A 57671-nucleotide genomic window follows, 5' to 3' on the forward strand; every position below is an offset into this window, starting at 1 on the left:
GATTACGCCCCGGGGATACGGTAGGCATTACAGCTCCGGCGAGTCCCGGGGATAGAGAGCAGATTAAAGCGGCTGCTTATTTTCTGGAAAAACTAGGACTTAATGTTTGGCTGGGAGATACCATAACCAAGCAGCACGGTTATCTTTCGGGAACTGACGAGGAACGGGCCCAAGAATTGAATGCCATGTTCGCCGATCCGGACATCAAAGCGATCATCTGTGCAAGAGGCGGATACGGCACTGGAAGAATTGCGGATAGGCTCGACTATGATCTCATTCGGGCCAACCCGAAGATTTTCTGGGGCTATAGTGATATTACTTTTTTGCATGCGGCGATAGGAAGTTTCGCGGGATTGGTTACTTTTCACGGACCTATGTTGATCGATTTGGGCAAAGAAAATGTGCACCCGTTAACCGTTCAAAATTATGATACACTTATCCGTCCGGCGGTTCTGCGCTATACCGAAGAAATATCCCCTCTTCAAACTTTAGTGGAAGGTGAAGCCTTCGGACCTCTAGTCGGTGGGAACATCTCTTTAATTGTAAGTACACTAGGAACGCCTTATGAGCTGGATACGAGGGGGAAACTTCTATTTATTGAAGATATCGACGAAGAGCCCTACAGGTTGGATCGAATGTTAAATCAACTCAAGCTCGCTGGGAAATTTGCCGACGCGGCTGGAATCCTTATATGTGATTTTAATAATTGTGTGCCGAATACACGTATTTTGTCGCTTACTTTAGAGGAGATTTTTAACGATCACATCGTTTCCGCGAGGAAGCCGACGCTCTCGGGATTCAAAATAGGCCACTGCTCTCCGAATATTGCGGTTCCAATTGGCATAGGAGCAAGAATGAACACCTACGAGAAGTTGCTGGCATGTACGGAACCCGGTTTAGAAGCATAAGTTTAAAGAGCTATGGAGGCAACCAATATGAACATGATTCAAAGTGTTGAAGTAATGAGGCAGTCGACTCCGCTCAAAAAGCCGTTTAAAACAGCACTGCGAACCGTGTATAAAACGGAGTCTATTATTGTTCGGATCAAGACCAACGACGGCAGAGTCGGTTGGGGAGAGGCGCCGGCGACCATTGTCATAACTGGCGACAGCTTGGATAGTATCGAGTCGGCAATCGTAAATACCTTCACCCCTTTATTGATTGGAAAAAACTTGCTGGCTTACGAACGCATTCTGCAGGAAATCCATCAATCGATGATTGGGAGCAGCAGTGCTAAAGCGGCAGTAGATATGGCTATATACGATCTGGTTGCACAGTACTGTGGTTTACCCTTGTACCAGTTCCTTGGAGGATATAAGGATCAGATTGAAACGGACTTCACGGTCAGCGTCAATTCGCCAAAGGAAATGGGAGAAGACGCGATTCGTTATGTGCAAGAAGGCTTCAATGTTCTGAAAATTAAAGTTGGCAAGGATAATATCCAAGAGGATATCGCAAGAATGATGGAAATCCGCCGATGCGTGGGAAACAGCGTGAAAATTCGCATAGATGCGAATCAAGGGTGGCAGGTAAAGGATGCTATTCGGACGATCCGTCGTATGGAGGATTTAGGACTTGATATTGAACTGGTCGAGCAGCCAGTGAAAGCTTTCGATATCGAAGGGTTAAAAATGGTTACAGATCATGTGGAAACTCCCATAATGGCGGATGAGAGTGTGTTTACTCCCATTCAAGCCTTTGAGGTGTTGAGAAGTCGCGCAGCCGACCTGATTAATATCAAACTGATGAAATCCGGCGGTATATACAAAGCACAAATCATTAATCAAATCGCGGAAGAGTTCGGTGTTGAGTGCATGATGGGCAGCATGATCGAATCCCGTGTGGCCGTAACAGCTGCAGCTCATTTTGCTGCTAGTAAGAAAAATATTACCCGTTGTGATTTCGATGCTCCGTTAATGATGCTTCAAGATATTGTGGTTGGCGGTGTACAGTATGACGGAAGGGTCATGACTTTTCCAAAAGCTGCGGGACTTGGTATTTTTGACGTGATCCACAGCCAAAGTGTAGTGGGTTCATGAGCACGCCTAAACGAATGACGGTTGTTGTCTCTGTCGCAACGGTATGGACGAAGCCGGAATCTCCAAGGCCTATGGATGAGCCTGCATTGAGGTATCCAGCCGAAATAAGAGAATGGCTGGGCAACATGACGCTTAGAGAAAAACTGGATTTGTGTCTAGCGAACCGGGTTCAAACACAAATACTTTATGGTTCCTCTGTACTTGTCGTGGAAGAACGAGATGGTTGGAGCAAGGTGCATATCCCTCAGCAGGGAACACGTAAGGACGCTTTGGGATATCCTGGCTGGGTACCAAGCTGCCAGCTAGTTGTAGAGGAGGAATCCCCTCTTGGATTGAAGAGAGCGGAAGTGATCTCCGATAAAGCATGGTTGTATAAGAATCCGTCCGAACTGTTGATCGAGTTGAGCTATCTAACCTCTCTTCCTGTCCTGGAGGAAAATGTAGAATGGGTGAAAGTGAAGACTCCAGAGGGGATCGGGTATTTAAAAGCAGATGATATTCGCTTGATCGATGGTCCCTTAGCTACCAAAGTTGGAGAAGCTCACATCGGACGGGGGATCGTGGAGCAGGGGAGGAGGTTCCTCGATCTGCCCTATTTATGGGGAGGAATGTCCTCTTTCGGCTATGACTGCTCCGGTTTTGTTTATGCCATGCATAGATATTTTGGGATTTTAATTCCAAGAGATGCCTCTGACCAAGCAAAGAAAGGAACTCTTGTTGACAAGGAACAGCTGGAACCGGGAGATTTGCTCTTTTTTGCTCATGAAGAAGGAAAGGGAGCAATTCACCATGTAGGTATTTACGCTGGAAACCATCAGATGATACATTCCCCAGAAACCATAAAATGTATTGAGATTGTTGACTTGAGCACATTTAAGTTGATCAAAGAGCATTGCGTATCTAGAAGGTATTGGAAGTAAGGAAGAGTTAAATCTAAAGCCAGCTTAATTGGAGGTGAAATTGTAACCTTCAATTAAACTGGCTATTTGCATTCTTCTCGCTGTTTAGTGCACTTCAATCTCCGCGAACTGCATGCGGTATGGCTGTCCGGCCTCCGTCGTAATTTGCCGAAGCGAAGTGCCTTCTACCTTGACATAACGGGCCGTCTGCGGCGTGAACGAGAAGCTTTGCGCTAGGTGGTTCGGCATCGCGTAGCCTGTTTGTGTCACGACCGTGGTCCAAGGTCCGCCTGCTAAAGCCGCAACCTGAACGGTGAAGTTGAGGGGGAAGCCGGAACCGATATTCCCGAAATCACTGCGTGGATAGAGATCGACCCTTTCGACAGCGCGGTTTGTTCCCAAATCTAGCGTAACAGACTCCGTATGATTAGAGGTCAGGTTGTTGTTGCTGGTCCAGCCTATTCTCCCGGGGACTGACTTTCGCAAGCCATCCTTTATTTTGTCTGCTCCCCAATCCGCGTTTTCAACGGAGCTCGTTGCGGAAACCTACGCGCCCTTCCCAAAGTCAGGCGATGCATATATTTCTACTTCGGCGAGCTGCATGCGATAAGGCTGACCAGCTTCCGTCGTCATTCTGCGCAGGTTCGTGCCTTCTACTTTGACATAACGCGCTGACACGGGTGTAAAGGCGAACCATTGGCCGGTATTGCCAGGCATGGCATAACCGGTTTTGGTGACAACCGTTGTCCAAGGAGCTCCTGGGTTGGTGGCCGTTTGGATCGTGAAATCGTTCGGGAACCCTTGCCCGACATTTCCAGCATCGTTGCGAGGGAAAAGGTTGACTTCGCCCACGATCTGAGTGGCTCCAAGATCGAACGTAATCGACTCGTTGTGGTTGCTTCCCGTATTGCTGGAACTCGACCAACCTGCGGATTTGAAAATAACGGAATAGCGCTGATCGTCGTTTGTTTTCGACTTGCCCCAGCCGTCTTTTGTGCTCTCGTAGGAGCTGGTTGAGGAGACGACAGCTATTGGCATCGGCAACGGACAAGAGCTCGATCTCTCGGAGTTGTTGTCTGACGGCGATAACGAGTTGGACATCATCATCATCGGCTCGCTCAAAAACGTGCTAGGCCCACATCATGATACCGATATCCCCCGTAACTCCGCATGGCCCATCATGTGGAAGAAGGCACCTCGGTATGGGCCGCCGCCAGCGAAGCGATTCGACTTTATCGATTACGGCATGTTTGAGCCGCCAGATTTGCTGCGGCGTTAACCGTAAGCTTGGCTATATAAATATGGGGCTTGGTTCATAACTCGGACCAAGCCCCTTCTATGTCTTTAGAAAGTCTCACTAATATAATGACGGGAATTCAACGAATCGGCATATTTCTTCGGTGACAATCCTTCCGTTTTTTTGAACAGCTTGCTGAAGTAGAAAAGATCACCGATTCCGACCTGATCAGCGATCTCTTCAATCGTGAACTTGTTCAGTCTAAGCAATCGTTTGGCTTCCTCCATCCTCAACCGCAACAAGTATTGCGATACAGATTGTCCTGTCGCCTGTTTAAATAAAGTGCCGAAATATTTAGGTGACAAGTTAGCCCTTGCGGCTAATTCAGGCAAATCGATTTTCTTCTTATACTGCTGTTGCATGAATTGTATGGCATCCAACATCATATCAGCATGGGAGTGATCGATCCATATGCCTTCTTTCGTTGTGAGCTCCTGATGGACAAGTCCCAATAAGCGTAAAAAGGAAGACTTCAACCAGATTTGTGAGTCAGCTCTTGATTCTTGAAATTGAAAGGTTAATTCGCTAAAAGCTTCATGAAACGGATGGATGCGTTTAGGTATCAAGTGTTCCGGAATTTCTAACTCGACGAGTTCAGCATTCGGTCTAGCTTGCAACCATTTAGCATCAGGCATTCCCTCGTTCTGCTTTTGACCTAAATAAACGGAGTAGGGAGAGAAATCAGCTGCTTCGCCTAGAAACACATAGTCAAAGTGGACAGCGAAGCATTGCATGGATTCATTGTCGTTTACGAACATTTCGTTTAATTTGTGTGGACGAATATACAATAAGGCGCCAGGATCCATCGCATATTCGTTGCTTTCGATTCTGAGCCGGCCTGAGCCGCTAACGACATAGATAAACTCGTGGTCATAAATATATCTTTCCGAAAGGTGAGCTCCCTGTGGAATAACGACCTCGTGAACGTATCTAACGTAAGGGGATAACGTTTTGTAGTCGATCCGATAAGCGTTTGCCATTCCTATCAACCCCATGTTCTCGATTTTCTATAGTCTAATCATAGCAACAATAGAGCAGTTTTAATAATGTTTTCTTCATAATAATTCGGTATTTTCCCATTCGACTTTTTTACATAAAGTTCCGAAGTCTCTTCATTCTCCCTGGCTTCATCCCCTTGTAGAATTGAACTATACCACCACCAAGGAGGAAATAAACAATGAGCGTTAATACACCAATTACAGGTGAGCATATTTCATTCTATCGGGAGAATGGCTTCGTTAAAGTCGAGAACATGCTTACTGCCGAAGAGTTGGAACTGCTTCGCGAATATCTGGAGGAAGCCATGCAGACGGACAGCGATCGTTCGGTTAAAACTGATAAGCAGGACGGTTTATACTACCGGGTATTAAATCAGAAAGTAAATACGTGGAGAGATCATGCCGGCATGGGGAAATTCAGCTTTCATGAAAGATTTGCGGAGTCTGCGTTAGCCTTGACGGGCTCTAATGAAATTCGCTTTTTCCATGACCATGGACTGTGGAAAATGCCCAACGATTCCAAGCCGACGCCTTGGCACCAAGATACGCCTTACTGGCCAGTCAATGAGGCCGAAAAAGGGATGATGTCCATCTGGATAGCCTTAGACGACGTGAACGAGCACAACGGCTGCATGGCCTTTATACCTAAATCGCATACACTTGGGAAATTAACCAGTATTGATTTAGCGAATCCCCAAGACATTTTCGATTATGTGGAAGGCGGGCAATTGGACGATCGGAAGCCTGTTGTTGTACCGTTGAAGGCGGGCAGCTGCACCTTCCACAACGGCTTAACGTTTCACTACGCCCATAAGAACGAGACCGACAGACCAAGACGAGCTTTAGCTATTATCTATATGCCAGATGGTATCACATTTAGCGGCAAAGCCCATACCGTTACGAACGGGTTGAATCTGGAGAAAGACCAGCCTGTCAAAGGGCCCCTGTTCCCGTTGTTGGCCAAACGCGAAGCCTAGACACAAAGCAACAAACCCGGAAGTCCATATGTTCATGGACTTCCGGGTTTGTGTTTGTTCTATACCGCTATATCCATCCTGTTCTGTGTGTTTTTAATACATAATTTTATGTCTTATTATCAAAATGTGATCTGTTTTGCAGGTTAAGGTTTCCCCCTTTTTTACTTTCATCGCCCAGCATGATAATTTTATAAGTTAGAAGCAGAGCATTTTGAATTTAATGTTCGAGCCCCTTTGATAAGATAATGTCAAGAACAACAACAGATAACGAGAGGGGCAACAATCGTATGAAAAAGATTAGTCAAACAGTCGTAAGCGCTATCGTAGTTGGTGGTTTGTTGGCAGGATGTTCTTCACAGAGCGATAGTGGAAGCACAGCAAGTACTTCATCATCATCATCAGTACCTAGTCAAACAGATGCATCTGTGAAAAAAGAAGAGAAAGTAAAACTCACCTTCTGGAGAAACTCGGGGAACGATACGGAGAATGCGGCTTACGACAAGTTAGTGGCATCTTTTATGCAGAAGTATCCGAATATTTCCGTGGAAATGACACCGATTCCATACTCGGATTATGACACGAAATTACGTGTATCCATCGCTTCAGGAAGTCCACCGGACATCATGGCGCTAGACGCACCAACCGTCGGTTCGTATGCAAACGCTGGAGCACTTAAACCATTAACTGCCTACTTCAAAGCAGACGGCAATATGGATGATGTTCCGAAATCAACACTTGCGACCTACACGTATCAAAATGAAATCTACATGGCGCCGCTAACCGAATCTTCCATTGCAATGTTCTACAACAAAAAGCTTTTCCAATCAAAAGGCATTCCACTTCCTTCCAAAAACCCAGACGAGCCATGGACATGGGATCAAGTTCTGGATGCTGCAAAAAAAGTTAATGATCCAGCAAATGGCATCTTCGGAATCGACCCTGCGCAAGGTTTTGGCAACGCGGGTGGTACAGCGTACTTCAAGTATCCGATCATTTGGCAGCTGGGCGGCGAGATCATGAGCCCTGATGGTAAAACGTCCAAAGGCTACCTAGATTCGCCACAAACGAAAAAAGCCGTTCAGTTCTTCTCCGATCTATATAACAAAGATAAGGTATCTGCGCTCGAGTATCCACCAGATCCATTCCCGAACGGTAAACTGGCAATTACGATTGATGGCTCGTGGTCTCTGGCTAATTTGAAGGAGAAATTCCCAAATTTCAAGCTGGGAGAAGACTATGATATTGCTCCTTTGCCAAAAGGAACGACACAAGCCGTAGCCAATGGCAGCTGGGCCCTTGGTATTTCCGGGAAAAGTAAGCATCCTGATGAAGCTTGGAAGTTCATCAACTGGGTAACTGGAGAAGAAGGACAGAAAACATACGCTGGAATGACGAAGGATATTCCAGCCCGTTATTCATCAGCGAAGGCGTTCCCAGAACTGAATGAGTATCCGAAGAATATCTTCGTGGTTCAAAATCAGAAGTACGGCAGACCGCGTCCTATCACGCCGATCTTTCCTCAAATGTCGGATGCTGTGAACAAAATGTTTGAGGACGTCACGATTGGTAAACGCAATATCGATGCTTCGATCGCAGAAGCCATTACGACCATTGATAAGGCTTATGCAGATGTCCTAGCACAACAAAAAAAGTAAGCAGATCCAGATAAGTGAGACGAATCATTTCGATGATCGTCTCTTTGTCGTATGATAGATAGAATTAAACATAACGGGGGGATATCATGTTTTTCTCATTGAGGAGCCGTTTAATGGCGATTTTCTCGGTTCTGCTGCTCCTCCCTTTTGCCACATTGGCCTATATACTTAGTGAGGAAGCGACCAAAACGATCAAGTCGTCGATCGAAGCTTCAACGTCTCAAACCATTGAGCAGTTTGCCTCCCATGTGGGGACGCTGCTTACGCAGGTCGAGGATACAGGCAATCAAGTGATGAGCTCTCGAACCACGCAGGATTGGCTTACCGTACATTTAAATCCGGATAGTACGATTCAGGAACGGGTTCTCGTAAAGCAGCGACTGCGAGAATATTTCTCGTCCTATGCAGTAAACAACTCAAGCGGAATATCTCTGAGTGCGTTTGCTGAGGATGCAGGCGGCGTGTGGACACAGGACAAATCGTACAAGAACAGTGAGTGGTTTCAGGCTTTTATAACAGAAAACAAGCGTTGGACTACCGCACACAAGGATGTCGATCAGTCGGATGAATTTATGCGAGTGAGGTCGATTAATAGCTTTCTTTTTCCACTTGTGCAGCTGCAGTCACTGAGAAATATGGGCTTTATCAAGGTGAATTATCCGACAACGCTGCTTCGCAATGCCATTGAAAAGATCCATGTGGGGAAGACGGGGAAGGTAGTTTTGCTGACGCATGAGGGCAAAAGTGTGCTGGATCAAAACCTGTCCGAAGATGGGGACATGCTGGGAAAGGGGCTCCAGCAAATCGATGCCCGTTTTGATGGGGATGCTAGTGGCATCTTTCCAATGGATGTTAAGGGAGAGACGAATCTACTCTTTTTCCGTAAGCTGACTGCTCAGAATTGGACGATTGTCGGAAGTGTTCCTGAGGCTGAATTGTATGAAAAAATCACACACATTCGTCAAACTATGCTCGTCGTAACGGTATTGTTGCTGATTGTTGCGATTCTGACGGCATTTTGGTTATCTGCAGGCATTACCAAGCCGCTTAGTGTGATGGGGAGGGCAATGAAGCATGTAGAGCGTGGGGAGTTCCATCAAGCGCTACACGTAATGCCGAAGGTAGGCGAGGGCCACAGTGAAGTGAACTATGTGACAGCTGTTTTCAAGCAGATGACCCATAGGTTGCGCTATTTGATCGAGACGGAGTTCGAGACGAACTTACGTAGGAAAAATGCTGAATACAAGGCACTGCTGCTGCAAATTAATCCGCATTTCTATAATAATACGCTTGAAATCATAAGCGGGCTGGCGGCTATGAAACGGGAAGACCTTGTGATGGATGCGACAGAAGCTTTGGGCAAAATGATGAGATACTCGCTCAACCTAGGAAGTGATTTGGTTCGAGTGACGGAGGAAATGGCTTATATTAGGGATTATTTGTTCATTCTCCATTTGAGACATGAGGAGCGATTGCAGGTAGTGATCGAGGAAGATTCCGCGGCAGATCATTTTGTGATTGCCAAATTTATCATTCAACCCCTGGTGGAAAATGCCGTGAAGTACAGCTTGGAGAAGGATTGCGTAGCACGGGTTACATTGATGACGCAGCTGCAGGAGGATAAACTGCTGATAACCGTGAAGGATAATGGCATTGGCATGTCCCCTGATTTAGTACACAATCTACTCGACGAGCTCAATTCAGGTGATTCCGTGGCGATTCTAAGTACAGAGGGGCAGAGTATCGGGCTTCGAAATGTGTTATCACGATGTCGGTTAAATTATGGGGAACAATTTCATTTAGAGCTGCATTCTAAGCTGGGGGAAGGGACAGAATTGAGCTTAATTCTGCCACTGATAAGGAGCTGACAACCGAGATGTACAGAATCATGCTGATTGATGATGAGGTCGGCGTTCGTAACAGTATCAAAGCCAAAATTGATTGGACATCCGCAGGATTCGAAATCGCGCTTGAAGCGGCGAATGGTCTGGAAGCTCTGCAGCTTCTAGAGGATCACGCGTTGCCGGATGTTATCATTACCGATGTGCGCATGCCTCAAATGGACGGGATTGCTTTTGTTAGTGCATGCAAGGAAAAGTACCCTTCACTTCGCATCATTGTGCTTTCGGGTTACTCGGATTTTGAATATATGAAGGCCGCGATTCAACTGGGTGTGAAGGATTATCTGCTCAAACCCGTGGTTCGCAGTGAACTAGCCGCACTTCTTGGCAAGCTTGCCACAGAGTTGGAAGAGGATCGCAATCGCATGTGGGAACAGGATCAAGAGGAAATCAAAAATCACCAACAACTAAAAATAATGCAGGAGCAACTTCTCTGGCAACTGGTTAAGGATGAATGGTTCAGCGCGTCTTCTATGAAGGAACGAATGGAGCAGTTGCAGTTATCCGCTTTAGCAGTTGATAATGTGTATGTTCAGTTTGTCACGGTCGAGATGCGAATTCCACCAGGGAGATTGGATGATTGGAGTGAACGGAAAGACTTACTCTACCTAGCTTTTCAGATGCTTTGCCGGGAGTCTGCCCAGAAGTGGGAGCATATCTATTCCTTCTACGCTATGAGTCATCCGGCGATGATACATTTTGTTATTTTGGTTCAAAATGTCGAGCATGACCGCTTCTTGGCTAACTTCGTGCGTAAACTGAAGCGGGATATCCAAAGCTACCTCAAAGTAGACAGCGTACTCGGCATCGGAGAGCCCATTAACGGTTTGAGGCAGCTCAAAGATGGATACGCATCAAGCATGCTGGCCTGGAGCCAAAGCACGATCCATTCTGATAAGGCCGAGCTGCATCGGAACATGCTCGCCATGACGCATACCTTTTCCCCCGATGTGGAGAGAAAACTGATGCAAACCATCGAAAATCTCGATATGGCATCATTTATGAAGCAACTGCACAGCATTTTTTCTACGGATCGAGATACGCCGATGTTTGTATTCACCTTTTTGACGTTACGCATTATTCTCTTGTTTACTGCCATTGCGAAGAAATTTGAACTTGGAGATGCGTCTCTGCAGAGCTACCTGTGGAACTGCCAAATGACCGTGCGAGACTACTCCTCCAGGGAGCAGGTGTTGGGGCAGCTACATGATATGGCAGAACTGGTCATGGAGGAAGTGAGGAAAACCAGGTTCTCGAGCGGTCAGCAAATGATGGAAGCTATACGTAACTATGTGGATGAAAATTATTCCTATGAGCTCACGTTAGCATCGCTTGCAGCTATGTTTCATCTCAATGAAACGTACTTGTCAGGACTGTTTAAGCAGCATGTGGGGATGACTTTTAGTGATTATGTCACGAAGTTGCGATTGAACAGGGCTGCGGTTTTGCTCAAAGAAAGTGAGCTCAAGCTGACGGATATCGCTACGTTGGTTGGGTACTCCAGTTCGAGTTACTTTAGTACGGCTTTTAAGAAGTTTTATGGGAAGGGACCGAAGGAGTATCGTGAGGAGCTTTATCGAACGAACTGATCACATATAAATATAGGCTTTTTATACTAGCTGACACTCATATGAAATTTCTAGAAAAAGCGAATATTTGAAAAACAAAGGAGCTACGTAGTGTTTGCGCAGCTCCTTTGTTTTTGCATGTAAGAGTGTTTTCTTAAAAATTGTTGACGTGGTAAGACTCGTCACGACCTGCAAATCATTTTAAAAGCAAACTCCCAATAATATTGAAATCATTCTTCTCTCTGACTCGGTACAATAGCGATACATCAAAATAGACAACGAGTAGAAGGAGGAACCATGCTGAAGAAATTAGGGTTATGGGTGGCAGGTAGCGCCGCGATCATACTTATGGGTTGGGGAGTGACGTCTTTGGTAACAGGTGATGGTAAATCGAAGGACTCAGCGGAGGAAACAGCATTCTCTTATGCGAAGGATCCGACTTATTATACGGAAAAGTTTCGCCCGCAATATCACTTATCACCGGAGACTGGCAATATGAGCGACCCAAACGGGATGGTGTATTTTGAAGGGGAATATCATCAATTCTATCAAAATAGCGGCCAATGGGGCCACGCGGTAAGTCGGGACTTGATTCACTGGGAGCACCTTCCGGTTGCGTTAGCGCGGGATTCACTCGGTGAGATCTGGTCGGGCAGCGCAGTTGTCGATGCGAAGGATTCGAGCGGATTCTTTGGCGGTAAGGCGGGGCTGGTGGCGATATTCACGCATTTCAAAAGAGGGCTGCAGTCGCAGAGCATTGCTTACAGTACGGATAAAGGCCGGACATGGACGAAATATGAAGGAAATCCGGTGATTCTGAATGCTGGCTTGAAGGATTTTCGTGATCCCAAAGTGATCTGGCATGAAAAGACGAAATCATGGGTTATGGTGGTGTCAGCAGACAACCGTGTTCAATTCTATATTTCGCCGGATTTGAAAATGTGGAAGTTCGCGAGTGAGTTCGGAAGCGATCAAGGCTCGCACGCAGCGGTTTGGGAGTGTCCAGACTTGTTCGAACTGCCGGTTGAAGGTACGAAATCGAAGAAGTGGGTGCTAACCCTAAGTGTCGGCAGTAACAACACGACCAAAGGCTCCACTGCGCAATACTTCGTCGGCACGTTTGACGGGCAGACGTTCAAGAATGATAATCCACCGTCAGATGTACTTTGGACGGATTATGGGAAGGACTTCTATGCCGCAGTATCCTACTCGGACATTCCTTCCAAAGACGGGCGTCGCATCTGGCTAGGATGGATGTCCAACTGGCGTTATCCGTTCGCGATGCCGACGGGGGCTTGGAAAGGCAATATGTCTATCCCGCGAGAGCTTGGATTGAAGAATATTCCGAATAAAGGCTTACGCTTGATTCAGGAGCCGATCAAGGAATTGCAGATGCTGCGCGGTAAAGAAGTGATGGTGATCAAGCAGCAGATAACAGCAGGAGTTAATCCTTTTGATGCTCTAAAAGGAACTTCGTATGAATTAATATCGGAGCTCTCCGTTCAGCCGAATAGCAAGATGGAATTCCAGCTGCGCAAAGGAACCGATCAAGCAACGAAAGTTAGCTACGATGCTGAGACAGAAAAGCTAACGATAGACCGGATCCATTCGGGCTTCACCTCATTCGAGAAGGGATTCGCCGAGCAAATGTCGGCGCCGCTGAAACTGAGGGATGGCAAGCTGAAGCTCCGCTTTTTCGTAGATGAAAGCAGCCTTGAGGTATTTGCCAATGATGGTGAAGCTGTGGTATCCAGCCTTATCTTCCCGGATCCTACGAGCAATCGGCTGGAACTGACCGTGTCCGAAGGCAACGTCACGCTAGATAAAGCGCAGTTTTATCCCATGGGGACAGTATGGCGTAAGGAAGATGTGAATAGTACCACACAACAAAGAGTAGTCCTGAACAAAACTACGCTTGATGTACCTGTGAACGGTAGCCAGTCTATAGAAGTTTCTGTAGTTCCGCTCAGCGGGCCACAGGAGTTGAAGTGGATGTCTAGTGACGATGGAATCGCGACGGTATCTGCAACAAAGAATGGTGCACAGGTTAAGGGTATCAAGGCTGGTCAGGCCGAGATCAAGGCGACTAGCCAGGATGGGAATGTCGTGTCGAGCCTTCAAGTTTATGTTTTTGCTGGCAAGTAATAGAGTGGATTGGAGTGAGGGTAGGTGGCTACTGTAGATACTGTTGAAACAATGAAAACTATTAGATTAGTCAAACCAAAAACGCAAAGCTTTCGCAAGCATGAGCAGGCAACGGCCTTCTGGTTTATTTTCCCGGCGATAGCCTTGCTGCTAGTCTTCGTGTTCTATCCTATGCTGCAAGCTTTTCTGATCAGTTTCAAAAATTATTCCTTAGTCGGCGCAGGTGATGTGTTCGTCGGTATGGACAATTATGCGCACCTCATGAAGGATCGAGCCTTCTTTAATAGCTTGAAGCATTCTTTTTATTTTGCAGCTATCGTGATTCCGATTCAAACGAGCATAGCCCTTGGGCTTGCCTTGTTAATTCAGAAGAAAACCACGACAGCCGGGTTGTTCCGAACACTTTATTTTATCCCAGTTATTGTATCGACAGCGGTGGCGGCTACGGTGTTTAAGCTCATTTATAACAAAGAGTTCGGCCTCCTGAACAGTGTGCTCAAAGCGCTTCATTTGCCAGTCACAAGTTTTCTATCCGACCCGAAAAGCGCGATGAACGGTATTATTGTGCTCGGTATTTGGAAGGGCGCTGGGTTCTTTATGATTATTTTCCTAGCAGGGTTAAACAATATTTCACCGGATCTCTATGAAGCGGCCAGAGTGGATGGCGCATCGCGGATTCAGCAGTTTGTCAAAATCACACTTCCGCTGCTTAATCGGACGATGGCCTTCGTGGTCATCATGACGACGATCGATGCGATCAAGCTCTCCGGATTAGTCTTCGTACTGACTAATGGCGGACCCAATAGCTCAACGGAGACAGTAGTTTTCTATATTTATAAGCAGGCTTTCACGCAAATGAGGATGGGGTACGCGACAGCGGCGGCTTTTGTACTCTTCGCGATTGTACTGACGATTTCGCTGGTTCAAATGAAGCTATTTAGTAAAGATAATGATTAACATCTAGGAGGGACTCGCTGTGAAAAGGTTAACGAACATTGTCACCATAATCGTGATGGTTGTGATCGCTCTAATTTCTGTCGCTCCGATCCTATGGATGGTTACTGGCGCTTTTCGGCCATACCAGGAGCTTTTCAAATACACATCGCTGAATATTCACTTAATCGTGCCCGTAGAATGGACATGGAAGAACTTTCATAACGTTATCTTCAATACGCGAAATCCGTTCCTACGCTATATCTGGAATACATTGCTCGTGGCTTCGATCGTAACGATGCTGGTGCTGATCATCAATTCAATGGCGGCATTTGCGTTCGCGAAGCTTAGATTTCCTTTCAAAACAATCGTATTTGCCTTATTTATGTCGGCTATGGTTATTCCAGGTGAGGTCACGCTCGTACCTAACTATTTATTGATGCATGATTTGGGCTGGTTAAACTCGTACAAAGCACTGATTATACCTTCGATGTTATCCGTGTTCGGCATCTTTATGCTGCGCCAATTTTTCGCTGAGGTTCCGAACGAAATGATGGAGGCCGCCCGTATTGATGGAGCGAGTTTGCCGCGAACTTTTGTAGCCATTGTACTTCCGGCCGCCGTGCCTGCATTAATTACGCTAGGACTGATGACCTTCCTAGGGAACTGGGACTCTTATCTGTGGCCGCTCATTGTGATCAATGATCAGAAAATGCAGATGATCCAAGTCGGGATCTCCACGTTTTCCTCGAATGAGGGGACGGATTGGTCCAAGGTGTTGGCGGCGAATACGTTGTCTACCGTTCCGATTTTACTGCTATTTCTATTTTTGCAACGCTACTATATTCAAGGGATTACGATGTCAGGAATTAAGGGTTAACTTGTTAGTGTAAAAAGAAAGGAGTTTATGGCATGAATTACGATGTAGTTGCGCTTGGGGAGTACTTGATTGATTTCACTCCAAATGGTCGTTCTGAATCGGGACAGCCGTTGTTTGAACGTAATCCGGGAGGAGCACCGGTGAATGTGGTAGCTGCATTGGCGAAGCTAGGCAAGAAAACAGGGTTCATCGGTAAGGTGGGCAGCGACCCGTTTGGTTTGTATTTGCGAGAAGCTTTGCTCGACATGGGTGTGTCAATTCATGGGTTAGTTAAGACGGATGAATGTCATACGACGATGGCTTTCGTTCAGCTGAATGCAGAAGGCGAGAGGTCATTTCATTTCGCTAGGAATCCTGGTGCGGATCAGTTGTTAAGAGCGGATGAGATCAACACGGCGATGCTGGGGGAGACGCGAATTTTTCACTTTGGGTCGATTTCAATGACGGCAGAGCCTGCGAACACAGCGACTTTGAAGGCTGTTCAGATTGCAAAGGAGCATGGTGCGCTTATTTCTTATGATCCGAACTGGCGGCCTTCGTTGTGGCGAGATGAGGAGCATGCGCTTGAGACTATTCATGTTGGTTTAAGCCAAGCGGATATAGTCAAGGTTTCTGAGGAGGAGCTTGCCTTCTTAACGGATGAGCAGGAACTTGAGAAAGCAGCGAGACAGCTGGTTGATCATTATGGGATTAGCTTGCTTTTGGTTACAGCAGGAAGGGCTGGTTCTTTTTATCGGATGAAGGATTGGTGGGGCAAGGTAGAGAGCTACTATGTTCAGACCGTGGATACGACTGGTGCTGGGGATGCCTTTTTCGGCACATTGTTATATGAGGTTCTGGAGATGGGGAAGCCACTGCAGGATTGGCAGGAAGAGGATCTCCAAGTCGTATTGCGTTGTGCAAATGCGGCAGGGGCGCTGGCGACAACTAGGAAGGGTGCGATTCCATCGCTGGGTACGATAGAGCAAATTCAATCGTTAATGCGTGATGGACATAAATCAAATGTATAGAAGTTGTGGCGTAAAAACGAGGGGGATAAATTAGGATGAGTAACCAGAGAGAATCGGAACAAGCTCAGAAGCAGGGTAATCAGCTCCACATGGACTATGTGAAACAAGCAAATCAAGTATTAGAACAGGCCGCCGAGTTGGTCGTGGATGATAACTTTAGGCTTGGCTATCATTTTATGCCTCCGGCAGGCTGGATGAATGATCCTAACGGACTGATTTATTGGAACGATGAGTACCATGTCTTTTATCAACATTACCCCTACGAGTCCAAATGGGGACCGATGCACTGGGGGCATGCCAAAAGCAAGGATTTAGTTAACTGGGAGCATCTTCCTATTGCATTGGCGCCTTCAGAAGAGTACGACAGTGGCAAAACTGGCGGCTATGGCTGTTGGTCGGGGAGCGCAGTCGATGATAAAGGTGTTCTTACCGTAGTCTACACGGGGCATGTGGATGGGCGGACGCCGATGGAGGTTCAGTGCATTGCGTCGAGCAAGGATGGGATTACTTTTAGAAAATCAGAGGCTAATCCTGTAATTGCCAGTGCACCTGAGGATGGCAGTTTCGGCTTCCGGGATCCGAAAGTTTGGCAGCATGAGGGTCAGTGGTACATGGTGCTCGGTTACGGCAAGGATGGCCTAGGCAAAGCATTAATGTACACATCATCTGATCTTTTGTCATGGTACTATCTAGGTGTCACGGCGGAAAGCGATGGGACGATGGGGGATATGTGGGAGTGTCCTGACTTATTTCCACTAGGTGATGAGCATGTACTTATCATTTCACCGATGAATATGGGTGCAACAAAGACGATGTATCTTATGGGCAAGCTAAGCTATGAAACGGGGAAATTCGATTATAATTATGCAGAGCGGCTGGATTATGGGTTCGATTTCTATGCACCGCAAACCATGGTGGACGGGAAGGGACGGCGCATCCTGATCGGCTGGATGAACATTTGGGGAGCTCAAATGCCAGAGCAAGAACATGGTTGGATGGGGGCATTCACCCTTCCACGCGAGCTGACACTTGCGGATGATGGCAAGCTGCGGATGCAGCCTGTGGCGGAATTGCTTATGCTACGTAAGGCGCATATCCGGTTGAATAGGCGGAGAATTGAAGCAGGAGAAATTATATCAATAGTGGGTGTTCAAGGGGATCAACTTGAGATTATTGCGGTATTTAACACGGCAGAATCGGAGGGAGCGTTCGGACTTCAACTTCGATGCTCAGAGGATGGCGCCGAGTACACAGAGGTGTCCTACTCGGTGGCAGAGGGGACTCTTCGTGTTGATCGTACTCATTCGGGTGCAGGTGATTCGGGTGTGAGTGAAGTGCAAGTAGCTCCGTTGGAGGATGGCAGCATCAGGCTGCAGCTTTTTGTGGATCGCTCTTCGGTTGAACTGTTCGCGAATAACGGAATCAAAACAATTACGAACCGCATCTATCCGAAAAGAGATAGCCTTGGTATTAAGCTTTTTGCTAGAGAAGGTGGAGCTTGTATGGAAGGGTTAGATGTGTGGGATTTAGCAGTGGATAGGAAATTCGAATGATTAATAAATGTAATCTCTTAGAGCAGTTGTCGCAGAAATTCCCCTGTGATGACTGCTTTAACTTTTTTCTACTCAAAAGGATCATAAAACCGTCAGCATAGTCATTTTTCTATATGTTGGAATATGCAATTTAAACATATAATTGAGAGTGGATAGCGCGATAAGAGGATTAAGTAAATTAACACTTTCCTATGACATGTTTTTCCAATAGAATGAATTTAAAAAAGAGGTAGCGGAATGCTTCGTAAAAAAACATTGCAATTCAAATTCGTTCTTGGTTTTTTTATCGTTACAGCTCCATTAATCTTTTTTCTATTTTACAATAATTTTTATTCGATGAATGTCGTTCGAAATGAAGTTTCGCAGTCATACTATGATCTTCTAGAATCAAAAGTAACCTTGCTGGATCAGACGTTGGAAGATACGAGCAATTATATTTTACGACTAGGTACAAGTGATTTTTCTTATACGAATTTAATTCCTCTTACGCTGTATCCCATGGATAGCGGCGAATATTTCATGGCCAAACAATGGTTTTTAAGAAAATTCAAGGATGATCTTAGTATTTATAAAGGAATCGATACGTTCTTTGTTTATTCGAAGAAAAATAATGATATGATCACGCAACAGAATACCTATGAAGATGTTCAAAAATTCGAAGGCGTCTTGCATTCGTTTTTTCAAGACAATAAGAATATTGATTTTCTCAACTGGCAGATCATGTCTTGGGAACATAAAAACTATTTGGTACGAGTCATTGAAATCAGTCCAAAGGAAATTAATCGAGAGCTTTATGTTGGTGCAGTGATTGATATCGAAAGTTTTTTGCGTCCTCTGCAGTTGCCTAACCGTGGACGCAATTGGAAAGAACTCCTTCTTATGTCCAATGACGGGAAACCGCTGCTGCCAACTTCATTATCCATGGATAATGTAAATGAGATTGTCAATAAATGGAGCCATTCCGACTCGAAATATGTCTCGTTTTCAAATGCTGCGAGTGGGACCAAGTATTTGCTTGTTGGGTTCCCTTTTCAATACGCGACAATGAGTCTGTCGGTCATCATTCCTGAAAAAGTTTTGCTTCAGAAGCTGCTTTATTTTCAACGTTTGCTCTTCTTGATTCCCTTAGGATTGCTCATTGTACTCATTTTTTATCTTTTATTTGTAAAGCAAGTTGTTTTGCTGCCAATGAATATACTCATTAAAGGGATGCGTCGAATTACCCGTGGGGATCTGGATGTTAGACTAGAAGATAATTCGACCACAGAATTTTCCTTCTTAATCGAAACATTCAACAAGATGTCCTCCCAAATTCATACGTTGAAAATTAATGTATACGAAGAAATGCTTAAAGCGCAAAAAGCTGAATTCAATCATCTACAGACCCAAATTAACCCGCATTTTTATTTGAATTCCTTAAATATCATTTTCAGCTTATCCTTGCTAGAAAAAAATAACTTGGTTCAAGAAATGACCAAACATTTGGCTAATTATTTTCGCTTTATTACTCGGGCTCATCGGGATACGATATTACTTTCCGAAGAGCTTGGACATATCGAGCATTATTTAGAGATTCAAAAACTGCGTTTTCCCAATAAATTGTTGTTTGATATATCCATGCCTGAGGCGTATTCGCAGAATAGCGTTCTTCCCTTAATGATTCAACCCTTTGTGGAGAATGCGATTATTCACGGAATGGATAAAGGAAAGGCCATATTTCATATTGAAATAAAGGTACAGCCATCGGTAGGCTCGCCAGACTGTTATGAGGTACTCATTATCGATAACGGAAAGGGAATTCCAGCGGATAAGTTGCAAATGTTTCAAACGGGTCAATATACGGAGGGATATGGTTCTGGTGATAAGCATCTTGGCATTTGGAACGTTCACCATCGTCTACGAATAAAGTATGGCTCACAAGTGAAAATTTTGTTTGATAATGGTGTTGAGAAAGGAACTATCATCCGCTTAATCATTCCTATTCAACTTGTCACAGCAGATCAAGGAGGCAGTTTGGATGTATAATTTGTTAATCGTAGATGATGAAGTGTATGCCGTAGAGGCCCTTTTAAAAGGGGTTAATTGGTCTGATCTGGGGTATAGTGGCGTTTATTGCGCGTACGATGCCGAAGAAGCTATGGAAATAATGCGTACTGTCAACATTGATATTATGCTTAGCGATATTGAGATGCCCGGAAGTAACGGACTTGAATTGGTTGATTGGGTGAAAGAACATTACCCGTTAATCGTTACTGTCTTCCTGACAGGGCATGCGGATTTCTCTTATGCACAGCAGGCTGTTCGCTTAGGAAGTTTCGAATATTTACTTAAGCCTGTTGATATGGTTCAACTGCAGCAAGTGATGCATAAAGTTCTAGACAGGCTAATGGAAGTGAAGAAGGTAGATCAATTTGATGAAAGTTACCAAATGTATGTCAAGCTGTGGGAGAAGCAGAAACCACTGCTGACAGAGCGGTTTTGGCAAGACATTCTATCTCAGCGTGTAATTCCGAATTCTGAGAACTTGAAAGAGTTGCTTCCATCCTATAATCTTTCATTTGACCCCAATACGCTGATTTTGCCAATTCTACTTAGTGTAGAACTTTGGAATAAAGAGTTTAGCTTGCGTGATGAAGAAATTATGGAGTATGCGCTTCGCAATGCCGCGGCGGAAATGTTTCTCAAAACAATGCAAGGAGATGTTATTCAAGATCGGAATGGCATTCATCTCATCCTGATCCATTTGAAAGCGCATACAGACCTGCAAATGAACGAATTACACACGATTTGTTATGATTACATTGAAGCATGCGCACAATTATTTTATTGCAGCTTGTCTTGTTACGTGGGGAAGCCTGTTCATATCAAGGAGTTAAGTGAGAATTATCATGCTTTACTTGATTTGGAAGCGTGCAATATTACCAATATGAAGGTTGTTCAATTTCAACACGGGCAAGCAGCGAACTCATCGGATCAGAAAAGATCATCCGTTGTTATTGATTGGATGGACTGGGCGGTATTATTTGAACTTGGTAAAAAAGAAGAGCTCTTGAGCAGAATGGAAGCCGTCTTGACAGGGCTTCAAGATCAGACGATCACATCTGAAACCATAGATGTTTTGTATCATTCGGTGCTGCAAATGGTTTATCAGGTTTCGCATAAAAGAGGTTGGTCCGTAAAGGAATTCATCGGTTCCAAAAAGTGGGTTGGCGAGGCATCGGCTACACGTTCAATCGTTCAATTTAAATTGTGGGCAACACGTATTATTACAGCTGGAGTCGACTATATCCATTGCCAAGAGCTGGACAATTCATCTTTAATCGAGAAAATCAAACACTATGTTCATGCCAACTTAAAGGATGCGACCAGAGAAAGCATTGCTTCTTATGTTTACTTGAATTCTGCCTATTTATCACGGTTGTACAAAAAAGAAACAGGGCAAACTTTGATGGATTATATCATCTATGCCAAAATGACAAAGGCCAAAACCATGCTGACTGAAACGAATATCAAGATAAGCGACATTTGCGAAGCTATGGGTTATGATAATTTCTCTCATTTCGCAAAAATGTTCAAGAAACAAGTAGGTATTAGCCCACAGGAATTTCGCAAGCATTACCAACATATAGGTTGACTCCATAAATAAACCCTTGAATGAATTTATTAATTCATCCAGGGGTTTATTTATGTTTAGAAGATGATTTCTTATCGATGTTGATTGTCATAAAACCGTCAGGGTGGTCATTTTAGTTCGTAGGAACCGTGATTTAACTGCTTTACAATAAGGATATCGGAAATGTTCGACTTTGGAGGGGAGGTGATTACGATGATTAAAAAATCGAGAAAAGGATCATTCTTGAAAAATATATTCAAAGAGCGGTATCTGCTTCTGATGTTGTTACCGGGCACCATTTATTTAATTTTTAACAATTACATTCCAATGTTCGGGACGGTTGTTGCGTTCAAAAGTATTAATTACGCGTTGGGTTTTTGGAAAAGTCCGTGGGTGGGCTTTGATAATTTTAAGTTTTTGTTTAATTCAAGTGACGCTTGGGTGATCACCCGTAACACAATCTTATATAACCTAGTATTTATTGCATCAACCTTGTTCTTTTCCGTTACCTTCGCCATTTTATTGAATGAACTAAGAAATCGGTATTTATCTAATGTTTACCAAAGTGTTATGTTTCTCCCGTATTTTTTGTCGGCTGTCATTGTTGGTTACTTAGGTTTCTCATTTCTGAGTGAGGAGTTTGGATTCCTAAATAAAAACATTTTGGCCCCATTGGGTATTCAGCCGATTTCCTGGTACAGCGAACCCAAATATTGGCCCTATATTTTACCCATCGTTCATATTTGGAAAAACATTGGTTATTCAACGGTTATTTATTTAGCCGCAATCGCAGGTATTGATAAAGAATATTATGAGGCTGCAATTACCGATGGAGCTACGAAATGGCAGCTAACGATGAAGATCACACTTCCATCCATTAAGCCGATGATGATCATTCTAACACTGCTAGCGATCGGTCACATATTAAATGCGGATTTCGGATTATTTTATCAATTGCCGTTGGATGCAGGGGCATTATACTCGACGACAAATGTCATTGACACCTACGTTTATCGCGCATTGCTCCGATTAGGGGATACAGGGATGTCATCAGCTGCAGGATTATACCAAGCTGTAGTCGGTTTTATACTTGTTCTTAGTGTGAATTATCTAGTTCGTAAAATAGATAAACAAAACGCACTCTTTTAGTAAAAGGTAAAGGAGATTGTGAGCTTGGATACATCCATTGCTACGAAAAAGACTTTACATGAAGCGTCTAGCATGAAAAGAACATATAAAGATCCGCATGCAATTTCAAATAAAACAAACGTCATGCTCAACATCTTTTTCCTGTTCTACAGTTGCTTAAGTCTCATGCCAGTGTTACTCGTTGTATCGGTTTCGTTTTCGGATGAAAAGTGGGTAGCGCTTGAAGGTTACAAGTTAATTCCTCAGAAATTCAGTTTGGCTGCTTATCAATATCTCTGGTTTGATATACACAATATTATAACAGCTTACGGGATCTCAATATTCGTAACCCTTGTAGGTACAATTGCTGGCTTATTAATCACGGCGCTCTTTGCTTATCCGTTATCAAGGAGTGACTTCCGTTATCGCGGATTATTCTCCTTCATCATTTTCTTTACAATGATCTTCGACGGCGGTCTTGTCCCCTGGTATTTGGTTTATGCGAATGTTCTTCATATGAAAGATACGATATTTGCTTTAATTATCCCTGGATTATTGATGAATGCCTTCTTCGTCATCATTATGAGAACATTTTTCCAAACGACGATCCATCCTTCCATTATTGAGTCGGCTAGTATGGACGGGGCAAGTGAAGGTAGGATTTTTGCGCAAATTGTGTTGCCGTTATCTCTTCCTGTTCTTGCGACGATTGGATTGTTCTACTCCCTTGGTTATTGGAACGGTTGGTATAACAGCCTAATATTTATTAACAATGACAAAATAATAAATCTCCAGTACATGATGTATAAGGTTTTAATCAATCTTCAGTTTTTAATATCGAATGCGCAGGTCGCCTCTGGCATCAGTTCATCCGAAATCGCCAAGGTGCCGAATGAAACGGTTCGAATGGCCATGTGTATTATTGGAACGGGCCCGATGATATTTGCTTACCCCTTTTTTCAAAAGTATTTTGTAAAAGGTTTGACCGTTGGTGCTGTAAAAGGCTAATTCCAGTTATTGGCTGGTTAGTATATAGTAGAAATATACTTAGGAGGTCAAGTATGAAAAATACAAGGAAAACCGTTCAATTATCCGTGGCAACATTGCTTTCTGTATCCGTTGTAATAACGGGCTGTAGTACCAAAAAGGAAGAGGTAATTGCAAGTGCAACGCCTATTGCGAGTACGAAAGTAGAGACGGCCCAGCCGTCCAAGAAACCTGAGCTGGCTCCGTATACGATCAAGATGGTCGTACCTGGTTCAGGTTCACCGAAAGATATAGATTTGGTGAATCAGGAAGTCAGTAAATACTTGAAGGATAAAATCAATGCTTCCTTTGAATTAACAGTGATCGATTGGGGAAGCTGGCAGGATAAGGTCAATTTAAAATTTGCGTCTAGTGAAGCATTTGACTTGTTACAAACCATGAATTGGGATAACTTTGGCACGAAAATTCAGCAAGGCAATATTATTGATATGACTGCACTCATAGAAAAAAATGCACCGGATCTCAAAAAAGTGATTAATCCAGTCTTGCTGGATGGATCTAAGGTTAATGGCAAACAGTATGGTTTACCCATTAATAAAGAAATAGCTAGTCAAGCAGGGTTTATGCTGCGCAAAGATTTGGTTGATAAATACCAAATTGACCTTACTAAAATTAAAAAAGTGGAAGACCTAGAGCCGATTTATCAAATGATTAAAGATAAAGAGCCCGGTGTTGTTCCCTTATATTTGAATAAAGATACGAGCATCGATTGGGTACTGAACCCATTAAATTATGAGGATTTAGGCGATAGCAGTCCTGGTTCGGTGGTGAGAGGAGCCAAGGATTTCAAAGTTGTTAACGCATTTGAAACCCAAAAAGCAAAGGATCAAATGGATTTAGCCCGTAAGTGGTATTTGGCAGGTTACGTCAATAAAGATGCAGCAACAATAGGGGATACGACTGGGGCACTAAAGGCAGGGAAGGCATTCTCTTATGTACAACAACTTAAGCCTGGTAAAGATGCCGAGGATAGTTTGGCTTCCGGTGTCCAATGGATACAGGTGGAATTAACAAAGCCGATCGTTAGAACATCGGATACGACTGGATCCATGACATCGATCTCCAGAACCTCTAAAGATCCAGATCGCGCTATGATGTTCCTAAATTTACTTTATACAGACAAATATTTAGTCAATCTGCTCGCTTTCGGAATAGAAGGAAAGCACTTTGTTAAGAAAAGTGACAATATTATAGACTTCCCTGCAGGCGTAAATGCTACAACATCAGGTTATGTTTTGAATGGCGCATGGATGTTCGGTAACCAATTTAATGATTATCTTTGGGCAAATGAAAACCCGAAAAAGTGGGAGAATTTCAAAAAATTCAATGAATCTGCCGAAACAGCAAGTGTACTCGGATTTATTTTTAACCCAGAACCTGTGAAAAATGAGATTGCAGCCTTTAATAATGCGAAAAAAGAGTTCGAACCTGGTTTATTTTCAGGCACCGTTGATCCCAAAGAATATTTACCTAAATATATTAATAAATTGAAAGCGATCGGTGTGGATAAGATTATTGCCGAAAAACAAAAGCAACTGGACGAGTGGGTCAAAACAAAGAAGTGAGACATTAACAGATCTTTTAGTTCGAGGTGAGCTAGTATGTTTGAGAAAGTGTTAAGTTTGGATCAAATAGAACAATTTAAGGAACTCGGCTGGGTAAAGGTAAGTGGCGCTTTTCCACGAGAAACGGCGCTTGCTTGTCAACAGTTCCTATGGGGAAAGCTCTCCGAGAGAGGGGTTAATCAAGACGATCCTTCCACTTGGAAAAAACCTATTATTTATATGCAAGAAGCTTATCGAAGTCCTGAGTTTGACCAGTGTAATACAGCACGAATGGCTGATGCGATTGAGGATTTGATCGGGCCGGATCGCTGGAAAGATCGTGGTGTGTACGGGATCGATGAGGTTCAATCGACGTGGGGCTGGTGGCCGGTCAATTTTGCTCTAGGGGCTGACAAAGAGTGGGATATTCCTACAGATGGCTGGCATTGGGATGGAGCTCATTTCCGCCATTATGTCGATAGCCCGGAACAAGGACTTCTGTGTCTATGTATTTTTTCGGATATAGGTCCTCGTGGTGGTGGCACTTTAGTGCTAGAAGGCTCTCATAAGTTAGTAGCTCGGTTTCTATCTCAACACCCAGAGGGGATGGAGTCTCAAGCAGCAATTGATCTCTTAAATAGTCAACACCCGTACTTATCGGAATTGACAGGATTGACGAAGTCATCGGGTGAAAGCACGGGGAGCAGAATTGAAAAATTTATGAACACGTGGCATACAGATGCTAATGGTATAGAATTGCGGGTTGTTGAGACTACAGCATCCACAGGTGATATCATACTATGTCATCCCTTTCTTTATCACACAGCATCTCAGAACCACAGTGGAATTCCTCGCTTCATGTGCAATAAGACAACACCGTTGAAAGAGCGTATGAATCTGAATCGCAGTCATGAAGTGGATTATTCGCCTTTAGAAATGAGTATACGGAATTCGTTGGGTTTTTGAATTGAATAGGTAGGTGAATAACAGGCTGCTGTGGTCAAGCTGGAAGATGATGATCAATATAATTTAACCCTACGGTAAACCGTAGGGTTTTTGAGTTTTTTGTTTCTGCGTAATTGATTATTATTGTTATTCGAGCAGGCGAAAGGAATACATTTGCCTTTACTATGGCTTATAAAAATAACTCATATAAGCAGATGGTGATTCCCCAATTGTTTTCTTAAAGACCCTGCTGAAATAATAAGGATTTTTATAGCCTAATCTCTCGCTTATCTCAGATACATTGAGAGAAGTGTTTCGCATCCAATCGATCGCTTTGTTTATTCTTAACTTCGTATGCGCCTCAATAATACTAAGTCCAGTTTGATGTTTAAAGGTAGCCGATACATAACTATAATTTAAATTCAAATGGCTGCTTAATTTGGCAGAATTAAAGTCCTCGTCCGTATGTTGCTGAAGAAAAGTCATAACTCGCCCAGCAACAGTTTCCCCTTTGCCAGTGCCCCTTGTAGATTTGCTATGTTCTTTCATAGTTTTATGCAGCTCCAAAAACAGCTCGTAAACATGAATGCTCAGTTGAACCATTCCATGTTCAGAAGGTTTACCAAAGTCATCAACTAACATTTGTAATCTGTTTTCTAATGTTCGATGAAAAGGCGAAGTTCCATGCTTTGGCATAGCGAATCGGTAGGCATAGTGATCAGGATAAAAGAAATCAATTTCGGGTAAAGGGGATTGCTCTTTATAGGAAGAGTAGTTATATATAGGTGAATTAAAGTGTACCCAAAACCATGAAGTTCCTGGCAGTGTTTCAGGGCGTCCCCAATGATGAAGTCCTTTTTTCAGAAACAAATGTTCCTTCTCATTAATGATATATTCCGTGGTTCCTTCAACGACTTGCATACTGCCTTTGGTCACAAAAACAAAAACGTCGAAGTCCAATACGCGGTCGTGATGGGTATATAGATCGTCAACCTGGTTCCAGCCGATATCACGTACCATAGGAAATCGATCACCGAAAAGATATACTAACGAATCTATTTTTCATTCCTCCTTAAAAGAAACCACCTTTAGAATATACCCAAAGAAAGTATATGTAAACTATTGTTTTGTGTATTCTTATCAATCAGTATTGGGGTTTAGAATGTTCTTAAGATATAAAAAAATGGAGGTATACCTTTGAATTCAACTAAAATAAAAGAATTTCCTGCAGGACGAATTCGATTGTCCGTAGGACCACTTACGGCTCGCTTCGAGCTGAATAAAAAGTATGTCTTGAGCTTAACCAATGACAATTTACTTCGTAATTTCTATTTGGAAGCCGGGTTGTGGAGTTACAGTGGAAATGGGGGGACGACAAGCGCAACTACGACGAGTATGGACGGACCGGAACATTGGCATTGGGGATGGGAATCACCGACATGCGAGTTGAGGGGCCATATGATGGGGCATTGGCTATCTGCAGCTGCACGTATATATGCCCAAACCGATGATTTGCTGGTTAAAGCTAAAGCGGATTACATCGTCCAAGAATTGGCGCGTTGTCAGGAGGCGAATGGAGGGGAATGGCTTGCCGCTTTCCCAGAGTCTTACATGAATAGAATCGCAAAAGGAAAATATGTCTGGGCACCGCATTACACGATTCACAAGCTTTTGATGGGTTTATACGAAATGTTTACGCTGGGTAAAAATAAACAAGCACTCGATCTAATGCGCGGTTTAGCTTCTTGGTTTTACCGGTGGACGGGGCAGTTTAGCCGAGAACAAATGGATGATCTCCTTGATTTGGAAACAGGCGGGATGTTGGAGGTATGGGCAGATCTATATGGTGTAACTAGCGATCAAGCACATCTTGAATTAATTCATCGTTACGATCGCCGTCGTTTTTTTGACGCCTTGTTGACGGGACAAGATGTATTGACCAATAAGCATGCGAATACACAGATTCCTGAAATTTTGGGAGCAGCTAGAGCGTGGGAAGTAACGGGAGAGGTGCGTTTTCGAGAGGTCGTAGAAGCGTTCTGGACGTGCGCGGTTACAAATAGAGGTTACTACTGTACGGGTGCTGGGGATGATGGTGAATTATGGGTGCCTTCTGGCCAAATGGCTGAGAGGATGGGCGTTGGGCAGGAACATTGTGTTAATTACAACATGATGCGACTTGCTCATGTGCTGCTTAGATGGACGGGAGAACCCGAATATGCCGACTATTGGGAGAGAAGGTTCTATAACGGAGTTCTTGCTCATCAGCATGGAGAGACAGGCATGATCTCGTATTTTCTGGGCATCAGCGCAGGGAGTCATAAAAAGTGGGGATCAGCTACTCAGCACTTTTGGTGCTGCCATGGAACGCTGGTGCAAGCGAATGCTTCTTATGAGCAGCAGATTTTCATGGAGGATAAAGAGGGAGTGGCGGTGAGCCAGTGGCTTCCAGCTGAAGTTAATCTGAAGATAAAGGATAGTACAGTCACCATTAGTCTAAAGCAGGACGGGCAATATGGCGTCTATCCTTTGAATAATTGGAATGTTACAGGCATGACAGCAATAACGAAGATTGATATGCCACCTATACCTGTACATCGACCGGACCGTTTTATGTACAGTTTGACGATAACTTGTGACAAAGATACTGAATTTACTTTAAAACTTAGAGTACCGAAATGGGTGAAAGATGAGCCCATTATTTACGTGAGTGGCATCCAACTGACTGATCCAGTAAGACCACAATCATTTATTGGAATTCGTAAATTATGGAGCAATGGCGATATCGTACAAATTGAGTTTCCGAAGTCTTTGACAACCGAGCCACTTCCTGGCTCAGAAGACATGGTAGCTTTTATGGATGGGCCAATCGTATTGGCGGGGTTGATTGAGCGTGAACATAGATTGGTTGGGAATCCTACTTTGCCAGAAACAATGCTCGTTGCGGACCGTGAAAGAAACCATAGTTGGTGGAATGTGGGCTATTATCGAACGAAGGGGCAAGACATAGGAATACGATTTATTCCTCTCTATGAAATCAAAGATGAGACGTATACGGTTTATTATCCTGTGGATCAAAAAAAAGAATAAGTGTAAAAATCGATACCCTATCTAAAGGGTGTCGATTTTTTGCTTTTCACGCAACTCTCTAAAATAAGTTCAGTTTCCTCTTAAAAAAGCGCATACAGGACAAAGAATCACTCTGCTATTCTGGCCTACTTGTGTTGTATATCGCGATTTTAAATCATCTCTCTTAAAAAAATGCAGTTATGTCTATAAAAAACGCATTCAGCAAAAATCAGCGTTCTGCTAAGCTCAAATTACTTTGATGTATGCGGTTTCAACGCAAATGTCGTCATTTTATTTTTTATTTTCGGGAGGGTAAGCAATGAATCGAACAAGTAATCGATGGCTTAGCATCATTCTGGCTATTGTCATGGTCTTCGGCTCCGTTCAACTGCATGCTTCTTAATTATAGCTACACACGATCTGATTTTGCGATTTTAAGAGATGCTATACGGGAAAACGACTCAACACTATCAAGCATCGCGGGTTACAATTCCTTACCTGCGGATGTAACTGATATATTCCTTGATGAGAGCGGTTATGGAAGCGGCGGTAATTATGGTGGAGGACAAATTCCTGATTCACCAGACATACCCGCCAGTGGAGATTGGGGATTTCCAACGTAAAACGAGAGTATTTCACTGCTGCTCCAGTAGAATGAACTTTATATCAAGTGTACATATAAGCTCCAAAGCCACTTCTATTGATAGAGTGGTTTCTTTGGGTCTAAAAAATATATCATTAAAGGACAAGGGTAAAGTATTAATAGGATTTATTAGATTGAGGGAAAACATGTGGGTGAAAACGAAAATACTGAAATTCTTCTATTAACTATTACGATAATAAATGACAACCATCTTTCACTTAAAGCCAAGGGGCTTTATTTCAATATGATTTTCTTAGATGAAGAACAGGATCTAACCATGTGCATGTTTAAGAATATGAATCAAATCGATAGTGATCGTTCAATTAAGATGGGCCTAACCGAGCTTGAAAAAGGCGGTTATATCATTCGAAAAACGATTAAAAATGGAGAAGTAAGTTGGGATTTAAATAGTAGAAAGAATATTATCAAAAAAGAAGCAATAGTAAAAACCGTAGAAGAAAAGAAGAAAAATCAAACGAATAAGCCGACGAGAAAAAAGATGCAACCAAAGCAGACTACGCGAAGAGGGAAAACAACAACTAAAAAAACCGGTTTGAGACGTGCTTTAAGAAATTTCTTTAAAGATTTTTTTTGATATTACACAAAGTCATACAACAACAAGCTGACTAGTGAGTTTAAGAACGCGAGAAAAGTACATTTGCATATTTTGCGAGCAGTTAGACAGAGTCTATTTATTAGGAAATGTGATATAATGGTAATAAGAATTAGGGAGGGAGGGGCAATATGAACTTTGAAAAAGTAGATCTTTTAAAAAGTGAATTAGATAAATTACGTCCCTTGCCAGCGGCTGCTGTAAGAAATTTGGAACAAGTATATCGGGTAGAATGGACCTACAACTCTAATGCAATTGAGGGTAACACATTAACACTTTTAGAAACAAAATTGGTTTTAGAAGAAGGTTTAACAATAGGTGGTAAAAAGCTACGAGAGCATTTTGAAGTTGTTAACCATTCAGAAGCGATTTATTACGTACAAGATGTAGTAAATAGAAACATAGAATTGACAGAGTATGTTATAAAATCAATTCATCATCTAGTACTAAAAAACATTGAAGATGAGAACGCAGGGCGATATCGGATGATTAACGTGATGATTTCAGGTTCGCAACATACCCCTCCACATTTTACTGTGCTCTCTGAAAAAATGGAACAGTTGATACAATGGTATGATGAACACAAAGATAAATTACATCCAGTTGAACTTGCCGCGGAATTTCATTTTCGATTCGTTTACATACATCCGTTTTCTGATGGTAATGGCCGTACAGCACGACTTTTAATGAATTTGATTTTAATGAATTCTGGATTTCCGCCTGCTATTGTTAAAGCTGCAAATGAGGCCCGATTGAAATATTATGAGTCTTTAGAGTTAGCAAGTATGGGAAATGATTTAACGCCATTCGTGCAATTAATTTCGGAGTGTGTTGAGGATAGTTTGCAAAAGTACATAGGTGCGGTAAAGTGAATTTAATTTGTGTTATTAAAATATATATTAGCAGGATTAACAGCCGGAGAAGGAACTATAAATTCCTTCCCTGACTGTTTTTTTATTGCATTTTTTATTTGTGATTTCGATTGTTAATAAAATACAATAGAATATGAATTTCATTACAATGCATGCTGAATTAATATTCTCCTACACCAAGAAACCAATTCGCGAAGGAGAGCCCAGCCGTCTGTACTCATACACACGAGTGAAGGCCTTGCTTATTTACGACTGTCCCAGGTAACCCATTTAGATGTGACAAAGCATTAATTTTTCTTGTTATTACATCACTCAAGGTGATAAAATAGAGAATATAGTGAATGAGTATTCATTCATTGGTTAAAGATTTGTAAGCGCTTTATGTTTGCCCAGAATTACTTATCTTTAGATGAGAGGATGGGGTAAATTGTTAACCGATACACTATCGCGTATAACAGAACACATGACATTACCAGTGATCGCGGCTCCGATGTTTCTTATTTCTAGTCCGGAGATGGTTATTGAATGTTGTAAATCGGGGATTATCGGCTCGTTCCCTTTATTGAATGCACTAACAGCTGATATTTTGGACGATTGGATGAAACAAATTACGGAAGAGCTCGAAGCAGCTAAATCTGAGGAGCCTGACCGCCTTATCGCTCCCTGGGCAGTTAATCTTATCGTTCATAAAACCAATACGCGGTATGATTCGGACGTTGAGCTTATTAAGAAATACCAGCCGCCGATTGTCATTACTTCACTTGGAGCTCCGGGGCCTGTAGTTGAGTTTGTGCATCAATATGGAGGGCTTGTGTTCTCGGATGTCAGTAATTTAACCCATGCAAGAAAAGCCTCTCAGACAGGAGTTGATGGACTTATCCTTGTCTGCCATGGAGCAGGAGGACACGCTGGTGCGATCAATCCTTTTGCTTTTTTGGGAGCGGTTCGCGAATTCTGGGATGGAGCCATCATTTTGGCAGGCTGTATTACCAGCGGGCAAGATGTTTTCGCCACTGCAGCGCTTGGTGCCGATTTCGCCTATATGGGCACACGTTTCATTGCAGCTGCCGAAGGATTTGCAAGCAAAGAATACCAAAATATGCTAATAGAGTCGACGTCAGACGATATCATTTATACCGATGCTTTTAGCGGAGTGAAGGCAAATTTTCTAATTCAAAGCATACGAAATGCCAATCTTGACCCGGATAAGCTCGAGAAGAAAGAATCGGTTGACGTCTCACACTTGAACAAGCATGAAAATAAAGCGTGGAAGGACGTCTGGTCTGCAGGCCAGGGAGTCAATGCAATTAAGCGGGTCATGCCTATAGCCAGTTTGGTTGAAGAACTGCGTCAAGAGTATAAGCAAGCGGAAAACTCATTATTGGCACGCGCATCGAAAAACATGTAGGGGGCTGACACTGTGTTTGAAACCGTGAAATATGCCATAGAAAACCATGTGGCCACAATCTCGATGAATAATCCCAAAACGATTAATGCTTTTAATTCGGAGATGCACAGAGACTTGTATGCTGCTTTCACAGCCGCTAATGAAAATCCGGATGTCCGTTGTATTGTCTTGACTGGTGAAGGAAAAGGTTTCTCCTCCGGCGCTGACTTAACGAGTATAAATTTTGAGGACAGATTTGATTACGGTGACGCTTTAAGTCAAACCTATAATAAGCTTCTACGGTACATGATGGGCATACAAAAGCCAATTATTGCTGCCATTCATGGGGGAGCTGCAGGTGCGGGACTAAGTATTGCGCTAGCCTGTGATTTCCGTTTAGCAACGGAAGAAGCGAAATTAACAGTAGCTTTTATTAAAATTGGACTAATTCCGGATGCGGGGGCACATTTCTTTTTGCCTAGAATCGTGGGGTTGGCAAAAGCGTTAGAGCTTTCCTCGCTTGGTTCCATTCTGAATGGAAAGGAAGCGGAAAACATCGCATTAATCAATAAAGCGATTCCAGCAGACCGATTTAACGAAGAGGTTCGTTTGTTTGCACAGCAACTTGCGCATAAGCCACTGCTAGCATTCGGGAAGATGAAAGAAATTATGTATAAGAGCTTTGATAGTGATTTAAATACTGTATTAGGCTGGGAAGAAGAAGGTCAGCGGCTGATGGGGGCATCCAAAGATCACGAGGAGGGTGTAACTGCTTTTCTGGAAAAGAGAGCGCCAGTTTTCCGAGGTCATTAATTTAACATTTGTAATTAAGGGGGGCAAAGAAATGGAAGGGTATTCATTGACACTGCATTCCATGCTGGTGAGAGCCGAGACGTTGTTTCCGAAAAAAGAAGTGGTTTCCCGAGCCGCTGGGCAATTATTCCGTTATACATACAAGGACTTTGCTGAACGGACGAGACGATTATCATCCGCTTTGCAGGCGCTTGGCGCTAAACGCGGCGACCGTATCGCTACCTTTGCCTGGAACGACCATCGGCATCTTGAAGCTTATTTTGCTATCCCCTGTATGGGTGCTGTACTTCACACTGTAAACATTCATCTGTCCGACGAGCACATTGTCTACATTTTGAATCATGCGGAAGATACCTTTCTTTTGGTCGATGAAACTTTGCTTCCCATTATCGAAAGGATCGGCAGCAAGCTGCGCACCGTTAGAGGATTTATCGTGATGACAAATCAAGAGAGTCTTCCTGCCACTTCTCTTCAGCCCGTTTATTCTTATGAACGGCTCCTTGCAGATGTAAACGCGGGGTACGAATTTCCGACAGATATTCATGAAAGCGCTCCCGCCGGCATGTGTTATACTTCCGCAACAACAGGCAACCCGAAAGGCGTTATTTATACGCATCGCGCTATCTATCTTCATAGCATATCCCTCGGACTTGCGGATACGTTCGGATTGTCTGAGCGTGATACAGTAATGCCTATTGTTCCGATGTTCCACGTCAACGCTTGGGGGCTGCCTTTTGCTTCGGTTTGGTTCGGTAGCAGGCAAGTTCTTCCAGGAGCCGCTCCTACGCCTGAAATCTTACTGAACTTGATCGCCGATGAAAAAGTGACGTTTTCAGGAGGTGTTCCCACTGTTTGGATTGCCGCACTCAAGGTGCTGGAGCAGAAATCGTTTGACCTTTCGCACGTGAGAGCATTTGTGTGCGGTGGTTCGGCCGCGCCCCGGAGCATTATCGAAAAGTTCGAATATCATTACGGGATTCCTTTTTATCACGCCTACGGCATGACAGAAGCCAGCCCAATGGTCACTTGCGTTCGGATTAAAAGCAATTTGGCAGACGTCTCAAAAGATAAATTACTGGACATCCGTTCTACACAAGGGCTGCCCGTCCCAGCTCGTTGACCGTACCAAAGATCTGATCAAAAGCGGCGGTGAGTGGATCTCCTCTGTCGATTTGGAGAACGAGCTAATGGCGCATCCCGCCGTATTTGAGGCGTGTGTCATAGGGATTCCTCATGACAAATGGGGTGAACGCCCGCTTGCCTGCGTCGTGCTTAAAGATGGCGCTCATCCGGCAGGAAAAGACGAGCTTCTCCAATTTTTAAACGAGCGTGTGGTAAAATGGTGGCTTCCGGACGATATCCTATTTCTTCCGGCGATTCCGAAAACCTCAGTCGGGAAGTTTTTGAAGCGCAGCTTACGGGAGGAGTTCGAGCTTCACTATAAGAAAAATAAAGGAGAGGTTGGTTAAAATGATTGTCGCAGATGACATATTGATAAAATTTGGAATGGACAAAGAAACTTTTATCCTTCACATGGAAGAAGGAAGAAGAAATTCGGCGATGGAGACACTGGATATAGAGTATATAGAACTCTACCCGGATCACGTCGTATTGACTATGCCTATATCTCCGAAAACCCATCAGCCAGCGGGCATACTGCACGGCGGCGCTTCGGTATTGCTGGCCGAATCGGCTGCTTCCATCGCGTCCTACATCAATATCGACATACAAAAATATGCGGCAGTAGGGTTGGAGATCAACGCTAACCACCTTCGGAGCAAAAGCAACGGTATCGTGACCGCGATAGCTACCCCTTTTCACAAAGGACGCAAAACAATGGTTTGGGATATTAGGATTACCGACGAGCAGGATAAACTGATCTGTATCTCCCGCTGCACCGTGGCCATTATTGATAAGTGATGAATACCTACGAATAAGGCAGGGATCCTACATGGTCCGTGCCTATGTATTTATGACGGAATTCTGTTTGACAAAAGATTTGATAAATGGAGTATAAGTCATTGGACCCAGTTACACTTTGTATTGGAAGGCTAACTTGATTCAATTGGCCGTAACTCGCAACATTATTAAGTGGGAGATGAATTCAGAGCGCCCAAGTTTTTTACGCAATAAGAACGAACGATCTTAATAAATTTATTAAATTTATTAATTAGGGATAAGATTCAGGCCCAGGCTCTGACGAAAGATCGTCTGGGCTTTTGTAAATCGCGACCGAGCAAGCACCTGATATTCGGGTGTTTTTTTATTTATAGAGTTGGCGTAGCCGGTTATTTCTTTTGAATAACGAGCTGTGATACGATTACGTAGCAATACAATATAAATCCTTTCAGAAAAGAGAATCTACGCGATGATCAAAATAATCAAGTCGAAAGTAGAAGCCGAGCTTCAGGCCTTCATCGGGACTGATGCCTATATTCACAGCGAAGCAACTTCATTTGCCTTTGTTCGCAATTTTAAGGTCAAGGTTACCCATGCCTTTTTAGCGGGGGAAGGTCCATTTCGTGCCGCTCTTCGATTTGATGGGCATGGCTGGCTACGAATGGAGGCGCTCACGCATTATGAGATAGATGAGAGAAGTCGTCTTTTGTTGGCCGGCTATGATGACAGAGGTCGGATGAATGTTGCTCTGCATATAGGAAAGGAGCCGTTTCCAGAATGAGCAATATAAATAAATCGCCATTAAAAAAGCTTCTCGCTGTGTTTGCACATCCTGACGATGAGTCATTTATTTGTGGAGGTAGCCTTGCCAAATATGCAAGCGAAGGGGTCGACATAACGCTAGTGAGCGCAACGCGAGGAGAAATGGGACGACGCATGGGCAATCCGCCCTATCTCAACCGTGAATCGATGGCAGCTGCCCGTGAAATGGAACTACGGAATGCCTGCGACAGCCTTGGAATCCAACGTCTCCTATTTTTGGATATCCGCGATAAGACGGTTGAGTTTGTCGATGAGAATAGCCTGACAGCACGCATTGCGGATCTTATCTACGAAGTAAATCCCGATGTCGTGCTTACGTTTCACGAAATGCTTGGTGGACACCCAGATCATTGTGCAATTGGGAAGGCAACGACGGCAGCTTTTCAAAGAACAGGACATCGGGGCGCATTATATTTCATTACGTTTGGCGACGCGATGGAGCGTCCGGAACGCTATGGGTATTCCCGTAAGGACGTTATCAAAATTGATGTGCGTGCTCACTTGGAAGCAAAGCTCGCAGCGTTTCGGGCCCACAGATGTCAAACGGAAATCGACGAATGGGTATGGCTACCCGACCAAGAGGCAATAGCGAATTTCGGTAAATATGAATACTTTTTGAAAGCGGATAGGGGGTCCTCAGCAAAGATTCTCGATGATTTGTTTATCATTCCCCTTAAATCACAAGGGTTTCTCAGCTAAAGCTGTACCAGCCAAGTTATGAAGCACTGTACTATCCATAGGTGGATTATGCAGGCCAGCACGAACATCCCGGTAGTACCGTTCTAAAGGCTGCTTACGGGACAAGCTAGCTGCCCCGACAATTCTCATCGCCAAGTCCACGACTTTGATGGCATTGTTGGTAGCCACATACTTGGCCAAACCGAGCTCTGCTTTTAGTGCGGCGCGGCTATCTTTCTCGCGATCCCAGCGATCCGCCGTCGAATAAAGTAGTGCGCGTGCAGTGCGTAATTCGATTTCCATTTCTCCGATCGCATGCTTGACGGAAGGGAGTACTGCGATCGGTTCAACCATGTGGTTGGGGCGATAGGTATTGGCGAATTCAAGCGCATAATCTCTTGCTGCCAAGGCAATCCCAAGGTAACAAGCCGGAATATGTAAAAGCCAGCCTCCACCGTCATCCATGCCTTTTCCGGAGAGCCTCATGGTTTCACTCACAAAAACACCATTTAAAACCACATCGTGGCTTCCGGTCGCTCGCATCCCGAGTGTATCCCAGGTTTCCACTACGGTTACCTGATTAGTCTTATGAATGAGGAATTCGGCAATACAGTCTTCATCCGGGATATACGCCGACACGACAAAACGATCGAGGATCGGTGAGAGCGTGCTAAACGTTTTACGCCCCGTTATCAGCCATCCGTCGTTTGTATGGAGAGCCGTCGTTTCAGGCTTTCCGCCTCGACTGGGACTTCCGGATGCTGCTTCGCTTGCAAAAGTGTTAATCATTGTTCCGTCATTCACAACAGAGCGGCATAAATCTGTAAAAATAGCCTCAGGCCATTTGCGAGTTGTTCGGAGATGGAGGATCTGACCTATGTGCCAACCAACGCCCAAAGCAGTTGATCCATCCCCATAAGCAAGCCGCTCCTGCAGCATGACTAGGTTATAGAGGGAGAGATCATCTCCGCCGAATTCTTGAGGAACGGTTAGTTTTAAGTATCCTGATTCGTGCAAATCCGTGAAATTCTCAAATGGAAATGAACCCTCTTGGTCATGCAGTGCGGCCCTCGCAGCAAAACGAGTAGCCAGTTCCTCTACTTTTCTGGCCCAAACCCGTTCTTCCTCATTGCGGATATATTGATCAATGATCCGATTCATCATTTCACACTCCCTTACTTACATATTATATCAGCTAGCTGATTGTGGAGATAAATTGGAAATACAGTTTTCCCCCTCCAGTTTACCCATCTATCAAGTTTATATTAGTCTATGAACGGACATGCTAATCATAAGGAGTGATTAGCATGTTTGGAAAAAAGAGAAAGAGCAAGTCATATCTTAGTGTTAATGATAGAAAGGTAATTCGCAGCTCCAATGGCCGCGAAATCGTTGAATTGGACTTGAAAATAAATAAATCCATCCCCCCTGCCTCGAGCTATTCGCCCTTAACAATCTTCTCACTAAACCTTTTAATCTTTTGGTTGATTGGAAGGCAGAAGGTACACTTGCTGGAAGAGCCAAATTCGTAGTGCTTCTCATACTGTATGGTTCACCACTAGCTGTCATTTCTGCGTTCTTTTATAAAAAGGGCCTGGAGTTAGAAACACCAGATACGGAGCCCTATCGCTCTCGCAATAACTACGCTAAGATGATTGCTGAGGTCAAGGAAACAGTAAACAATCGACTGGCACCAAAGGAACTAAAAGCCGATAAAATTGATGGATTGATTCAAGCGCTTATTGATGATGTCTGTATCCTATTTCAAGTCCAGCCATCTGATGTTCGAGCAGTACTTGTCGTAAACAATAATCGTGGCAACCATAAACTCACCGGTTGGCGATGGGGACGTCCTTGTTCGACAGATCAAGAAAGAATGGACCATAAAGCAATTGATAAGTTCCTCGAGACAGAAAAAACGTATCCGATCTGGGAAGAGGTTAAGCAGCACTTTGACCATACGGACTCCGATACACTATTATTTTTTAGAAACGATGGCACTCTGCAACTCGGCTGCCTAATAGCTATAGCAAATTCGATCGATGTAGAGTCCCATATCGAAGAATGGGAGCAAATAGTCAGACCGTTCACAATGCTCGGCCATATGGACAAGCTGGTACATTTTGTCGTAAACTATAGATAAAGGAGGCGATTCGAAATGGCAAGCTTGTTTAATAGAATCTTTGGTAGCAAACAAAAAAGAAGCAGCGTCTTAGTGATTCACAAGGTCAAACATTCGAATAAGCCGGCCCTTACGAAAGCAACACACGGAACGGTAATACTTCGAGGAAAAATTGAAGAAGATATCTCAATGGTTAGATAGATTTTTATATAAGGGCCCCTTTGTTCAGAAGAACTTAGGGGCTTTTTTTCAATTCCCCTCCAACAAAAGTGAAGGCGTTAATTTCAATAGAATCGTTATGTAGAGGATGGCATACATAATTTCAAATTTGGTGCGAGAAGAATAGCTATATTCTGCGGGAGATTTTTTTAATTCAAAATATGTAACAGAGATCAAATAATGTTAGTTGATGGATTTGGTGAACTTCATTTACAGTGAATATATTGCAACCGCTTACATTTAAGCATTGTAACCTTATCGTGGGAGGGATTCATTGTGCACAAAGTAAGGTTCAGTTCCAAACAAATTCATGCAGTTCTAGCGTTGCTGCTGTTCTTAAGCGGATTACTGCTTAAGGCGGGGGACGTTCAAGCAGCTGCGACCACACCCGAGACGTACACACATAGTTCCAAAACCTCATTCAACAGCACGCAAGGAACCGGAAGTTGGTATGCTATGAAAAAGACGGGCAGCACGTATTCTTACTTAAGCCAGTATGTTGCCACTGCTCCAGCCAAGTGGAAGGAAGCTTCTGGCTATCCGTATGTCAGGGACGAGTATTTTCATCCGGACACTACGGTCGATGCGGTGAAGAAATGGATTGCGCCGATAGCTGGCAATATCGACATCACAGGCACGATTTTCAAGGTCAATGCTGCAAGTAACGGCGTCATCGCCAAAATATTCAAGAATACAACCGAGCTGTTTAGTACGACCGTATCTTCAGCGGCCGATGTGGTGCCAAGCGGTGTGTCGAACATTCATGTAGAGGCTGGGGATGCCATTTACTTTGTCGTTGGCAGCAATGGGAATCGAACGTCAGATGAGACGAGATGGGCGCCAGTCCTTACCCTGACATCTGCCCTTAAATTCGAAGCGGAAAGCGCAGATACGCTTTCGGGTGTGACGGCAAGCACCTTGACGGTTGACGGAGGCGGCCAGCAAGTTGGCAGCTTTGATGCCGGTGATTATTTGGTTTTTAATAATATCAATTTAAGCGGCGGGTACAAAACATTGGAGGCAAGATTAGCTGCAACCGCGACCGGCGCTAAATTCGAAGTTAGGCTGGACAGCCTGACGGGAACTCTGATTAATACGTTTATGGTGGCAAGCACAGATAGTGTGACGAATTTTGAAACCCAGACCTGGGCCTTAACCGCCAATGCGGTCGGAGCCCATTCAATCTATGTCATTGGTAAAACAGGATCAGGAATAGCCAATCTGAACTGGTTCAGGCTCACGAACAATGAACCTCGAGGTGCGACTATGCCATTCATGACGTATGAAGCAGAGAGTGGTACTGTTGGTGGAGGGGCGACATTAAACAACGATGCCGATGTGAAGGTAGTGTCCTCTGGCAAGAGCTATGCCCATTTGGACGCTACAGGTGAATATGTGCAATGGAGCAATGTGCGAGATGCCAATCGCCTGGTGCTGCGGTATAGCATTCCGCAGGCAACGAGCGGGACGATAGGTCTTTATATTAACGGAACCAAGAGTCAGGATATCAATCTGATCTCTACGTATAATTATGATCCCACACATCTTTCGAGAAAGTATGACGAAACTGATATTATCGTGGATATCAATGCCGGGGATACCATCAAGCTGCAGAAGGATGCGGGAAATAGCCTAGCCTGGTATGCTGTCGATCTCATTGATCTGGAAACGGCACCAGTTCCTCTGGCCATTCCGGCTAACTACCTTTCGGTGAAGGATGCCCCTTATAATGCTGTCGGCGATGGAGTAGCTAATGATACTACAGCAATTCAAGCGGCCTTGAACGATGCGGCCTCGTTAGGCAAAGGCGTGTGGTTCCCGCAGGGAACGTATAATCATAATACTAAGTTTACAGTTCCTTCCGGAATTGCGATTAAAGGCGCGGGGATCTGGTATTCGCACTTGCATAGTACGACATCAGGCACCTCGTATATTGGCTTCAAGTTAAACAATAATAACACCCTCAGTGATTTAAGAATCAGCGGGGTAGATACGCAGCGCAGTACCGCTGCGAAGACGATTCAGACCGTTGTCGGCACCGGGCAGAATCTTTTGCTGCAAAATATGTGGATCGAACACGTGGGAGGCTTTATCGGTTGGGTCGATTTGAAAAGCTCAACGATGCAAAATCTTCGTATCCGAAATACGTATTATGATGGAATCCATTTCGGTGATGGGGGGAATACCGATAATCTGGCTGTAAACAACCATTTGCGTGGTCTTGGCGATGATGGTATTGCCCAGGTTAATCGAGCGGATTTTGTACTAGCAGAACGCAATGTTGCCCAATTCAACACGATAAGCGCGCTGTATTGGGGCAGAGGCATCTCGGATATCGGCGGCTCGACGTTTACAGTGCGGGATAATTTGATCCAAAGCACCTATCTTGCCGGCATGATTGTATCTACCGAGGTGCTAACACCTTCGACTTCCCGCGTCATTGACGTCTTGAAATTCCAACGGAACACAATTGATCGTGCCGGTCATACCGGGCATAATCATGCTGGGCTTCATTTTTGGACAGAAAAGAATCCAATGCAATTTGTTAAAATTGAGCTGAACCAGATTCAGAATGGGGAAACGGAAGGCATCCACATCGCTACTTCGACAAACGGGGACAGCGGCGGGCGTACGCAATTTAATTATAATACGGTATCAGGCAATGCGCTGACTAACTACAATAATGAGAACAGCAGCCTCACCATGCCAGTGCTGACCGGGAATACAGGATTTTAAATCGTAAAAGACAAACGCTTAAGCGGTCTTGGTCCTGAATGGGACGGAGGCCGTTTTTTCGGTCAATCGCAAATAATGTATGTCTTTCAAAAAATGTTACATTCCGCTAGGATACTGACTGTTATCGCCGGTTCAAAAAAAGGATGCTGCAAAAAACTTGTAAGTTGAAACGCTTACATTTGTTTTGTAATGTTAGTGGCATCTTGAAAGTGAGGTGGTCTAGGTAATGAAGGCTTGGCACAAAAATAGGAAACCAGTATCCGTGTTTATGATCGTTGTCATGATTTTATCGGTAGTATGGAATGCTGCCATTTCGACTACGGCCATAGCGGATACAAGCGGAATGCCGATTCAATATTTGGTTCGTGAGGATACTTATGTTCAGGGGGGCGCGACAAGCGGAACAACTTACGGGAGCTCAACGGAATTATTGGTCAAAGGCGTTTCAGGGAACGATGGTGCAACTAGGCATAGCTATATGAAATTTTCGGGTTTACCAGAAGGGCATGTGGATTCAGCCATTTTGAATTTTTATGTAACTTCGGCTGACCAGGATGTGACCAATCTTTCGTTCTATGGTTTACCGAATGACGGCTGGAGCGAGTCTAGCTTGACCTGGACGAATAGCCAGACGAATCCGGGCATGTCGGGTTCAGTTAAAATTGGCGTATTTCCGATCAACCGTGCGGTGGGAAGCGCAACTACGCTGAACAGTGTGGACGTAACGGATTTTATCAACAGTCAATCTGACCCTACCGCAACGTTTAAAATTTACGACGAGGCTGATTTAAATAAAATTGTCCGAATTGCCTCGAAAAATCATGGTAATCAGACTTTAGTTCCTTATCTGAGTATTATACCTTCACCCTTGCCTACTTTAGGAAAAGTGACAGCCAGCATTCCATCGGGCAATGTAGCGGATGGGACCCAGGTGGAGTTGTTAGCTCCGACGGTAACTGCTGCAGTCTACTACACACTGGATGGATCCGATCCTAAGTCAGGTGGAGCCAGGTATACGGGATCTTTAACGATAACCGCGAACACGGTTTTAAAAGCGTACGCCAAGCAGGAAGGTATGAATGACAGCGAAGTCTCTACCTTCGAATATATGATTGCAACGCCGGAAGCCATCCGTCTGCCGGTCGTTGAGGATACCCACGATAAAGGCGGAGCGGATGCAGGCAACAACTTCGGTGGGGCTGCGACTGTCGACGTAAAGAATGATCCAGTTAATGCTACCAATACAAGGCATGCCTTTTTCAAATTTACCGGATTGCCAACGGTTCACGCCGCATCTGCGGTGTTGTACTTCTATAGCACAACAGCAGTGACACCGCAAACGCCAATTACGGTTTATGGTTTGCAGGACGACTCATGGAGTGAGACGGCGCTAACGTGGAACAACAATCCGAGTACAGCAGGTGCGGTCATCGTTGGCGAGGCTAACGTGTCAGCGCTAGGCTGGTATAGTGTGGATGTAACGGCCTTCATTAATAGTCAGCAAGCAGATAAGATTGCCACCTTTAAACTGTTTGACGAGTCGGGTAAAAGCTCCATCCTTCGGCTAGCACCACGAACATCAGCGAATGCCGCCTATGTGAAGATTGAGCCAGACCCGAATTACTTGCTTCCTGTTCAAGCCAGTGTACCTTCAGGAAGTGTGCTTCTCGGCAGCGCGGTGGAATTAAATGGGCCGACGGTATCTTCGACGGTTTACTATACGACAGACGGTTCAGATCCTAGAACGAACGGCATCCGGTATACTACTCCATTAACCATTACAGGCAATATGGTTGTTAAGGCCTATGCGTCACAGCTAGGCAAGATCGACAGTGATGTGTCTACGTTCACATATACGGTGGCGGTGACGGCAGCCGCAGTAGCGAGCGTACCGTCAGGATCACTATTTTCCGGATCAACAATTACCTTAACTTCGGATACGGTAGGTTCATCCGTCTATTACTCTTTGGATGGAACAGATCCAAGATTAAGCGGTCAATGGTATACGGCACCGATAGCCATTTCAGGTCCAGTTACTTTAAAGGCGTATGCCAAAGCTCCGGGTGCGCTCAGCTCAGAGGTTGCTGCTTACACGTACACGATCGTGGAACCTTCGGATGACACGATAAGCAATTTACCGGACAGCTTTTATAACCGAGAAGGTCTGGAGAATATGCCTCGGATAAATTATGCGTCGATGATTGTGGCGAATGTGAAGGATTTCGGTGCTGTAGGCGACGGCATTGCCGATGAAAAGAACGCATTCGACCGAGCTGTGAATGCTCTTAACGCCATTGGCGGAGGGGTACTGTATATGCCAGCTGGCATGTATTACTTTAGCCCGAGCGAGGCTCCAAATGTGCGCCATTTCTGGCGGAAGGCGGGCTTGAACAACATCCATTTCGTTGGCGACGGCGAGTCAACGGTCATTAGATTCAACATGCCTGGCATTGCGGCGCTGGCTCCCGGGCAAACGCCTACGCGCTGGCTTGCTTATGCTAATGCGCCTTACGGCTGGAGCTTCGGCGGCGATAATATATCTCTTCGCGACTTTAGTACCACATGGCGTCCGCGGATGGATGTCAGAGGACAAGGGGCACCGTACAATGTTGCAGTGACTGGCAGCAATATTCAGGTGATCAATCTGACCACAGATCAGGGTGCTGTTGGCCTTGTTTTTTGGCAAAGTACGAATGGTGTATGGGCCGTAGATAACAAGGTCAGGAACACTTCGGCGGACAGCATCCATTTTGCCAACAATTTAAATGTTACTGCAGTTAACAATTTGATTGAGAATGGAAATGACGACGGACTTGCAATCGTTTCAGATACCAGTCCGCAATGGCCGGTGTCTCAGAATAATATTTTTTTTAATAACACGTTGTTAAATGTTAATTGGGGAAGAGGCATTAGTGTTGGAGGAATCCAGCACCAGATTCAAGGGAATTGGATTGAAAGTGCCGTGCATCCTGGAATATTCCTGAATTCACTCGGTCAATCATCTGGGGATACAGGGTTCCGTTATCAGGACATTGCTGTCAGGAATAATACAATTATTCGTACGAATTTAAATTATCGTGCGGATAACAATGTGCCAGGCAATCAATATGGTGGTGCAATCACATTGAACAACCAAGGTGACAATTTGCTGTTTGAAGGAAATAAAATCTACGGCTCCGAAGGAAACGGCATGATTACTGGCGGTTGGGGGCCGGTGTTCAGCGGGAAAAACATGACGATCCGAGACAACGAGATTGTGGGTTCTGCTCACTACGCCATTTCTTTTAATGATAGCCGGTCGAAGCTTGAGAATCTTACAATTGCAGACAATACATTGCTAAATAATGACAATGGCAGTGTATACTTCGCCAGTACGCCTGTAACTGGAGTTACCAGCTACAGCGGGAATACGGTTGCGCAGCCGACCACGCCTAATATGGAGGGTTTCCAAGTTACCGATGAGGCCCCCCAATACCAGAATGTATTCGAGCCCATAATGAGGGAGCCAGGACAGACGGGCTGGGCAGAGCCTCCGAAGGTTACACTGCCGGATCAAGAGATTAATGTAAAAGATTACGGCGCAGTCGGAGACGGAAATGTGAATGATCTTCCTGCGTTTATGAATGCGGTAGAGGCTCTTCCGGAATTCGGCGGGCGATTGATGGTGCCAGCGGGGACCTATCTTCTAGAGCCTGTCGCAGGTCAGGATTCACTGCCGTACAGCGCGCTCAAGCATCATTTGCTTCTGACAGGCAAGAGCCAAGTACATTTGATCGGTGAAGGAGCCAGCACCGTTCTGCGGTTTACAAGCCCTGACCATCATGGCATCCGACTGTTAGGCGTTACAGACGCATCCATACAGAATATGACTCTGGAGTTGGTCAATCAACCGCTTCTCCGTCATAACAGAGCTTTAATTGATATTGCTGGCTCCCGTAATGTCGTGATTAGCGGAGTAACGGTGCGGAATTCCGGAGGTACGGGCATCCAGATTGATTCCTCTACAGGAGTATCCATCAAGAACAATACGATCGAGAAGGTTAATATGAACGGAATCTCCGCTTTGGCTAGCCGCCAAGTCTATATTGAAGACAATCGGATTACGGACAGCAGGGACAATGCCATCCATGTCAATAAGCTGGGCGCTACGGCGCGTGAGCCGCAATACATTCGAATTTCCCGTAATGAGATCAATCGGGTAACGGAGCAGAGCGGGATTGGGATCGCTAGCGGTGATCAAATCAAGGTTGAAGAGAATACGGTAGCGAATACTCATCTGGCAGGCGTATTGCTGTATTATACGAGCGAGGCCTTCCATACGAATCAGATCGAAGTGTTGAATAATACGCTGAGTCACACCAACACCGGGGAGTTGACTTACCATTACGGAGCCATTTCGGTGTATCAGTCTTTCCGGGGCAATTTCCTGATTGCTGGAAACCGCATTGAAGATACGTCTTTTGCTGGCATATGGGTGGACGGAAAAGCAACCTTGCAGAAACTGCAACTGTCCCAAAATGCGTTTAGCGGAATTGGAACAACGAATATTCAGATCGACAATGCTCAGAAAATTGGTACACTAATCAGAAATGACGATCTTCTTCAGATTCAAGCTTCTCCAAAGCTGATGCAATCAGGAACTTGGGCGGTGCATGTTGATTTGACTAATTTAACTCCGGCAACGGAGCTGTCCGGGAAAATCTCCTTAAGTGCGCCAGTAGAGTGGGCTTCTGCAGATCAAGTTGCATTTACCAATCTTCAAGGTGGAGATGTGAAAGGCTTTGACATTCCCATCCCCACTCCTTCCAATCACGGAGCTGTACCTGTGAAGGTGAAGGTGGAGATAGGTTCCGGCACGACGCTCGAGCTGGACCGCAGCTTGAATTTTCTTGCAGCTCTTCAGCCAGAGCAGCCCATAACCATCGATGGGGACTTGCAGGAGTGGAACCATGGCGTTCCGTTTGAGATAGGTGCGTCACAATATAAGAAGCTGGATGCCGAAATAAATGGCTCCGATGATATCAGCGGCACGGGGTATCTGAAATGGGATGATCAGAATTTGTATCTGGCCGTACGAGTAACAGACGCTCTTCACGCCCAGCCGAATACTGGAGAAGGTGTCTGGGGAGGCGATAGTATTCAATTTACTGTCGATCCGGGTCGTGCAGCTGGTGCGGGCAGCCAAGGTTATTCGGAGTTATCATTTGCAATGAGTAACACAGGTGAAATTACGAAGTGGAGGCATACTGCACTAGCTGGCAAGCAGACTGGTGCGCTGACTTCTAGTTTGGCTGCCATCGTACGGAATGATAATTTGAACGAAACCATGTACGAAATTGCGATACCTTGGAATGAATTGCTTCCAGCTGGTGAAACGGCTCCGAATCCGCGGATCGGTTTTTCCTTCCTGATTAATGACGCAGATGACATACCGGGTAAGCGCGATGGATTCGTCGAATATATGAGTGGAATTGGTCAAGGGAAAAATGTGAATCTATTCGGCGATCTGATCCTCTATTCCGTAACGCAAGACCCACCTGTTCAAGAACCAACCAACCCCGGTTCGCCAGAAGGCAATAGCTACCTTCCTGATGCGAATGAAACCAAAATAAGCGTTCAAGCGAACGGGTCGGTAACAGTGGAAGCACCTGTAACTCAAATAACGGAAAATGGCAGATCCACAGCTGTTGTCAAATTAGACAAAGCTGATTTGAAAGAAGCTATTGAATCCGTTCTGAGCAGGGACAATGGCTCAAAGGTGATCATCGTTTCTCTGTTGAGCAGCGAATCGGTGTCGAAGCTGGAAATGCCACTAGATGTCTTAGCATCGGCAGCCAATACGACTGTATCGTTCCAGACGGGGCGCGCTGCCTACGATTTACCGATCAAGGTGCTGGACCTAGCTGGCTTGGAAAAGGAATTAGGCGCAGCTGCCAAAGATATCAAACTAAGCATAACGCTTATAGACGTAGAGGGTACTGAGGCAATGCAAATTGCCAAGAAAACGGCTGAGAACGGCCTGCGCCAGCTGATCGTGCCTATTGATTTTGCGGTAGTGGCGGAGGCTGGCGGCAAGAAGAAAGCTATTACCGATTTCGGAGATAATTATGTAACGCGCAGCGTAACTGTTCCGGGTGTTATCGATGCATCCCGAGCAACGGTCGCTCTCTATGATCCGGAAAGTGGTGCTTTCAGTTTTGTTCCCGCTGTCTTCAAGACGTTGGACGGCAAGACGTTTATCACCATCGAACGAAATGGTAACAGCATCTATACAGTTGTAGAATCCGCCAAGAAGTTTGAAGATTTGAATGGTCATTGGGCCAAGTCTGATGTGGAGTTGCTAGCGTCTAAGTTGATCGTGAACGGTTTAGATGCTAATCACTTCGGCCCGGAGCAAAGCATTACTAGAGCACAATTTGCCACAATAATAACCAGGTCTCTGGGATTGGTCGAAAATAAGGCTGTCGCCACCTTCACGGATATTCAGGCTCAAGACTGGTATAAGGGGGCCGTCGGCGCAGCAGTCAAAGCCGGCTTAGTGCAGGGCTATGAGGATGGATCCTTTAGGCCGAATGATCGGATCAGTCGGGAGGAGATCGTGGTTATGATCTCCAGAGCACTGCATACGGCGGGCAAACAGATTCATGTTTCCGGTAAAGAGGATGATCTGCTAAGGTCGTTTTCAGACCGGAGTGCAATCAGCCCTTGGGCGAAGCGTGCAGCAGCTGAAGCTGTGTACACGAAAATCGTGGGAGGCATGACCGACAATACTTATGTTCCTGAAGCTTATGCAACACGCGCTCAAGCTGTTGTTATGCTGAGAAGATTTCTCCAATATGTGGAGTTTATGAACTAATTCAATATCATCCCAAAGGTGCCGTCCCAAAAGCAGATTACTACTTGAGGGATGGCCCTTTCCAGTCTTCACATCGCTACGAATTGATGATAGGTATTGCAGTTCCATGAGGGATATGATTTTATAGTAGAGATGTATGATGCCGAATTAGGAAAGATCAGGGGAGAACACATGACAAGTAATAAAAACTGGTTCCATCGGATGCTGCTGTCATATTTACCAATTTTCTTTACAGTTACGTTCGCCATCGTTTTCATATTTTTCTTCGCCGCTGCGGAAATGTCCAAGAAGGATGCCATGAAGGCAAATCGGGTGTTTGCAGAACAGGTGATGAAATCGGTGGATTATTCCCTGAGGTCGTTAAACCAATATATGATTCACGAAATTATGTCCAATGAGCTGTTGAATGATTTCATCTCAGCATCTTCCGGAAAAAATCCATATATCGTGGCCAATGAGATGTCGCAGGTTTTAAATGATGCGCTGGTCTCCAATCCTCTAATCAGCTCTATTTATATTTATAGGCATTCAGACCGCAGAGTCATAAGTCCTCAATCTATGGTTGCGTTGGAGCAATTTTATGATCAGGCGTTTATTGAGCGTCAGCTTCAGGGAACGACGGAAACAGGATGGTCAAGTCCTCGCCAAGTCAAGCTAATCAATGAGCAGCCGCATAATGTCGTATCCTTGGTTCGTCAAATGCCTATTCTTTCAGGTGATCAGGGAATTATGGTCGTCAATGTGAAATTGGCATCTCTGCTTGATCTGGTAACGGATATGATCGGCTCAGATTTGAGTTATTTGCAATTTATAGATAAAGAGGGAGTGCCACTCTTTGGCACAACAAATTTCGAAGACTGGGAGAAGTACGGAAAAAGCGCCATTACAAGCATGATTTCGCCCTATACAGGGTGGGAAATTCGAAGTGGAATCCAAGATTACGGATGGCTGGGGATTACCGGGATTCTATCTTACGCTTGGATCGTGATCGGGCTTCTGGTGCTCCTTTTGGGATTAGGGTGGATGGTTTGGGTAACGCGCCAAAATTATAAGCCCATCCAAGCTATCGTTAGGCATATCGATGACACGAAAGGGCTGGTGGCGGATCCGGGTAGTAAGAAAGATGAAATGTCGCGGATCGAGTCGGCACTCAATCAGCTGATCAGCCAAAGCCATGAGTTTCAGAAGCAGAATCAGGAGAATATGGTCTACAAAAAAAGACATTTCTTCATGGAGCTTATGGAAGGCAGCCGTCCAGTTTCACAGGAGGAATGGCAGGAGGAAGTCGGCGCATACGGCTTTCCCCATCATTTTGCCCAGCTTCTGACTGTGGTAATGGAATTAGATAAATACCCTGTTTTTATCGGCAGCTATTCTCACCGCGATCAGGACTTGCTTCGGTACGTTATTCGCAACGTTGTTCATGAAACCGCTCAGCTTCATGATTATATTGTGTGGACGGAATGGCTGGATGGTCAGCAATTGGGCATTTTGTTTCATCTGAAATCAGATTCCGAGCACCACGTGGCAGACGTATTGGCGCTCTGCAGCAAGCTGCTGGCATGGATTGAACTAAATCTGGATTTTACGGTGACAGCAGCAGTTGGAACGCCGGTCGATCTGGTTAATGAGGTGTATACCTCGTACGAACACACCTTGGAAGCTTTAAAATACAAGTCTGTACTCGGCATGAACCGTGTAATCAGTTATGGTGATATCAAGATTCGATCAGCCGGCAAAGTGAACAAGCAGCTTCAATTAATGCGTTCTATGGCACAGAATTACCGGATTGGTGAACATGAATGGAAGAATCAATTAGATGCTATCTTTGCTGATATCAAGCTGGAGCTGTTGCCGAGGGAGGACATCAGCGGCCTGTTGAACTATATCACTTATCATATGTTTCGAGAATTGATGGAAATGCCAGAGGATATTCAGAACATTTGGAAAAACCAGATGATGCCTAATCTTCAGGTAGCGATCGATCGGTTTGAAACGTTAGATGAACTTCAAGTAACGATGTTCCGATTACTCGAGCAGTTTGCCAAGCACGTTCAGACGTACAGAGAAAGTCGGTTTACGCATACCGTCATTCAGGAAGTTCGGAAATATATCGAGCTCAATTATACGAATCCTGACATGTCTCTCTCTCTGATCTGTGATCAATTCCAGATGAAGTCCAGCAACCTGAGCCGGTTGTTCAAAGAGGAATTCGGACAAAATTTCGTCGACTTTTTAGCTCAGATTCGAATCGAGCAAGCCAAGCTGATGCTGAAGGAAAGCCAAGAGCCGATTCAAGATATTGCGGCCAAAATCGGATACTCGCACTATATTTCATTCAACCGCGCCTTCAAAAAACTGACGGGATTAACACCCGGCGATTATAGAAAATAGTTGTCCAAAGCCGTTGTCGGAAGAAATGATCCCGATAACGGCTTTATTTTTGCTCGTAAAAATATGAATCTTGCTCAAGAAACGATACCTGATCACCCATATAACCGTGCAGTAAGCCCCACTGAAATAATGCAACTTGATTCAAAAACTGTCTATTGTTCGTGGGACTGTGTGCCGTTACAGTGGGGATACGGAAGCACACCTAGAAAATAGCGAAAGGAGGATACAGCATTTGAATACATCGCAAACCGAGGCGGGGGCGGGCAGAACATCCTCAGCTAGACTGCAGAAGTCTGAGGGGAACGCAGCATTAGGGATCTCTTCCAGACGCCGCTTTAACATGAACAAACCACTAATCATTATGTTTTTCCCGATTGTTGTCTTCTTCTTACTCTTTAAGTATATCCCCATGCTGGGATTAATTATTGCCTTTAAGGATTACAACTTTACGGATGGCATATGGGGAAGTCCATGGGTGGGGTTTGATAACTACACGTATCTGTTTCAAAATCCCAAGATGTTGGACATAATTAAGAACACATTTATATTAAGTTGTTTAAATGTATTCGTAGGCTTTCCATTCCCGATCATCTTGGCTATTATGCTGAATGAGGTAAGGAGAAGCTGGTTTAAGAAAGGGGTACAGACGCTCGTCTATTTGCCGCATTTCTTCAACTGGGTCATCGTCAGCGGCTTCGTTATTATGATCTTCTCTCAGGAAACGGGCATCGTTAACAAGATTCTCTATTTCTTTACTGGGGACACCTTTCCGTTCCTCCTAAAGGAAAACTCCTGGATCAGCATATTCGTAGGATCCACGATTTGGAAAAGTACAGGCTGGACAGCCATCATCTATTTGGCTGCATTAACCTCTATCGATCCGTCACTGTACGAAGCAGCATGTATGGATGGCGCCAATAAGTGGAAGCAAATATGGCACATTACGCTACCCGGTATTCGTTCTGTTATCGTGCTAATGTTCATTCTATCGATCGGGAACGTCATGGAAGTCGGCTTCGACCAAGTCTACACCTTGCAAAATTCGGCTGTCATCAACATAGCGGAAACCATCAGCACATGGAATTACAAAATGGGTATTGGTTCTGGCCAATTCAGCTACGGGACCGCCTTCGGCTTATTTGAATCTTTGATCGGGCTTGTGCTTGTGCTGATTGCGAATACGGTGGCCCGTAAATATAATCAGGGATTGTGGTAAGGAGGCTGCCATGAAAGCAACGTTTGGAGAAAAAATGTTTTATGCTTTTAACTATGTCATTCTAGCTCTTATTAGTTGCAGCTGTTTGCTTCCTATTATTCATATTTTTGCTCTGTCAGGAAGCGGAGGCGATGCCATTACCTCAGGGAAAGTTGGACTCTGGCCTGTTGACGGAACCTGGGATGCCTACAGTAACTTATTTAAAGGAACTCATGTCGGCACGGCCATTCGAAATAGCTTTATTATTACGATCGTTGGCACTGCCTTAAATTTAATCTTCACTGTATTTGCAGCATATCCGTTGTCGAAGAAATACTTTTATGCTCGGCGTTTTTTTACACTGGCTATTGTATTTACGATGCTGTTTACTGCAGGATTAATTCCCACGTATTTGCTCGTCAAATCCCTTGGTCTGGTAGGCAATTATTGGTCGCTCTGGCTTCCCGGATTAGTAAGTGTCTACAACCTGCTGCTCATGCGGACGTTCTTCGAGAATCTGCCTGAAGAACTGGAGGATTCGGCAAGAATTGACGGCTGCGGGGAGTACCGGCTTATACTCAGCATTGTGATTCCGCTGTCATTGCCGGTCATTGCGACAGTAGGCCTATTTTACGGAGTTGCGCATTGGAATGCATTTTTCAACGTGCTGATCTATATTAACGACAGCACGAAACATAACCTATCCGTTCTGGTTCAAAATATGATTCGCAGCCAATCCTTAATGGCTGAGATGAGCCAGTTGAATCCCGAGGAATTCACGAAGCTGACCCCGGAATCGATCAAATCCGCTGGTATCGTGATCATGACGCTGCCGATGCTGATTGTGTATCCGTTCCTTCAGAGATACTTTGTTAAGGGGGCGTTAATTGGATCGGTCAAAGGGTAAGGACTTGCGCTTTTGTTTGATGGTAAGACGATCAAATTTGACTTTGTTCTGGAGGGGTATACATGACAAACAAAAAGAAGTTTAACAAGGCGATCATTTCCACAACCGTAGCAATGCTGACAGTAGGGACCGTCTTGGCAGGTTGCGGAAGCGACGAGAAGAAGCCGGCAGCAGAAACGAGCAGTGCACAGCCGGTGCCAGAAAAACGCGGAAGCTTGTCCGTCACCATCTACGATCGGGGGAAAGTTCCCGCAGAAGAAGGCACGTATGCGGACAATCGCTGGACAAAATGGGTGAATAAGAATGGTCCCGTAGACGTGAAGTATGTGCCGATTCCACGGAATGAATCCCAGCAAAAGCTGAGCACCTTGTTTGCGGCAGGCGAAGCACCTGACCTTATTCTCGAATTCGACGGAGCGTATCGTAACCAGCTATGGGCCCAAAAGCAGCTCATGCCGCTCGATGACGTCATTAACAAATACAGCAAGGATTATAAAGCGCTCCTAGAGAAGTATCCGGCACTCAAAAAGCTGGGTATGAAGCCAGATGGCAAGATCTATGAAGTGGGAACTGTGATGAAAACAGAAGTTCTTGGCACCATGGTAATCCGTAAGGATTGGCTGGATAAGCTGGGGATGAAGGTTCCGACTACGATGGAAGAACTGTATGCCGTGGCAGATGCATTTGCCAATAAAGACCCTGACGGCAACGGCAAGAAAGATACGTTCGGTATCAACTTGAGCCAATTTGCATCCTTCTACATTGATGCGATGTTCCAGAATGAAATGTTGATCGTTGATAAGGGCGAACTCATTCGTCAATTCGATCGGATTAAGCCGGCAGCGGAATTCAAGAAGAAGCTGTTCGAAAACGGTATCGTCGATAAGGACTTCTTGACTGACAAGAACGGACAGAAAGCCGATCAGGATTTCGTCAACAGCAAGCTCGGCATCTATTTGGGCTATAAAACGGTATTAAACAAAAATTTCGATACGCTGAAGAAAAACAATCCGAATGCAGTTATTGTTCCGATGGCGTTCCCGAAATCCCAATTCGGTCAGTTCGGCCCAGACTTTAACCCACCGATTTCGACAATCGGTGTCGTGAGTGCCAAAGCGAAGGATCCGGCGGCAGTGGCGAAATACATCGACTTTATGATCAAGCCTTCGACTGTGGAATACTTTGAGTTCGGTGAAGACGGCGTTCATACGAAGCTGGATGCTAATGGCGTACGTCAGCCGATCGATCGCGACAAGAATACGAAGGAAAAAGACTATAACGGTGACTACAAAATGGTCATGTCCAAGTACTTCCTGAATACGGGTGCCATCGACGGACGTGCAACAAGCTCGACTAATCCAATTGATCAAGAGTGGATCAAGATTGCACAGGAGATGGATAAATTGTACCTAGATCCGACTCACCCGCATCCTGGCTTTACGCAGTCGAAGCTGAGACCGGCACTGGAGAAGGATTTGCAGACGACGTTTGACAACGGATGGAACTACATGAACGACATGGTAAACAAAACGATCGTCAGCGGCAGCTCTTATACAGTTGACCAAGCAGTGAAGGATATTCAAGATTCATGGGATAAATCCGGCGGCAAGAAGCTGGAGGAATGGTACAAGAACTGGTACAAGGAAAACAAAGATAAGTGGATCTTTATGGATGAGTTGTACAAAATGAAGTTCTAAACCGAATGGAAACAGCGGGAAATTTCGGATTCGGAATTTCCCGCTGTTTTGTTTGAGGTCATTATCGCAGAGGAGGGAACAGCATGAAGCTTTTTGATGATCAGGCAATAGCGAGAATGAAGCATAATGTGACGGGGGACCAGCAGCTAGTGCAGGATGGCTGGCATAAATTTGCTGAAAGAATGAAGGGGATCGACGCCCGTTCTATACAAGCGACCAAGGACGAGATGCTGGAATTGCGCCAGCGTTTCGAACAATACGGGGGGAACAAACGGTTCTCTTTGGGGAATTTCGTTAGAGAGCAGGCTAAGCTAGTGGCAGAACTGGCGTTCTACAGCCGATTGAATGACAAGAAGGAATATGCAGGCTATGCGGCCGAACTGATGGAGGCTATTTGTCTGGAACCGACTTGGGTTTATCAGTATACAGCACCCCAACAATCGGATCTTTGGACAGCCGATATCGGCCTCAACCTGGCGATTGCTCTCGAATTGATTCAGAACGAGATCACTGAAAATGACCGTATGCGGTGGTCGGATGCCTTGTATAGGAAAGCTTTTCTGCCGATATATGAAGATTGGCTTCACCCGGTGAAGAAGCTTCACGCTTTGGATACGATGGGGCATAACTGGTGGAGCGTCTGTGTTTGCGCAGCCGGCTTCATCCTGCTTTCCCTCGGTAGAGATCGCAATGATTACGAGCCATGTTTGCATACGATTGTGGAAGGCATGGTCGAATGGTTTGCATATCCCGGTAGTTTGCTGCAGAACAAACATGCTAACTTTGGAGACGATGGCGATTACCTCGAATCAATTGGCTATCTGGATTACTCATTGGCCAATTTCAGCCTGTTCGAAATGTACTATAGGAAGTTGAACGGGGATACGAGGCTGATGGATCTTCCAGTGATACAGAAGATTCCAGATATGTATCTGTCAACGCTCTATCCGACAAAGGAAGGGCACAAAGGCCTCAACTTCGGGGATGTCGGCATGCGACAGAACGTATCATTTGTCTGGCTCTACTTGGCAGGGATTTCGGGGCGACGTGATATGATCGATTATTATCAAGCGATGGATGGGGTACGGGGAAATCCGCTGGACCTGTTATTCTATCCGGAGGACCTCTCACCGCAAGGTTTTATGCAACCGCAGCAGGAGATGATCTTCCGTCATACGGGGTATGCTGTCATCCGTACAGGCAATGGTCCGGAACAGACGGTCTTTGCTATAAAAACAGGAGAAAGTTGGAATCATAACCACCTGGATGTGGGGACGTTTATTCTCAGCTCAGGCGGTACCGAGTTCGTCTCTGATTCGGGTATGTGTCCGTATTCCAAGCCGTTGTATAACGAGTATTATCGGGCATCTGTGGGACATAATGTTATTCTGCTGGATGGCCGTGGTCAACGTAGTGAAATGATGGAGTACGGCAGCAAATTTATGGGTACCATTCCAGTTCATATAAGCGCTCGAGATTATACGTATGTATTAGCAGATTGCACGGGACCTTACGCCGATGTGTATCAGCGCTTCTATCGCCATGTACTGTTTGTCGGCGGCCTCATTGTGATGGTAGACGATGTCTTCGCAGGCGAAGAGGGAACGTTCGAATGGCTGCTGCACATTCAAGGAGATTCTCGCTTGGAGGCAGAGCGTCTAGTTGTCAGCAACGAAGGACGGGAATTGACGGTGCATACCCTGTATCCAGAGCAGAAGTCCTATGTGAGGGAACGGGGATACTTGCACGCCAAGAAGGATAAACCCGGCGAAGAGGATACGTTTCCTGAAGGACAGTATTGGAAAATCTGCGCTGCATCGCCGGAGGGTGACCGCAGGATAAAGTATATGACGGTATTCGAGGTTGACCGGCAGCAAGGAGACGAACGTACCGAGATCACACGGATCGAAACCGGAGAAGCCCATGTGCTGGGTATGCGCATTCGTCAAAGCGGTGCGGTTATGGAACTGTACTGCAACCTGCTGGCAGATGGCAGGCTCATGCACAAGAATTCGAATGCGAGCTTCAATAACATTGAAACCGATGCCTTGCTAACCGTTGTGACTTTGTCTGATGACGGTCAAGTGCTTAGGGCGGGTATGCACCATGGAAGCTATCTTAAGCACGACGGGAAAAGCTTGTATAGTACGCTGCTTAAGGGAGATGCGGTTCTGGATTACTCCAAGGGTTTGGAATTTCACGGACATGCAGGCGCTGATTTTTGGGCCAATTTCCAGCATGACGGATGTACAGATCCCGAAGCCATATACGACCCGTCTACGGGTATGTGGAAGAAGAAGCTCTGTAAGGGAAACAATCATTTTCAATGGAGATAGGTTATATGTGCTTATAAAGCCAACACCCATTCACTAATGGAAAAGTTGGACTTTGAGCACATTATACGTATACTCACTTTGATAATTTTAGTTTTACACATTAATTTAGGTATCCCTAATCGGTCGATTGCTGTGCCGATTAGGGCCAAGCAGGCCAAGCCTCATACCCGCTCTTGTCGATATTGCTTAGGTGTCATACCGGTATTTTTACGGAAAATTTTAAACATGAAGATCTGTCGGGCACTTGGACAAATCTGGATGTTTTTGATGTCATTTTTGAC

41 protein-coding genes and 2 pseudogenes (1 of these 43 cut by a window edge) are annotated in these 57671 nt (G+C 44.8%); 37 read left to right on the forward strand and 6 right to left on the reverse strand.

Going from position 1 to position 57671, the window contains the following annotated elements; genetic code table 11:
• The 3 genes in view from AC58QG_RS15065 to AC58QG_RS15075 are tightly spaced (at most 27 nt apart) and all read left to right on the forward strand, a layout consistent with a single transcriptional unit that may run on beyond the window.
• Window positions 1-908 carry the 3' portion of a S66 peptidase family protein gene (locus tag AC58QG_RS15065; protein WP_497362942.1) on the forward strand. Its footprint begins 25 nt before the window's first position, so 908 of the gene's 933 nt are visible here — the last part of the coding sequence; its start codon lies off the left edge, out of view; the stop codon is at window positions 906-908.
• A 27-nt stretch (window positions 909-935) separates the two neighbouring features.
• Window positions 936-2039, forward strand: coding sequence for a dipeptide epimerase (locus AC58QG_RS15070; protein WP_497362943.1), 1104 nt, complete (start codon window positions 936-938; stop codon window positions 2037-2039).
• Window positions 2036-2959, forward strand: a complete 924-nt coding sequence (locus tag AC58QG_RS15075; RefSeq protein ID WP_497362944.1) for a C40 family peptidase — start codon at window positions 2036-2038, stop codon at window positions 2957-2959. Before AC58QG_RS15070 ends, AC58QG_RS15075 begins: the two co-directional genes overlap by 4 nt.
• 84 nt (window positions 2960-3043) lie before the next feature.
• Here the strand turns inward: AC58QG_RS15075 and AC58QG_RS15080 are convergent.
• Window positions 3044-3466: pseudogene (locus AC58QG_RS15080) on the reverse strand (discoidin domain-containing protein); the annotation flags it as partial.
• 18 nt (window positions 3467-3484) lie between these two features.
• Entirely contained in the window at window positions 3485-3976 is a 492-nt protein-coding gene (locus AC58QG_RS15085; protein ID WP_497363449.1) for a discoidin domain-containing protein, read from the reverse strand.
• 34 nt (window positions 3977-4010) lie between these two features.
• Here AC58QG_RS15085 and AC58QG_RS15090 point away from each other — a divergent pair, with 34 nt between their 5' ends.
• Window positions 4011-4217, forward strand: a complete 207-nt coding sequence (locus AC58QG_RS15090) for a hypothetical protein (protein WP_497362945.1) — start codon at window positions 4011-4013, stop codon at window positions 4215-4217.
• A gap of 65 nt (window positions 4218-4282) precedes the next feature.
• Here AC58QG_RS15090 and AC58QG_RS15095 read toward each other — a convergent pair whose 3' ends face one another.
• On the reverse strand, window positions 4283-5215 hold the full coding sequence (locus AC58QG_RS15095) for an AraC family transcriptional regulator (RefSeq protein WP_497362946.1): 933 nt from the start codon (window positions 5213-5215) through the stop codon (window positions 4283-4285).
• Window positions 5216-5412: 197 nt separating this feature from the next.
• Between AC58QG_RS15095 and AC58QG_RS15100 the strand changes: the two genes are divergently transcribed.
• From AC58QG_RS15100 to AC58QG_RS15160, 13 genes are all read left to right on the forward strand, one after another.
• Window positions 5413-6210 carry a phytanoyl-CoA dioxygenase family protein gene (locus AC58QG_RS15100; protein ID WP_497362947.1) on the forward strand — a complete coding sequence of 266 codons (798 nt, stop codon included), beginning with the start codon at window positions 5413-5415 and terminating at the stop codon, window positions 6208-6210.
• 287 nt (window positions 6211-6497) lie between these two features.
• Window positions 6498-7865: an ABC transporter substrate-binding protein gene (locus AC58QG_RS15105; protein ID WP_497362948.1), complete on the forward strand. Its 1368-nt coding sequence runs from the start codon at window positions 6498-6500 to the stop codon at window positions 7863-7865.
• Between the two features lie 113 nt (window positions 7866-7978).
• A complete protein-coding gene (locus tag AC58QG_RS15110; protein ID WP_497362949.1) occupies window positions 7979-9733 on the forward strand; it encodes a sensor histidine kinase in 1755 nt (584 codons plus the stop codon).
• An 8-nt stretch (window positions 9734-9741) separates the two neighbouring features.
• On the forward strand, window positions 9742-11355 hold the full coding sequence (locus AC58QG_RS15115; protein WP_497362950.1) for a response regulator transcription factor: 1614 nt from the start codon (window positions 9742-9744) through the stop codon (window positions 11353-11355).
• Window positions 11356-11631: 276 nt separating this feature from the next.
• Complete coding sequence (locus AC58QG_RS15120) at window positions 11632-13479, forward strand: GH32 C-terminal domain-containing protein (RefSeq protein ID WP_497362951.1); 1848 nt, start codon at window positions 11632-11634, stop codon at window positions 13477-13479.
• A gap of 51 nt (window positions 13480-13530) precedes the next feature.
• Window positions 13531-14436 carry a carbohydrate ABC transporter permease gene (locus AC58QG_RS15125; protein ID WP_497362952.1) on the forward strand — a complete coding sequence of 302 codons (906 nt, stop codon included), beginning with the start codon at window positions 13531-13533 and terminating at the stop codon, window positions 14434-14436.
• A 19-nt stretch (window positions 14437-14455) separates the two neighbouring features.
• Window positions 14456-15292: a carbohydrate ABC transporter permease gene (locus AC58QG_RS15130; protein WP_497362953.1), complete on the forward strand. Its 837-nt coding sequence runs from the start codon at window positions 14456-14458 to the stop codon at window positions 15290-15292.
• Between the two features lie 32 nt (window positions 15293-15324).
• Window positions 15325-16302 carry a PfkB family carbohydrate kinase gene (locus tag AC58QG_RS15135; RefSeq protein WP_497362954.1) on the forward strand — a complete coding sequence of 326 codons (978 nt, stop codon included), beginning with the start codon at window positions 15325-15327 and terminating at the stop codon, window positions 16300-16302.
• Between the two features lie 35 nt (window positions 16303-16337).
• Window positions 16338-17855, forward strand: coding sequence for a glycoside hydrolase family 32 protein (locus tag AC58QG_RS15140; RefSeq protein WP_497362955.1), 1518 nt, complete (start codon window positions 16338-16340; stop codon window positions 17853-17855).
• A gap of 237 nt (window positions 17856-18092) precedes the next feature.
• Window positions 18093-19880, forward strand: a complete 1788-nt coding sequence (locus AC58QG_RS15145) for a sensor histidine kinase (protein WP_497362956.1) — start codon at window positions 18093-18095, stop codon at window positions 19878-19880.
• A complete protein-coding gene (locus tag AC58QG_RS15150; RefSeq protein WP_497362957.1) occupies window positions 19873-21489 on the forward strand; it encodes a response regulator transcription factor in 1617 nt (538 codons plus the stop codon). The genes AC58QG_RS15145 and AC58QG_RS15150 overlap by 8 nt, the downstream gene beginning before the upstream one ends.
• 192 nt (window positions 21490-21681) lie before the next feature.
• Window positions 21682-22617, forward strand: coding sequence for an ABC transporter permease (locus AC58QG_RS15155; protein WP_497362958.1), 936 nt, complete (start codon window positions 21682-21684; stop codon window positions 22615-22617).
• A gap of 24 nt (window positions 22618-22641) precedes the next feature.
• Window positions 22642-23604 (forward strand): carbohydrate ABC transporter permease, encoded by a 963-nt coding sequence (locus AC58QG_RS15160; RefSeq protein ID WP_497362959.1) that lies wholly within the window; start codon window positions 22642-22644, stop codon window positions 23602-23604.
• Between the two features lie 76 nt (window positions 23605-23680).
• Here AC58QG_RS15160 and AC58QG_RS15165 read toward each other — a convergent pair whose 3' ends face one another.
• On the reverse strand, window positions 23681-23839 hold the full coding sequence (locus AC58QG_RS15165; protein ID WP_497362960.1) for a hypothetical protein: 159 nt from the start codon (window positions 23837-23839) through the stop codon (window positions 23681-23683).
• Window position 23840: 1 nt separating this feature from the next.
• Here AC58QG_RS15165 and AC58QG_RS15170 point away from each other — a divergent pair, with 1 nt between their 5' ends.
• Both AC58QG_RS15170 and AC58QG_RS15175 read left to right on the forward strand, forming a co-directional pair.
• Window positions 23841-25208: an ABC transporter substrate-binding protein gene (locus AC58QG_RS15170; protein WP_497362961.1), complete on the forward strand. Its 1368-nt coding sequence runs from the start codon at window positions 23841-23843 to the stop codon at window positions 25206-25208.
• A gap of 36 nt (window positions 25209-25244) precedes the next feature.
• Complete coding sequence (locus AC58QG_RS15175) at window positions 25245-26153, forward strand: phytanoyl-CoA dioxygenase family protein (protein WP_497362962.1); 909 nt, start codon at window positions 25245-25247, stop codon at window positions 26151-26153.
• Between the two features lie 162 nt (window positions 26154-26315).
• Here the strand turns inward: AC58QG_RS15175 and AC58QG_RS15180 are convergent, their stop codons facing one another.
• The gene (locus AC58QG_RS15180; protein WP_497362963.1) at window positions 26316-27068 is read right to left on the reverse strand and encodes a helix-turn-helix domain-containing protein; all 753 of its coding nucleotides are present in this window, start codon (window positions 27066-27068) and stop codon (window positions 26316-26318) included.
• A 276-nt stretch (window positions 27069-27344) separates the two neighbouring features.
• Between AC58QG_RS15180 and AC58QG_RS15185 the strand changes: the two genes are divergently transcribed.
• From AC58QG_RS15185 to AC58QG_RS15230, 10 genes and pseudogenes are all read left to right on the forward strand, one after another.
• Entirely contained in the window at window positions 27345-29222 is a 1878-nt protein-coding gene (locus AC58QG_RS15185; RefSeq protein ID WP_497363450.1) for a beta-L-arabinofuranosidase domain-containing protein, read from the forward strand.
• A 341-nt stretch (window positions 29223-29563) separates the two neighbouring features.
• Window positions 29564-29824, forward strand: a complete 261-nt coding sequence (locus AC58QG_RS15190; RefSeq protein WP_497362964.1) for a hypothetical protein — start codon at window positions 29564-29566, stop codon at window positions 29822-29824.
• Between the two features lie 168 nt (window positions 29825-29992).
• On the forward strand, window positions 29993-30439 hold the full coding sequence (locus tag AC58QG_RS15195) for a hypothetical protein (RefSeq protein ID WP_497362965.1): 447 nt from the start codon (window positions 29993-29995) through the stop codon (window positions 30437-30439).
• A 149-nt stretch (window positions 30440-30588) separates the two neighbouring features.
• The gene (locus AC58QG_RS15200; RefSeq protein WP_497362966.1) at window positions 30589-31329 is read left to right on the forward strand and encodes a Fic family protein; all 741 of its coding nucleotides are present in this window, start codon (window positions 30589-30591) and stop codon (window positions 31327-31329) included.
• A gap of 463 nt (window positions 31330-31792) precedes the next feature.
• On the forward strand, window positions 31793-32737 hold the full coding sequence (locus AC58QG_RS15205) for an NAD(P)H-dependent flavin oxidoreductase (protein ID WP_497362967.1): 945 nt from the start codon (window positions 31793-31795) through the stop codon (window positions 32735-32737).
• Window positions 32738-32749: 12 nt separating this feature from the next.
• Entirely contained in the window at window positions 32750-33529 is a 780-nt protein-coding gene (locus tag AC58QG_RS15210; protein ID WP_497362968.1) for an enoyl-CoA hydratase-related protein, read from the forward strand.
• 31 nt (window positions 33530-33560) lie between these two features.
• A pseudogene (locus tag AC58QG_RS15215) lies at window positions 33561-34998 on the forward strand (long-chain fatty acid--CoA ligase).
• A gap of 91 nt (window positions 34999-35089) precedes the next feature.
• Window positions 35090-35449 carry a hotdog fold thioesterase gene (locus tag AC58QG_RS15220; RefSeq protein WP_497363451.1) on the forward strand — a complete coding sequence of 120 codons (360 nt, stop codon included), beginning with the start codon at window positions 35090-35092 and terminating at the stop codon, window positions 35447-35449.
• A gap of 448 nt (window positions 35450-35897) precedes the next feature.
• Window positions 35898-36209, forward strand: a complete 312-nt coding sequence (locus tag AC58QG_RS15225) for a DUF1806 family protein (protein ID WP_497362969.1) — start codon at window positions 35898-35900, stop codon at window positions 36207-36209.
• Entirely contained in the window at window positions 36206-36949 is a 744-nt protein-coding gene (locus AC58QG_RS15230) for a PIG-L family deacetylase (protein ID WP_497362970.1), read from the forward strand. The genes AC58QG_RS15225 and AC58QG_RS15230 overlap by 4 nt, the downstream gene beginning before the upstream one ends.
• Here AC58QG_RS15230 and AC58QG_RS15235 read toward each other — a convergent pair.
• Window positions 36929-38089, reverse strand: a complete 1161-nt coding sequence (locus tag AC58QG_RS15235) for an acyl-CoA dehydrogenase family protein (RefSeq protein ID WP_497363452.1) — start codon at window positions 38087-38089, stop codon at window positions 36929-36931. The genes AC58QG_RS15230 and AC58QG_RS15235 overlap by 21 nt on opposite strands.
• A gap of 319 nt (window positions 38090-38408) precedes the next feature.
• Between AC58QG_RS15235 and AC58QG_RS15240 the strand changes: the two genes are divergently transcribed.
• From AC58QG_RS15240 to AC58QG_RS15275, 8 genes are all read left to right on the forward strand, one after another.
• Window positions 38409-39071 carry a hypothetical protein gene (locus AC58QG_RS15240; RefSeq protein ID WP_497362971.1) on the forward strand — a complete coding sequence of 221 codons (663 nt, stop codon included), beginning with the start codon at window positions 38409-38411 and terminating at the stop codon, window positions 39069-39071.
• Between the two features lie 474 nt (window positions 39072-39545).
• Window positions 39546-42005: a carbohydrate-binding protein gene (locus tag AC58QG_RS15245; protein WP_497362972.1), complete on the forward strand. Its 2460-nt coding sequence runs from the start codon at window positions 39546-39548 to the stop codon at window positions 42003-42005.
• Between the two features lie 226 nt (window positions 42006-42231).
• Complete coding sequence (locus AC58QG_RS15250; RefSeq protein ID WP_497362973.1) at window positions 42232-48861, forward strand: CBM96 family carbohydrate-binding protein; 6630 nt, start codon at window positions 42232-42234, stop codon at window positions 48859-48861.
• A 171-nt stretch (window positions 48862-49032) separates the two neighbouring features.
• Window positions 49033-51255, forward strand: coding sequence for a helix-turn-helix domain-containing protein (locus AC58QG_RS15255; RefSeq protein WP_497362974.1), 2223 nt, complete (start codon window positions 49033-49035; stop codon window positions 51253-51255).
• A gap of 232 nt (window positions 51256-51487) precedes the next feature.
• Window positions 51488-52471: an ABC transporter permease gene (locus AC58QG_RS15260; protein ID WP_497362975.1), complete on the forward strand. Its 984-nt coding sequence runs from the start codon at window positions 51488-51490 to the stop codon at window positions 52469-52471.
• 10 nt (window positions 52472-52481) lie between these two features.
• Entirely contained in the window at window positions 52482-53357 is an 876-nt protein-coding gene (locus AC58QG_RS15265; RefSeq protein ID WP_497362976.1) for a carbohydrate ABC transporter permease, read from the forward strand.
• 62 nt (window positions 53358-53419) lie between these two features.
• The gene (locus tag AC58QG_RS15270; protein ID WP_497362977.1) at window positions 53420-55054 is read left to right on the forward strand and encodes an extracellular solute-binding protein; all 1635 of its coding nucleotides are present in this window, start codon (window positions 53420-53422) and stop codon (window positions 55052-55054) included.
• A gap of 83 nt (window positions 55055-55137) precedes the next feature.
• The gene (locus AC58QG_RS15275) at window positions 55138-57390 is read left to right on the forward strand and encodes a heparinase II/III family protein (protein ID WP_497362978.1); all 2253 of its coding nucleotides are present in this window, start codon (window positions 55138-55140) and stop codon (window positions 57388-57390) included.
• Window positions 57391-57671 lie beyond the last annotated feature (281 nt).

This window comes from Paenibacillus sp. J22P169, from assembly GCF_059691995.1.

What these genes read in the sequence shown, in the direction of transcription:
- AC58QG_RS15255 (WP_497362974.1), top strand. Translation starts at nt 49,033, where the DNA reads ATGACAAGTAATAAAAACTGGTTCCATCGGATGCTGCTGTCATATTTA.
- AC58QG_RS15115 (WP_497362950.1), top strand. Translation starts at nt 9,742, where the DNA reads ATGTACAGAATCATGCTGATTGATGATGAGGTCGGCGTTCGTAACAGT.
- AC58QG_RS15205 (WP_497362967.1), top strand. Translation starts at nt 31,793, where the DNA reads ATGACATTACCAGTGATCGCGGCTCCGATGTTTCTTATTTCTAGTCCG.
- AC58QG_RS15075 (WP_497362944.1), top strand. Translation starts at nt 2,036, where the DNA reads ATGAGCACGCCTAAACGAATGACGGTTGTTGTCTCTGTCGCAACGGTA.
- AC58QG_RS15225 (WP_497362969.1), top strand. Translation starts at nt 35,898, where the DNA reads ATGATCAAAATAATCAAGTCGAAAGTAGAAGCCGAGCTTCAGGCCTTC.
- AC58QG_RS15145 (WP_497362956.1), top strand. Translation starts at nt 18,093, where the DNA reads ATGCTTCGTAAAAAAACATTGCAATTCAAATTCGTTCTTGGTTTTTTT.
- AC58QG_RS15235 (WP_497363452.1), bottom strand. Translation starts at nt 38,089, where the DNA reads ATGAATCGGATCATTGATCAATATATCCGCAATGAGGAAGAACGGGTT.
- AC58QG_RS15070 (WP_497362943.1), top strand. Translation starts at nt 936, where the DNA reads ATGAACATGATTCAAAGTGTTGAAGTAATGAGGCAGTCGACTCCGCTC.
- AC58QG_RS15155 (WP_497362958.1), top strand. Translation starts at nt 21,682, where the DNA reads ATGATTAAAAAATCGAGAAAAGGATCATTCTTGAAAAATATATTCAAA.
- AC58QG_RS15105 (WP_497362948.1), top strand. Translation starts at nt 6,498, where the DNA reads ATGAAAAAGATTAGTCAAACAGTCGTAAGCGCTATCGTAGTTGGTGGT.
- AC58QG_RS15110 (WP_497362949.1), top strand. Translation starts at nt 7,979, where the DNA reads ATGGCGATTTTCTCGGTTCTGCTGCTCCTCCCTTTTGCCACATTGGCC.
- AC58QG_RS15100 (WP_497362947.1), top strand. Translation starts at nt 5,413, where the DNA reads ATGAGCGTTAATACACCAATTACAGGTGAGCATATTTCATTCTATCGG.
- AC58QG_RS15175 (WP_497362962.1), top strand. Translation starts at nt 25,245, where the DNA reads ATGTTTGAGAAAGTGTTAAGTTTGGATCAAATAGAACAATTTAAGGAA.
- AC58QG_RS15200 (WP_497362966.1), top strand. Translation starts at nt 30,589, where the DNA reads ATGAACTTTGAAAAAGTAGATCTTTTAAAAAGTGAATTAGATAAATTA.
- AC58QG_RS15095 (WP_497362946.1), bottom strand. Translation starts at nt 5,215, where the DNA reads ATGGCAAACGCTTATCGGATCGACTACAAAACGTTATCCCCTTACGTT.
- AC58QG_RS15120 (WP_497362951.1), top strand. Translation starts at nt 11,632, where the DNA reads ATGCTGAAGAAATTAGGGTTATGGGTGGCAGGTAGCGCCGCGATCATA.
- AC58QG_RS15170 (WP_497362961.1), top strand. Translation starts at nt 23,841, where the DNA reads ATGGTCGTACCTGGTTCAGGTTCACCGAAAGATATAGATTTGGTGAAT.
- AC58QG_RS15135 (WP_497362954.1), top strand. Translation starts at nt 15,325, where the DNA reads ATGAATTACGATGTAGTTGCGCTTGGGGAGTACTTGATTGATTTCACT.
- AC58QG_RS15150 (WP_497362957.1), top strand. Translation starts at nt 19,873, where the DNA reads ATGTATAATTTGTTAATCGTAGATGATGAAGTGTATGCCGTAGAGGCC.
- AC58QG_RS15140 (WP_497362955.1), top strand. Translation starts at nt 16,338, where the DNA reads ATGAGTAACCAGAGAGAATCGGAACAAGCTCAGAAGCAGGGTAATCAG.
- AC58QG_RS15220 (WP_497363451.1), top strand. Translation starts at nt 35,090, where the DNA reads ATGGAGACACTGGATATAGAGTATATAGAACTCTACCCGGATCACGTC.
- AC58QG_RS15125 (WP_497362952.1), top strand. Translation starts at nt 13,531, where the DNA reads ATGAAAACTATTAGATTAGTCAAACCAAAAACGCAAAGCTTTCGCAAG.
- AC58QG_RS15270 (WP_497362977.1), top strand. Translation starts at nt 53,420, where the DNA reads ATGACAAACAAAAAGAAGTTTAACAAGGCGATCATTTCCACAACCGTA.
- AC58QG_RS15275 (WP_497362978.1), top strand. Translation starts at nt 55,138, where the DNA reads ATGAAGCTTTTTGATGATCAGGCAATAGCGAGAATGAAGCATAATGTG.
- AC58QG_RS15230 (WP_497362970.1), top strand. Translation starts at nt 36,206, where the DNA reads ATGAGCAATATAAATAAATCGCCATTAAAAAAGCTTCTCGCTGTGTTT.
- AC58QG_RS15250 (WP_497362973.1), top strand. Translation starts at nt 42,232, where the DNA reads ATGAAGGCTTGGCACAAAAATAGGAAACCAGTATCCGTGTTTATGATC.
- AC58QG_RS15265 (WP_497362976.1), top strand. Translation starts at nt 52,482, where the DNA reads ATGAAAGCAACGTTTGGAGAAAAAATGTTTTATGCTTTTAACTATGTC.
- AC58QG_RS15085 (WP_497363449.1), bottom strand. Translation starts at nt 3,976, where the DNA reads ATGCCAATAGCTGTCGTCTCCTCAACCAGCTCCTACGAGAGCACAAAA.